The 56,884-nt window shown below is 61.9% G+C and carries 53 protein-coding genes and 4 pseudogenes (1 of these 57 cut by a window edge); 21 read left to right on the forward strand and 36 right to left on the reverse strand.

Going from position 1 to position 56,884, the window contains the following annotated elements; genetic code table 11:
- Positions 1-122: 122 nt before the first annotated feature.
- Genes arsH through APH27_RS16355 form a run of 4 tightly spaced genes read right to left on the reverse strand, consistent with a single transcriptional unit; the run spans position 123 to position 2,988 of the window.
- On the reverse strand, positions 123-824 hold the full coding sequence (arsH, locus tag APH27_RS16340; RefSeq protein ID WP_027919283.1) for an arsenical resistance protein ArsH: 702 nt from the start codon (positions 822-824) through the stop codon (positions 123-125).
- Positions 825-837: 13 nt separating this feature from the next.
- Positions 838-1,308 carry an arsenate reductase ArsC gene (locus tag APH27_RS16345; RefSeq protein WP_060485355.1) on the reverse strand — a complete coding sequence of 157 codons (471 nt, stop codon included), beginning with the start codon at positions 1,306-1,308 and terminating at the stop codon, positions 838-840.
- Between the two features lie 28 nt (positions 1,309-1,336).
- Positions 1,337-2,620: an arsenic transporter gene (locus APH27_RS16350; protein ID WP_027919281.1), complete on the reverse strand. Its 1,284-nt coding sequence runs from the start codon at positions 2,618-2,620 to the stop codon at positions 1,337-1,339.
- A gap of 20 nt (positions 2,621-2,640) precedes the next feature.
- A complete protein-coding gene (locus tag APH27_RS16355) occupies positions 2,641-2,988 on the reverse strand; it encodes a metalloregulator ArsR/SmtB family transcription factor (RefSeq protein ID WP_027919280.1) in 348 nt (115 codons plus the stop codon).
- A 304-nt stretch (positions 2,989-3,292) separates the two neighbouring features.
- Between APH27_RS16355 and APH27_RS26000 the strand changes: the two genes are divergently transcribed.
- Positions 3,293-3,547 carry a hypothetical protein gene (locus APH27_RS26000; protein ID WP_081784298.1) on the forward strand — a complete coding sequence of 85 codons (255 nt, stop codon included), beginning with the start codon at positions 3,293-3,295 and terminating at the stop codon, positions 3,545-3,547.
- 130 nt (positions 3,548-3,677) lie between these two features.
- On the opposite strand, the gene APH27_RS16360 is transcribed toward APH27_RS26000, so the two are convergent.
- The 3 genes from APH27_RS16360 to APH27_RS16370 all read right to left on the reverse strand — a co-directional run bounded on the left by APH27_RS16360 (position 3,678) and on the right by APH27_RS16370 (position 6,220).
- Positions 3,678-4,844, reverse strand: a complete 1,167-nt coding sequence (locus tag APH27_RS16360) for a DUF2314 domain-containing protein (protein WP_060485356.1) — start codon at positions 4,842-4,844, stop codon at positions 3,678-3,680.
- Between the two features lie 61 nt (positions 4,845-4,905).
- A complete protein-coding gene (locus APH27_RS16365) occupies positions 4,906-5,310 on the reverse strand; it encodes a DUF2251 domain-containing protein (protein WP_060485357.1) in 405 nt (134 codons plus the stop codon).
- 139 nt (positions 5,311-5,449) lie between these two features.
- Entirely contained in the window at positions 5,450-6,220 is a 771-nt protein-coding gene (locus APH27_RS16370) for an IclR family transcriptional regulator C-terminal domain-containing protein (RefSeq protein WP_060485358.1), read from the reverse strand.
- Positions 6,221-6,365: 145 nt separating this feature from the next.
- On the opposite strand from APH27_RS16370, the gene APH27_RS16375 reads away from it, so the two are divergent.
- The 5 genes and pseudogenes from APH27_RS16375 (at position 6,366) to APH27_RS16395 (ending at position 12,527) form a co-directional block, all read left to right on the forward strand.
- Entirely contained in the window at positions 6,366-7,190 is an 825-nt protein-coding gene (locus tag APH27_RS16375) for a shikimate dehydrogenase (protein WP_060485359.1), read from the forward strand.
- Positions 7,180-8,908 (forward strand): annotated as a pseudogene (locus APH27_RS16380) (FAD-dependent oxidoreductase). The gene APH27_RS16375 and the pseudogene APH27_RS16380 overlap by 11 nt, the downstream one beginning before the upstream one ends.
- A gap of 50 nt (positions 8,909-8,958) precedes the next feature.
- A pseudogene (locus tag APH27_RS26890) lies at positions 8,959-9,213 on the forward strand (NIPSNAP family protein); the annotation flags it as partial.
- A 97-nt stretch (positions 9,214-9,310) separates the two neighbouring features.
- Positions 9,311-11,041: an FAD-dependent oxidoreductase gene (locus APH27_RS16390; protein WP_256208079.1), complete on the forward strand. Its 1,731-nt coding sequence runs from the start codon at positions 9,311-9,313 to the stop codon at positions 11,039-11,041.
- Between the two features lie 163 nt (positions 11,042-11,204).
- Positions 11,205-12,527, forward strand: a complete 1,323-nt coding sequence (locus APH27_RS16395; RefSeq protein WP_060485361.1) for an MFS transporter — start codon at positions 11,205-11,207, stop codon at positions 12,525-12,527.
- A gap of 99 nt (positions 12,528-12,626) precedes the next feature.
- On the opposite strand, the pseudogene APH27_RS16400 reads toward APH27_RS16395, so the two are convergent.
- From APH27_RS16400 to APH27_RS27205, 6 genes and pseudogenes are all read right to left on the reverse strand, one after another.
- Positions 12,627-13,007 (reverse strand): annotated as a pseudogene (locus APH27_RS16400) (alpha/beta hydrolase); the annotation flags it as partial.
- 523 nt (positions 13,008-13,530) lie between these two features.
- The gene (locus APH27_RS27195; protein ID WP_371262718.1) at positions 13,531-13,710 is read right to left on the reverse strand and encodes a phenolic acid decarboxylase; all 180 of its coding nucleotides are present in this window, start codon (positions 13,708-13,710) and stop codon (positions 13,531-13,533) included.
- The gene (locus APH27_RS27200) at positions 13,646-13,789 is read right to left on the reverse strand and encodes a phenolic acid decarboxylase (protein ID WP_371262719.1); all 144 of its coding nucleotides are present in this window, start codon (positions 13,787-13,789) and stop codon (positions 13,646-13,648) included. The genes APH27_RS27195 and APH27_RS27200 overlap by 65 nt, the downstream gene beginning before the upstream one ends.
- 173 nt (positions 13,790-13,962) lie before the next feature.
- Entirely contained in the window at positions 13,963-14,457 is a 495-nt protein-coding gene (locus APH27_RS16410; protein ID WP_060485363.1) for a MarR family winged helix-turn-helix transcriptional regulator, read from the reverse strand.
- A 103-nt stretch (positions 14,458-14,560) separates the two neighbouring features.
- On the reverse strand, positions 14,561-15,547 hold the full coding sequence (locus tag APH27_RS16415; protein WP_060485364.1) for an aldo/keto reductase: 987 nt from the start codon (positions 15,545-15,547) through the stop codon (positions 14,561-14,563).
- A gap of 180 nt (positions 15,548-15,727) precedes the next feature.
- A complete protein-coding gene (locus APH27_RS27205; RefSeq protein ID WP_371262720.1) occupies positions 15,728-16,009 on the reverse strand; it encodes a PaaI family thioesterase in 282 nt (93 codons plus the stop codon).
- A 383-nt stretch (positions 16,010-16,392) separates the two neighbouring features.
- Here APH27_RS27205 and APH27_RS16425 point away from each other — a divergent pair, with 383 nt between their 5' ends.
- Positions 16,393-17,619, forward strand: a complete 1,227-nt coding sequence (locus tag APH27_RS16425; protein WP_082435161.1) for a multidrug effflux MFS transporter — start codon at positions 16,393-16,395, stop codon at positions 17,617-17,619.
- A gap of 98 nt (positions 17,620-17,717) precedes the next feature.
- On the opposite strand, the gene APH27_RS16430 is transcribed toward APH27_RS16425, so the two are convergent.
- From APH27_RS16430 to APH27_RS16450, 5 genes are all read right to left on the reverse strand, one after another.
- Positions 17,718-18,719 (reverse strand): NADP-dependent oxidoreductase, encoded by a 1,002-nt coding sequence (locus APH27_RS16430; RefSeq protein ID WP_027919266.1) that lies wholly within the window; start codon positions 18,717-18,719, stop codon positions 17,718-17,720.
- A 52-nt stretch (positions 18,720-18,771) separates the two neighbouring features.
- Complete coding sequence (locus tag APH27_RS16435) at positions 18,772-19,515, reverse strand: SDR family NAD(P)-dependent oxidoreductase (protein ID WP_060485365.1); 744 nt, start codon at positions 19,513-19,515, stop codon at positions 18,772-18,774.
- A 26-nt stretch (positions 19,516-19,541) separates the two neighbouring features.
- Positions 19,542-20,528: an MDR family oxidoreductase gene (locus tag APH27_RS16440; RefSeq protein ID WP_060485366.1), complete on the reverse strand. Its 987-nt coding sequence runs from the start codon at positions 20,526-20,528 to the stop codon at positions 19,542-19,544.
- A 64-nt stretch (positions 20,529-20,592) separates the two neighbouring features.
- Positions 20,593-21,447, reverse strand: a complete 855-nt coding sequence (locus APH27_RS16445) for an alpha/beta fold hydrolase (RefSeq protein ID WP_060485367.1) — start codon at positions 21,445-21,447, stop codon at positions 20,593-20,595.
- 55 nt (positions 21,448-21,502) lie between these two features.
- Positions 21,503-22,342: an alpha/beta fold hydrolase gene (locus APH27_RS16450; protein ID WP_060485399.1), complete on the reverse strand. Its 840-nt coding sequence runs from the start codon at positions 22,340-22,342 to the stop codon at positions 21,503-21,505.
- Positions 22,343-22,471: 129 nt separating this feature from the next.
- Between APH27_RS16450 and APH27_RS16455 the strand changes: the two genes are divergently transcribed.
- On the forward strand, positions 22,472-23,020 hold the full coding sequence (locus tag APH27_RS16455) for a TetR/AcrR family transcriptional regulator (protein WP_060485400.1): 549 nt from the start codon (positions 22,472-22,474) through the stop codon (positions 23,018-23,020).
- Positions 23,021-23,103: 83 nt separating this feature from the next.
- On the opposite strand, the gene APH27_RS16460 is transcribed toward APH27_RS16455, so the two are convergent.
- Positions 23,104-23,988, reverse strand: a complete 885-nt coding sequence (locus APH27_RS16460) for a LysR substrate-binding domain-containing protein (RefSeq protein ID WP_027919260.1) — start codon at positions 23,986-23,988, stop codon at positions 23,104-23,106.
- A gap of 150 nt (positions 23,989-24,138) precedes the next feature.
- On the opposite strand from APH27_RS16460, the gene APH27_RS16465 reads away from it, so the two are divergent.
- From APH27_RS16465 to APH27_RS16490, 6 genes are all read left to right on the forward strand, one after another.
- A complete protein-coding gene (locus APH27_RS16465; protein ID WP_060485368.1) occupies positions 24,139-24,996 on the forward strand; it encodes a transketolase in 858 nt (285 codons plus the stop codon).
- Positions 24,993-25,994 carry a transketolase family protein gene (locus APH27_RS16470; RefSeq protein ID WP_060485369.1) on the forward strand — a complete coding sequence of 334 codons (1,002 nt, stop codon included), beginning with the start codon at positions 24,993-24,995 and terminating at the stop codon, positions 25,992-25,994. Before APH27_RS16465 ends, APH27_RS16470 begins: the two co-directional genes overlap by 4 nt.
- Before the next feature lie 127 nt (positions 25,995-26,121).
- Positions 26,122-27,423: an MFS transporter gene (locus APH27_RS16475; protein WP_060485370.1), complete on the forward strand. Its 1,302-nt coding sequence runs from the start codon at positions 26,122-26,124 to the stop codon at positions 27,421-27,423.
- A 31-nt stretch (positions 27,424-27,454) separates the two neighbouring features.
- Entirely contained in the window at positions 27,455-27,853 is a 399-nt protein-coding gene (locus tag APH27_RS16480) for a hypothetical protein (protein WP_060485371.1), read from the forward strand.
- Between the two features lie 11 nt (positions 27,854-27,864).
- Positions 27,865-29,895 (forward strand): pyrroloquinoline quinone-dependent dehydrogenase, encoded by a 2,031-nt coding sequence (locus tag APH27_RS16485; protein ID WP_060485372.1) that lies wholly within the window; start codon positions 27,865-27,867, stop codon positions 29,893-29,895.
- Positions 29,896-29,955: 60 nt separating this feature from the next.
- On the forward strand, positions 29,956-30,708 hold the full coding sequence (locus APH27_RS16490) for an SDR family NAD(P)-dependent oxidoreductase (protein WP_060485373.1): 753 nt from the start codon (positions 29,956-29,958) through the stop codon (positions 30,706-30,708).
- 53 nt (positions 30,709-30,761) lie between these two features.
- Here the strand turns inward: APH27_RS16490 and APH27_RS16495 are convergent, their stop codons facing one another.
- The 7 genes from APH27_RS16495 to APH27_RS16525 all read right to left on the reverse strand — a co-directional run bounded on the left by APH27_RS16495 (position 30,762) and on the right by APH27_RS16525 (position 39,014).
- Positions 30,762-31,040, reverse strand: coding sequence for a hypothetical protein (locus APH27_RS16495; RefSeq protein WP_060485374.1), 279 nt, complete (start codon positions 31,038-31,040; stop codon positions 30,762-30,764).
- A 73-nt stretch (positions 31,041-31,113) separates the two neighbouring features.
- A complete protein-coding gene (locus APH27_RS16500) occupies positions 31,114-32,967 on the reverse strand; it encodes a DUF1302 domain-containing protein (RefSeq protein WP_060485375.1) in 1,854 nt (617 codons plus the stop codon).
- Positions 32,968-33,141: 174 nt separating this feature from the next.
- Positions 33,142-34,326, reverse strand: a complete 1,185-nt coding sequence (locus APH27_RS16505) for an acetyl-CoA C-acyltransferase (RefSeq protein WP_060485376.1) — start codon at positions 34,324-34,326, stop codon at positions 33,142-33,144.
- A 21-nt stretch (positions 34,327-34,347) separates the two neighbouring features.
- Positions 34,348-34,782, reverse strand: a complete 435-nt coding sequence (locus tag APH27_RS16510; RefSeq protein ID WP_060485377.1) for a thioesterase family protein — start codon at positions 34,780-34,782, stop codon at positions 34,348-34,350.
- Between the two features lie 2 nt (positions 34,783-34,784).
- The gene (locus APH27_RS16515) at positions 34,785-35,948 is read right to left on the reverse strand and encodes an iron-containing alcohol dehydrogenase (RefSeq protein ID WP_060485401.1); all 1,164 of its coding nucleotides are present in this window, start codon (positions 35,946-35,948) and stop codon (positions 34,785-34,787) included.
- A 43-nt stretch (positions 35,949-35,991) separates the two neighbouring features.
- Positions 35,992-37,779, reverse strand: a complete 1,788-nt coding sequence (locus APH27_RS16520; RefSeq protein ID WP_060485378.1) for an acyl-CoA dehydrogenase C-terminal domain-containing protein — start codon at positions 37,777-37,779, stop codon at positions 35,992-35,994.
- Complete coding sequence (locus APH27_RS16525; RefSeq protein ID WP_060485379.1) at positions 37,776-39,014, reverse strand: 3-hydroxyacyl-CoA dehydrogenase; 1,239 nt, start codon at positions 39,012-39,014, stop codon at positions 37,776-37,778. Before APH27_RS16525 ends, APH27_RS16520 begins: the two co-directional genes overlap by 4 nt.
- 100 nt (positions 39,015-39,114) lie before the next feature.
- Between APH27_RS16525 and APH27_RS16530 the strand changes: the two genes are divergently transcribed.
- A complete protein-coding gene (locus APH27_RS16530) occupies positions 39,115-40,014 on the forward strand; it encodes a LysR family transcriptional regulator (RefSeq protein ID WP_060485380.1) in 900 nt (299 codons plus the stop codon).
- Between the two features lie 100 nt (positions 40,015-40,114).
- Complete coding sequence (locus tag APH27_RS16535) at positions 40,115-42,073, forward strand: alkyl/aryl-sulfatase (RefSeq protein ID WP_060485381.1); 1,959 nt, start codon at positions 40,115-40,117, stop codon at positions 42,071-42,073.
- An 18-nt stretch (positions 42,074-42,091) separates the two neighbouring features.
- Here the strand turns inward: APH27_RS16535 and APH27_RS27210 are convergent, their stop codons facing one another.
- Positions 42,092-42,280, reverse strand: coding sequence for a hypothetical protein (locus APH27_RS27210; RefSeq protein ID WP_082435163.1), 189 nt, complete (start codon positions 42,278-42,280; stop codon positions 42,092-42,094).
- A gap of 142 nt (positions 42,281-42,422) precedes the next feature.
- Positions 42,423-43,760 (reverse strand): DUF1329 domain-containing protein, encoded by a 1,338-nt coding sequence (locus APH27_RS16545; protein WP_060485383.1) that lies wholly within the window; start codon positions 43,758-43,760, stop codon positions 42,423-42,425.
- A gap of 150 nt (positions 43,761-43,910) precedes the next feature.
- Between APH27_RS16545 and APH27_RS16550 the strand changes: the two genes are divergently transcribed.
- Entirely contained in the window at positions 43,911-44,873 is a 963-nt protein-coding gene (locus tag APH27_RS16550; RefSeq protein WP_060485384.1) for a LysR family transcriptional regulator, read from the forward strand.
- Here APH27_RS16550 and APH27_RS16555 read toward each other — a convergent pair.
- From APH27_RS16555 to APH27_RS16565, 3 genes are all read right to left on the reverse strand, one after another.
- The gene (locus APH27_RS16555) at positions 44,858-46,168 is read right to left on the reverse strand and encodes an MFS transporter (protein WP_060485385.1); all 1,311 of its coding nucleotides are present in this window, start codon (positions 46,166-46,168) and stop codon (positions 44,858-44,860) included. The genes APH27_RS16550 and APH27_RS16555 overlap by 16 nt on opposite strands.
- A gap of 63 nt (positions 46,169-46,231) precedes the next feature.
- On the reverse strand, positions 46,232-47,395 hold the full coding sequence (locus APH27_RS16560; RefSeq protein WP_060485386.1) for an acyl-CoA dehydrogenase family protein: 1,164 nt from the start codon (positions 47,393-47,395) through the stop codon (positions 46,232-46,234).
- A 15-nt stretch (positions 47,396-47,410) separates the two neighbouring features.
- Positions 47,411-48,958 (reverse strand): AMP-binding protein, encoded by a 1,548-nt coding sequence (locus APH27_RS16565; protein WP_060485387.1) that lies wholly within the window; start codon positions 48,956-48,958, stop codon positions 47,411-47,413.
- Between the two features lie 428 nt (positions 48,959-49,386).
- Between APH27_RS16565 and APH27_RS16570 the strand changes: the two genes are divergently transcribed.
- On the forward strand, positions 49,387-50,592 hold the full coding sequence (locus APH27_RS16570; RefSeq protein ID WP_060485388.1) for a GAF domain-containing sensor histidine kinase: 1,206 nt from the start codon (positions 49,387-49,389) through the stop codon (positions 50,590-50,592).
- A gap of 64 nt (positions 50,593-50,656) precedes the next feature.
- Here APH27_RS16570 and APH27_RS16575 read toward each other — a convergent pair whose 3' ends face one another.
- Positions 50,657-52,132, reverse strand: coding sequence for a PAS domain S-box protein (locus APH27_RS16575; RefSeq protein ID WP_060485389.1), 1,476 nt, complete (start codon positions 52,130-52,132; stop codon positions 50,657-50,659).
- 197 nt (positions 52,133-52,329) lie between these two features.
- Here APH27_RS16575 and APH27_RS16580 point away from each other — a divergent pair, with 197 nt between their 5' ends.
- The 3 genes and pseudogenes from APH27_RS16580 to APH27_RS26010 all read left to right on the forward strand — a co-directional run.
- Positions 52,330-53,316 carry a hypothetical protein gene (locus APH27_RS16580; RefSeq protein WP_060485390.1) on the forward strand — a complete coding sequence of 329 codons (987 nt, stop codon included), beginning with the start codon at positions 52,330-52,332 and terminating at the stop codon, positions 53,314-53,316.
- Between the two features lie 72 nt (positions 53,317-53,388).
- Entirely contained in the window at positions 53,389-53,568 is a 180-nt protein-coding gene (locus APH27_RS16585; RefSeq protein ID WP_027919235.1) for a CsbD family protein, read from the forward strand.
- 170 nt (positions 53,569-53,738) lie between these two features.
- Positions 53,739-54,024, forward strand: a pseudogene (locus tag APH27_RS26010) (integrase); the annotation flags it as partial.
- 36 nt (positions 54,025-54,060) lie between these two features.
- On the opposite strand, the gene APH27_RS16590 reads toward APH27_RS26010, so the two are convergent.
- The 4 genes from APH27_RS16590 to APH27_RS16605 all read right to left on the reverse strand — a co-directional run.
- Positions 54,061-54,462 (reverse strand): IS110 family transposase, encoded by a 402-nt coding sequence (locus APH27_RS16590; protein WP_060485391.1) that lies wholly within the window; start codon positions 54,460-54,462, stop codon positions 54,061-54,063.
- 313 nt (positions 54,463-54,775) lie between these two features.
- Positions 54,776-55,591, reverse strand: a complete 816-nt coding sequence (locus APH27_RS16595; protein ID WP_027919360.1) for a sugar phosphate isomerase/epimerase — start codon at positions 55,589-55,591, stop codon at positions 54,776-54,778.
- Positions 55,592-55,614: 23 nt separating this feature from the next.
- The gene (locus APH27_RS16600; RefSeq protein ID WP_082435165.1) at positions 55,615-56,667 is read right to left on the reverse strand and encodes a Gfo/Idh/MocA family protein; all 1,053 of its coding nucleotides are present in this window, start codon (positions 56,665-56,667) and stop codon (positions 55,615-55,617) included.
- Between the two features lie 139 nt (positions 56,668-56,806).
- A protein-coding gene (locus tag APH27_RS16605) for an IclR family transcriptional regulator (protein WP_027919358.1) crosses the window boundary here: on the reverse strand, positions 56,807-56,884 show its end. Its footprint extends 699 nt past the window's final position; 78 of the gene's 777 nt are visible here — the last part of the coding sequence; its start codon lies off the right edge, out of view; it ends in the stop codon at positions 56,807-56,809.

The raw sequence follows: 56,884 nt of genomic DNA on the forward strand, positions 1-56,884 counted from the left end.
CGCTCCCACAGAGTACGCGTCGCGCTTTCGAAACCAGCCACCTTTTAGTGTCCGCTTTTGGTCGATAGCTGGCGTCTGCAAATGGCTGCTACCGACCCAAAGCAAAGTCCCTGGGCATGGCCTCAGATCGAACGCTGGTTGACTCGGGCAGTTAGTTGCTCGGCACTTTCCTTGCGTTCCGAATAGCGATCTACCAGGAATTCCTTGCTGTCACGCAGCAGAACGGTGAACTTCACCAGCTCTTCCATCACATCAACCACGCGATCATAGAACGGCGAAGGCTTCATGCGCCCGGCATCATCGAACTCCAGGTAGGCCTTGGGTACCGAAGACTGGTTCGGGATGGTGAACATGCGCATCCAGCGGCCAAGCACGCGCAGCTGGTTGACCACATTGAACGACTGCGAGCCGCCACACACCTGCATGACCGCCAGGGTTTTACCTTGGGTCGGGCGAACCGCACCGAGCGCCAGGGGTACCCAGTCGATCTGCGCCTTGAACACCGCAGACATCGCGCCGTGACGCTCTGGCGAGCACCAGACCTGGCCTTCCGACCACTGCATCAGATCGCGAAGTTCCTGCACCTTGGGGTGCTCGACCGGTACATCGTCCGGCAGCGGCAGGCCGGACGGGTTGAAGATGCGGGTCTGGGCGCCGAAGTGTTCCAGCAGGCGTGCGGCTTCTTCCACCAGCAAGCGACTGAAAGAGCGTTCGCGGGTTGATCCATACAGCAACAGGATGCGTGGTTTGTGCTCGCTGGAACGGGGCGCCGCAGGCGGCGTGTCGAACAGCGCGAGGTCGAGATTGGGCAGTGGCTCGGACATTTTTTCCTCCAGCTCAGAGCGTGCCGATGCGATCCAGCTCGCGCTTGAGCTGATCACCGTCGAGGCTATCGAAAGGCAGTGTGAAGAAGGCTCGGCAACGCGATTCGATGTGGGCCAACGTGGTATGGAAAGCCGCGTCGACCGATGCTTCGTCACCGACGACATCGGACGGGTCTTCCAGCCCCCAATGCGACTTCAGCGCGGGGCCGAAGTACACCGGGCAGGCTTCGCCGGCCGCCTTGTCGCAAACGGTGATGACGATATCCGGTGGGCTGCCTTCGAACGCATCGTTACCCTTGCTGCTCAGGCCTTCGGTTGATATACCGGCCTGACGGAGCGTACTCAGGCTACGAGGCAATACCTGGCCCTTGGGGAAACTGCCAGAGCTGATGGCCTGGAAGCCTGCCGGGGCCAAGTGGTTGAACAGCGCTTCGGAAAGTATGCTGCGGCAGCTGTTGGCCGTGCACATGAACAGGACTCGCATGTCGGGCTCCTCCGCTTGGTCGCGGACGTCAGAGGCTCAGGCGCAGTGCCAGGGCCGAAAGGGTGATCAGCAAAACCGGTAAGGTCAGCACAATGCCGACCCTGAAGTAGTAACCCCAGGTGATGCGCATACCTTTGCGCTCCAGTACGTGCAGCCACAGCAGTGTGGCGAGGCTGCCAATCGGGGTGATTTTCGGGCCCAGGTCGCAGCCGATGACGTTGGCGTAGATCATCGCTTCACGGACCAGGCCCTCAGCGCCGCTGGCCTGGATCGACAAAGCGCCGACCAGTACGCTGGGCATGTTGTTCATCACCGAGGACAGCAGCGCAGAGACAAGACCAGTGCCAAGGGCGGCGCTCCACAGCCCTTGCTGTGCAAGCCAGTCGAGCAGCTGGGTGAGCATGTCGGTGAGACCGGCGTTTTTCAGGCCGTACACCACCAGATACATCCCGAGGGAGAAAATCACTACCTGCCAAGGTGCTTCGCGCAGCACTCGACGGGTAGCAATGCGGTGGCCGCGCGCGGCGACGGTGAAGAGGACTGCTGCACAAGCGGCGGCCACCGCACTGATCGGGATACCGAGCGGTTCGAGCGCGAACAAGCCTGCCAGCAACACCACCAGTACCCAGCCACCGACCTTGAAGGTGGCGCGGTCGTGAATCGCCTCGCTCGGCCTCTTCAATACATCGAGTGCGTACTGCCTGGGGATGTCACGACGGAAAAACAGCAACAGCACCACCAGGGTGGCCGCCACGCTGGCGAGATTCACCGGCACCATCACCGAGGCGTATTCAGCAAAGCCCAGGCCGAAGTAGTCAGCCGAGACGATGTTGACCAGGTTGGAGACCACCAGCGGCAGGCTGGCCGTATCGGCAATGAAGCCAGCAGCCATGACAAAGGCCAGCGTCGCGGTGGGCGTAAATCGCAACGCCATCAACATCGACATGACGATGGGCGTGAGAATCAGCGCCGCACCGTCGTTGGCGAACAGTGCCGAGACGGCAGCACCGAGCAGCACGCAGAAGGCGAACAGCCGGTAGCCACTGCCGTTTGCCCATCGCGCTACATGCAGGGCGGCCCACTCGAAGAAACCAGCCTCATCCAGCAGCAGGCTGATGATGATCACCGCGATAAAGGTTGCAGTGGCGTTCCAGACAATGGCCCAGACGGTTGGAATGTCGTGCAAGGACACTGCACCGACCGACAGCGCAATAATTGCACCCAGTGCGGCGCTCCAGCCGACCCCAAGCCCTTTGGGCTGCCAGATGACCAGCGTGAGGGTGAAGACAAAGACAGCAACAGCTACCAGCATGAGAATCTCGCTCGGTGATATCAGCAGCAGGCAGCATCACGGACGGGGCGGCCATCCATGTTTTTCAGCCGAAGGGTGTTGTCTGCCAACCACTGTGAATTGGCCTGCAAGGTGACTTGCAGCATCTCGTGTACCCACGCCGGTAGCTCTGGATTGAGGCGGTAATACACCCACTGACCCTGGCGGCGATCCAGCAGCATGCCGTTGCTGCGCAACTGCGCCAGATGGCGACTGACCTTGGGCTGGCTGTCGTCCAGCGCGCACATGAGTTCACAGACGCAGAGCTCTCCCAGGCTGGCGATCAGCAGGGTGGCGCGAACACGGGTCTCGTCAGAGAGGCTCTTGAAAACATCAGGTGGGGAAATCATGGCGGCACCAAAACATATGGAAAGCCGAATATACGGATTTGCATATGTTAAATGCAAGTACATCTGCGATGGCAGACATCACCCACGACGATTACCGTGAAGTCGGCACTGGGCCAGAGTGTGAGCGCGCCAATCACTGTCAAATGAGAGCCGGACAAAACCGGGGCCGCTTGCCGGCCCCCGGCGGCGAAGGCCTGATGCACGCCAGTGACACGCCGCGTCATTGAATCGTCCCGATGAGTCATATTGATGACTCCCGCTCTTCAGGCTAATACTAAGGTATCTGCCTGGGGAGGCACGAATCATGCAAACGAGATTTGTTATCGTTCCAGCTGTGCCAGTCGAAAAACAATCCTTTCATTCCGGATCCCGGTTTTATGCTGCAACCGTGTCAGGTGGCTACGACATCTACGACAACCAGGAGAAATTACGGCTAAAGCCAAGCTACGCAACCAAGTCGCTCGCCGAAGCCGCACGCGTGAAGCTGAACAGCGAATGCCGTAATCCAGACGAACTGTTCCCCTTCTTACGGGTGGAATGCGCCGTAATCGACCGGTGACTGCGAGTTGCGCTGCGAGTTATCGCTGGCAGCACGCGGTCGGTGCGCGAGAAAGGAGTCCTGAGGGCTATGGCAGATTGACGCTAACTCAAGCAGGGAACTAGCCCCAACGTGTCGCGGTTGAGACCGACTAGTGACCGATGACGTAGCGCTGCACCTGATCATGCAATGCACAGGCAACCAGCAGCGCGGCCAGCATGGCGCCAATGTCCAATGCCCGGCTCGCCCCCCACTGCGGTGTGCGCTGGCGCAGCTTGAAGTATCCGGCGCCGTTGCTGCAGAGGGCCCCGAAGCTCAGGATCAGAACGGCAGCCATGAAGTCCAACTTGCCTGCCACTTCCACTGCCTGCCCTGCCCTGGCGCTATTCACGGGAACGACGACCAGGAAGTAGAGCCAGGCAAGCGCGACTGCGACCAGCACTAGCCCGACAGGCCTCAACGAAAAACCTTTGGCCTCACTCGGCTCAGGCTCATCGGCCCCCTCACCTTGCAGCAACCGCGCGATGCGTGGCCAGCCGGCTTCACGCGCCAGTACCTGCGAGGTCTGGCCAATGCTGTTGGCCGCCAGCGGATCGGCCCCGTGGCGCAACAGTGCCTGTACCACTGGGTAGTTTCCCGCCAGCACTTCCCGATGCAGGAGCAGCCAGCCGTCATCATCGAAGTCGGTGATCATGCCGGGGTACTGCTGCAAAGCCTCTTCTAACTTTTCACGCATGTTCAAGGCCATTGGATGGTCGCCTTGTTCCAGATACGCCAGCAGCTGCTGGTCTGCCTCGCTGCTCAATGCCCGCGAAAGCCGCAAGGGCGCCTGCCCCTCTGCAGCGGGAACCAGTTCGACGGAACCTGGCTCGCCAAAGTCCAGGCCCCACGCCGCGTCATGCCCGGCTCGCTCGTCGTCGGCCATGCTGCTGCGCAACGCATCGACGGTGAAACCACCATACACGCGCCCATCAAGCACGAACATCCAGTCGTTGAGTGCTGCAAAAGGCAGCGATACCGGGTCGCCGGCCTTGAACGCTGTAGCCCAGCGAGGTTCGTTCATCAACACGCCGGTGATCGTTTTACCGTCGAAGTCGATATCGCTGACCCACATGTTTTCGACCACGGGGATATCCGGGTCATCCGGATCAAGCATGAAGGACATCTTGACGGCAGCCATGTCGAGGCACTTGACGATGCGACGTGCCTCCCATGACATTTCCCGCCAAAAGAACTTGAAGGTTGCCTGGGCGCTGGCCACGGCTTGCTTCAATGCCTGGCTTTCGCCTTCGACGCTGTAGATCATTTGCTCCGTCATGAGCCGCTCGTCCTTGTGCCTGATCCAGATAGGTTGTTGCCAAGTCCCTCCCTAAAGACGGTCAGGCAAAATGCTGCAGTGCGCTGTCATCCCATTCATGGCCTGCGTGCGACCAGCCATTGTCCATCGGTAGCGGGAAGCCGGTACGGCAATGCCCCTGCCTGGCTTCGAAGTCGAAGACCGCATGCGGGTAGTCGTTGATCAGCAGCAGCGCCTTGCGGTGGTCCTCGGACCAGGCAATCTTGACTATCGAGGGTTTGTCCCGATCCGCAACGCTCTCCACGTCGTAGATGTGCAGCGCATTCTGGATCGGGTTGCCGGCGCCCGAGGTATCCAGGGCATAGAAATAGCCGGTTTCTTCGTCGTCCTCGAACACCACGACATAGGGCCCTTCCCCGGCGGGCGCCTCGACCACCAGGCCGTCCCCTACAAGCAATTCGTTCTGCGCAGCAAGATAGGCAGGCATGCGGGCAATCCTTTTGCTGTATGAGAAGGCTTGATCATGCCCAGCAACGAATGCCCGCTGCAAGCGAATCTGAAGCAGGCACTGCAACACCGCGCTGCACCGGCCTGGGATCAGATAGCCGCTTGCAAGCGAGCCAGCCTTAATCCAGCACCGGCTTGAGCAATGCCTGCGCCTCATACAGCGTCGCCAGGTAGCGCAGGCGCATTTCGTCGATGCTCAAACGCGAAGCATGAGTAGTGATCGTCAAGGTCGCCTTCAGCTGGCCGCTGCGGTCGAGTAGCGGCACGCCCAGCACGCGCATGCCGATTTCGTATTCCTGATCGACGATGCTGTAGCCCTGCGCCCTCACCTGCTGCAACTCCGCCGCCAGCAGCGCCCTGTCGGTCTGGGTGTAAGGCGTCAGCGCATTCAGGGGGTTACGCGCAAAGTACTCCTCGCGCTGCCCCTGCTCCAGCCACGCCAGCCAGACCCTGCCACTGGCCGTGCAGTACATCGGCACCCGTGACCCCGGGCGGATCGACATCGAAGCGATGTGGCTGTACCGGCTGCGCACCAGGTGGATGATCTCGTCGCCATCACGGCTGCCCACCGACACATGCTCCTGGGTCTGGCGCGCAACCTGCTCGACGATCGGCCGCAGCATGCGTGGCAACTGCGCCGAATCAACATAGGCCTGGCCGATGCGCAGGGCCTTGGGCGTCAGCCAGTAATGGCGGTTGTCGGTTTCGGCAAAACCTTCGTGTACCAGGGTCAGCAGAAAGCGCCGTGCAGCGCTGGGGGTCAGGCCGGACAACCTGGCCGCCTGGGGCACGCTCAGGCGGGGTTGCTCGGCACTGAACAGTTGCATCAGCGCCAGGCCTTTCTGCAGGCCGGCGATGAGGTCGCGGGGATGGATCTGGGGCTGGGACATGAATTCGGCTCGTTGAAGAGGGCGCTTAATGCGATTACCGACAGATGACTGCGATTATCGCAGCAAATGCCCGATCAGCGCATTGTCGGCTAACCCGCCCCGCACCAAGCTTGCCTCCACAACAACAGCCATAACGGAGGTCAGCATGATCCGAGGTTCGACAGAACTGGTTGCCATCGTCGGTTCACCCATCGCCCAGGTGAAGTCGCCGGAAAACTTCAACACCTGGTTCGCCAACAACGCACGCGACCTGGCGATGCTTCCCATCGACCTGCAGGAAACGGCGCTGGGCGCCTTTGTCGACAACCTGCGTGGCTGGCGCAACCTGCGCGGCTGCGTGGTCACCGTGCCGTACAAGCAGGCCCTTGCCTCACGGCTGGACGGGCTCAGCGAGCGCGCCCAGGCCCTGGGCTCGGTCAACGTGATCCGCCGCGAAGGTGACGGCCGCCTGGTGGGTGACAACGTCGATGGCGCGGGCTTCCTCGGCGCCACCCGCCAGCATGGCTTCGTGGCCACCGGCAAGCGCGCGCTGGTCGTGGGGTGTGGCGGGGTCGGCAGTGCGATCGCCTATGCGCTGGGTGAAGCAGGCATCGCCAGCATCACCCTGAGCGACCCCAGCAGCGAACGCGTCGGTGTGCTGGGTGAAGTGCTCGGCAATGCCTTCCCCAAGCTGGAAATCGCCAGCCTTTTCGACTCACTGGACGCCTTCGACCTGGTGGTCAACGCCTCCCCCGTAGGTATGGGCCACAGCGGCGAACTGCCTGTGCCGGCGACGCTGCTGGAGACGCTGAAAGCCGCCACGCTGGTGGCCGACGTGGTCACCTCGCCAGAAATCACCCCACTGCTGCAAAAGGCGAGCGAGCGCGGCTGCCCGATCCAGACGGGTGCGCAAATGGCCTTCGCCCAACTGGGCCACCTCGGCGCCTTCATGGGCGTCACACCGCTGGAGATTTGCAGCCATGAGCGCTAGCGAACCAGCGGTATTCGACCTGGTCGTCCTCGGCAGCGGCGCCGGGGGCTTCGCCACTGCCGCCACGGCAGCCCGCCGCGGGCTGAAAGTGCTGGTGGTAGAAAAGGCCGAACGCTTCGGCGGCACCTCGGCGATTTCCGGCGGTGCGGTGTGGATCTACGGCAGCGATCAGGCCCGGGCAGCTGGGGCCAAGGACTCCGCCGAGGCCATGCGCACCTACCTGAAGACGATCATTGGCACAGGTTACAACCCGGCGCTGGTAGAGGCCTTCATCGAGCAGGGTCACCAGGCCCTGCGCTGGCTGGAGCAAAACACCGAACTGCGCTACGGCCTGCGCCCGCATTCACCGGACTACTACCCCGACGAACCCGGTGCCACCGAGTTCGGCCGCGCCCTGGAGATGGTCGAGTACGACGGTCGCCACCTGGGCACACGCTTCAAGGACCTGCAGATGCCACCGCCCGGCATGCTGCTGTTCGGCGGCATGATGGTCAACCGCGTGGACATCCAGCACTTTCTCAACCTGCGCCGCTCACCCGCCTCGCTGTGGCATTGCCTGAAACTGATGGCACGTTATGCGCGGGACCGCCTGCGCCACCCGCGGGGTACCCGCCTGACCACCGGCAACGCGCTGATCGCACGCTTGGCCAGCAGCGCCTTTGCCGACGGCTGTGAACTGTGGCTGCGCAGCGAGGCAAAGGAGTTGATCGTAGAACGCGGTGTGGTAGCTGGCGTAGTCGTACAGCGCGAAGGCCGACTGCTAAGGGTGCAAGCCAGGGGTGGGGTGGTCTGCGCCATGGGTGGTTTTGCCGCCGGCAAACTGGCTGCGGACTATCGGCCGGATGCCACGGCAGCTCACCTGAGCATGTCCCCGCCAACCAACGACGGTGCTGCCCTGCGCCTCGGCGAGGCGGTGGCGGCGGCACAGGGCGAAGGTCTGGCGGCCAATTTTTTCTGGGCGCCAGTGTCCGAATTGCGCCATGCCAACGGCGAGCGCGAGCGCTTCCCACACCTGGTCACCGACCGCGCCAAGCCCGGGGTGATCGCGGTCGGCCCGGCCGGGCGCCGTTTTGTCAACGAAGCCAACTCGTACCACCACTTCGTACAGAGCATGTTCGCCAACGCGATGGGCCATTGCTGGCTGATCTGCGACGCCGAGGCGATGAACCGTTATGGCCTGGGCCTGGCACGGCCCAGGCCGGTGGACAACTCGGCGCTGATCGCAGCCGGCTACCTGCAGCGCGCTGCCAGCGTACCAGCCCTGGCCGAGGCCATCGGTGTCGATCCACAGGCCTTGCAGCAAACGCTGGAGCGCTTCAATGCCGACGCCGGTAACGGCATCGACCGCGAATTCGGCAAGGGCGGCAACAGTTACAACCGCTACATGGGCGACCCGCAGCGCCAGCCCAACCCGTGCCTGGCGCCGCTGACCAAGGCGCCGTTCTACGCCATCCGTATCCACACCGGCGACCTCGGTTCGGCACGCGGGCTGGTCACCGACGCCCATGCCAACGTGCTGAACCGCAGCGGCGCGCCCATTGCCGGGCTGTATGCCGTGGGCAACGACATGAACTCGATGATGAACGGCACCTACCCCGGCCCCGGTATCACCCTCGGCCCCGCCCTCACCTTCGGCTGGATCGCTGCCAGCCATATCGCCAAGCGCCTGCAGGCGCCAGCCCCCCCCCCTGGAGAAACCCGCATGTACTACGAACTGAGAACCTACACCCTCGACCCGCTGAAGATGGCCGACTGGCTGGCCCTGTACCAGAGCCATGCGCTGCAGGTGCAAAGTGAGCACCTGGGCAACCTGGTGGGCTTCTTCACCAGCGAGTTTGGCGAGGTCAACCAAGTGGTGCATCTGTGGGCCTACGCCAGCCTCGACGAGCGCATGGCGCGCCGTGCCGCGATGGCCGCCGACCCACGCTGGGCGGAGTTCTCGCGGCGCAACCGGGAGCTGGGCGCGGTGGTGCAGCTGCAATCGCGGCTGCTGCGGCCCACGGGTTTTTCGCCGCTGCAATAACCTGTGCCGCAGGTTTAACGGGGAGCATGTGTAGCAACTGCCCTGCTCCATTTCCAAGACCGGCGCGATCCCTGTGGGAACGCGCCACCTTTCAGAAATTGAGCAAGGCAGTTGCTTACACAAGGCTCTCGCTAGACGCCAAAAGGATCTATGCATGCAACCCCTCGAATGTGACGTACTTGTCATCGGCTCCGGTGCCTCTGGCCTGGCGGCCGCGGTTACCGCCGCGCATCACGGCCTGAAGGTGATCGTCGCGGAGAAGGCCTGCCAGCTTGGCGGCACCAGCGCCTGGTCGGGGGGCTGGCTGTGGATTCCGCGCAACCCGCTGGCCGTCGCCGAAGGCATTGTCGAACGCGACGACGCCCCGGAGCGCTACTTGCGCGCCCAGACCCACACCACCGAACTGGACCCACGCCAGCGCGCCTTCCTGCACCATGGCCCGCAGATGGTGGCGTTCTTCCAGCAACACACCACCGTGCAGTTCCAGTCCGGCAGCAAGATGCCCGACATGCGTGAAGGCGATGGCAGCGCGCATGGCGGGCGTTCGCTGTGCGCGCTGCCGTTCGACGGCCGGTTGCTGGGCCCGTGGCTGCACAAGCTGCGCCCGCCACTGGACATCGTCAGCCTGGCCGGCATGGGCATCGCCGGGGGTGCGGACATGGCCGCCTTCTTCAACGCGCGCCATTCGCCCAAAGCCGCGCTGCACGTGGGTAAGCGCCTGCTGCGCCATGGCCGCGACCTGCTGTTGCAGCGCCGTGGGCTGCAACTGGTCAACGGCAACGCCCTGGTCGCGCGCCTGCTGCGCAGTGCCTTGGACCTCGGCGTGACGCTGGTCACCGACAAAGCGGCTGCCCGCTTGCTCGGCGATGGACATATCGACGGTGCGCAGTTCGCCGATGGCCAGGTGATCCGTGCACGCCGGGGCGTGGTCCTGGCCTGTGGCGGCTTCGCCCATGATCGCCTGCGCATCGCCCAGTTGATGCCCCATGCGCCCGATGGCGAGCAGCACTACTCGGCCGCGCCACTGCAGAACAGCGGTGATGGCTTGCGCCTGGGTGAACAGGTCGGCGCCCAGCTTGGCCCCGCGCTCGCACAGGCCGGCGCCTGGGCGCCGGTATCACAGGTACCGCGCCCTGACGGCAGCTTCGGCCACTTCCCGCACCTGATCGACCGCGCCAAACCCGGCTTCATCGCCGTGCGCCGCGACGGCCGACGTTTCGTCAACGAAGCCGATTGCTACCACGATTTCATGAATGCGCTGTTCGCCGCCACGCCCCAGGGCGAAGCGCACGAAGCCTGGCTGATCTGCGACCATGCCGCACAACGGCGCTATGGCATCGGCTGGGCCAAACCTTTCCCCTTCCCAACCGGTTTCTATCAGCGCCGCGGCTACCTGTTCAGCGGTCAGTCCCTGGCAGAACTGGCGCAGCGCTGCGGGATCGATGCCGAACAACTGCAGCGCACCGTGGCCGACTTCAACCGCCATGCCGCACACGGCGAAGACCCGGCCTTCCAGCGCGGCGCCTCGGCCTACAACAAGGCCCAGGGCGAACCGCTGCATGGGCCCAACCCATCGTTGCGGCCTTTGCTGCACGGGCCTTTTCATGCAGTGAAGCTGCTGCCAGGCAGCCTCGGCACCTTCGCCGGCCTACACACCGATGCCTCGGCACGCGTGCTCGATCACGCACAGCAGCCGATACCCGGCCTGTTCGCGGTCGGCAACGACATGCACAGCGTGATGGCGGGGCATTATCCTAGCGGTGGCATCACCCTTGGGCCGGGCATGACCTTCGGTTATCTGGCTGGCAAGGTGCTGAGCCGCCTGTGAGCGCGCCGCTATTGTTCGGTTATCGAACAATAGCCCCCTCCAACGAATTGACGCTCGCCGATTCACTGCCCACCATGCACCGGCCTTGCGTGTAGCCCCTGCCTGGGGCCAGGTCACGTTCGAGAAACCGCAGTTCATTACAATTTCAAGAAACGACCAGGATATGAACCACTCCAAGCTCACTACCGCCAGCCCTCGGCTGCCGTCCGCCGGCATCGGCGACAAGATCCGTGGCGCCTTCGCCGTCGGCAAGACCCGCTGGGGCATGCTCGCCCTGGTGTTCTTCGCCACCACCCTGAACTACATCGACCGCGCCGCGCTCGGCATCATGCAGCCAGAACTGGCCAAAGCCATGAGCTGGACGGCGATGGACTACGCGAACATCAACTTCTGGTTCCAGGTCGGCTATGCAGTCGGCTTCCTGTTGCAGGGCCGGCTGATCGACAAGGTCGGCGTCAAGCGCGCGTTCTTCGCCGCCGTACTGCTGTGGAGCCTGGCCACCGGCGCCCACGGCCTGGCCACTTCGGCGGCCGGCTTCATGGTCTGCCGCTTCATCCTCGGCCTGACCGAAGCGGCCAACTACCCGGCCTGCGTGAAGACTGTGCGCCTGTGGTTCCCTGCCGGTGAGCGCGCCATCGCCACCGGCCTGTTCAACGCCGGCACCAACGTCGGCGCCATGGTCACCCCGGCCCTGCTGCCGTTGATTCTCACCGTCTGGGGCTGGCAGGCCGCGTTCATCGCCATGGGCTGCCTGGGCCTGGTCTGGCTGGTGTTCTGGGGCCTGAAGTACTTCAACCCCGAAGAGCACCCACGGGTACGCCAGAGCGAGCTCGACTACATCCAGCAGGACGTCGAGCCAGAGGCAGCGCGCCTGCCCTTCAGCCGCATCCTCGGCATGCGCGGCACCTGGGCCTTCGCCGTGGCCTACTCGATCACCGCGCCGGTGTTCTGGTTCTACCTGTACTGGCTGCCACCGTTCCTCAACCAGCAGTACAACCTGGGCATCAGCGTGACCCAGATGGGCATCCCGCTGATGCTGATCTGGCTGACTGCCGACTTCGGCAGCATCGGCGGCGGCATTCTCTCCTCGTGGTTGATCGGCCGCGGCGTACGCGCCACCACCGCGCGCCTGGTGTCGATGCTGATCTTCGCCTGCACCATGGTCAGCGTGACCTTCGCCGCCCATGCCAGCGGGCTGTGGATCGCGGTGCTGGCCATCGCCCTGGCGGTCGGCGCGCACCAGGCCTGGACAGCGAATATCTGGAGCCTGGTGATGGACTACACGCCCAAGCACCTGATCAGCACGGTATTCGGCTTCGCCAGCATGTGTGCAGCGGTTGGCGGGATGTTCATGACGCAGATCGTCGGCAGCGTGCTGATGGCGACAAACAACAACTATGCCGTGCTGTTCACCATGATTCCGGCCATGTACTTCCTGGCGCTGATCTGGATGTACTTCATGGCGCCGCGCAAGATCGAAGCCTGAACAACGCGGTTTCCAGTTACCTCGATGGGGCCCTGACGGGCCCTTTTTTTCATGCGTGCACGAGGGGCCTGCGCTGGCCTAATCGCCGGCGGCCGGCCCCGCACTGAAGTCTTCGGCGTAGATGTCCGGTGATACCAGCTTACGTGGACGCCCGTCACTTTCGCCCCAGAAGGACAAGACGATGGCAAGGGTAACGAAGCCCTGTTCAGCCAGTTTCTGTGCGTAGAGATTCGAGCTTTGCTCCTTCACCGCCCCCATTGGGTGCCCGACGATGATGGCAGGATGCTTGGCAGTGACGCTCTGTTTTCTCGGAAGGTACACGTTGCCGACAGTAGTCATCTGGAACTGGTTTTTGAAGGATACCTGTTCGAGTGAGACCTGCTCACTCTTGTAGAAATTGTTGGCTCCATAGGACAATTCGGCGGCCCCCGAAGTGAATGGCGTGACCATCAAGGCAAACGCAACGCATAAAGACCTCATGCACATCTTCCTGTCTGCTCAGAATGGAAGTGAATCGAGTGGCCTTCATTGCTAAGAACATTGACCCTCTCGCCTGTCCCTTATCTTCTGCGCGTAAGCCGGCGGATCAGTAGAGCAAACGGTCAGTTTTCTTGCCTAAATGTCCAGACCGTACGCTTCGGGCATGGACAGCTGGAGTGACGCGGAAGTAGTGTTTTGCCACACGATGATCGGCATCCTCACCATGGCCCCCACCGCACCGCTCTGCGCAAGCACGAACCCACTGGCCACCCTGTGCAGGGAAGCGCGACATCGCAGAACTACGCTCAAGTGCAGAGAGAGCTGCCGCCGTCACTTCTGGCATTTCTTAAGGCTCAGCTTTCGAGAGGCCAGCCAATATGGGAGGGCAGGAGAAATCATGCCAGGGAATACGCTCGAATGGTCATTTGCCCTCCCCAACGTATGCTATGAGCACTCCAACTAGCACTCAATTTTGTCTATCGAGAAAACCATCTGGAAGTTGCCCGGGCGCAGCATTTATAACTTAATCATTATCGGCTCCGCGCTGCTCCATGAATGTTATCTTGGCGAATTCACTGATAATGACATAAGGGTACGCGGGGCCCTCGTCTCGAAATCGATTCATGTCCTCAATAAAGTCATTGATGAATTCGGTAGTCACAAGTGTGCGCATTACGAGCGTACCATTCATATTTCCAGCCATTGGCATACGTATAGATGAAGTGGGTACCGATGAAAGATGACAAATCCTGAGCCGGCTCTATATCAGTGATATTTTGCATGGAAGCTCCTCTTTCCCTAGAACAGAAGGGTGATCGCGACTTGATCGCCTGGGCTGATTCCTATGATCGGATATAATATTGAACCCTAAATGACGTAAACATATGATTGAACACAGCTTCTTGAACACGATGATTCAGGCTAGCAGGGCGATGCTGCCTTCGCCAGTCGTCCTTCACGTATGAAAGCTGGGCGGCAAGGCTGATCGGGGTAGACTCGATTCGCTCGCCCCATCAACTTCGTCATCCAGGCATTTAATACCGGCATCCAAAATGGCGTGCAACGTCGCGACGGTCTCTAAGCCCAGTTTTTCATTCAGGGCACCTTGAGCTTTCTTCCAAGCCCTCTGGCCCTCCGCCTGTTTAGCTCGCCCAGCCTCAGTGGCTACCACAACCCGGCTCCGGGCGTCACTTCCCGCTTGGATTTCAATCCACCCATGGGCCACTAATGGCTGGGTGTTGCGGGTCAACGTCGACGCATCCATTTGCATGCGCTTAGCAAGATCACCTGGACGGATTGGCCCAAGCCTTACGACATAGGAGAGCAATGCGTACTGGGTATTTTTCAAACCGGTTGCAGCGACGTAGCCATCGTAATGCCGAGTTACCATCCGCGTCAGCTGTCTGAGCTTCAGGTTGGTACAGCCTTGAGGCTTGCGAATGTTTTCCATGAGACAGACTTGCACCTACAACTGTTGTATATGCAACCCTATCCCAAAGTCCCTTAGCCAACAAGAACATCAGGCTGACAAGCACATCGGGACAGCTGAAAGCTTATTTTCCACCCCACACGACTGGCGTTCGTGCCGAGGCTGCTGGATTCAAACTGCTCACGATATCCAAGCGATCGATCTGCTCCGGTGTCATTTGCAGCTTCAGGGCAGCAAGGTTATCCAGAAGGTGAGACAGCGACCGTGGCCCGATGATTGGGACTGAACCGTGAGTACCTGCCCAGGCGAGTGCAACCTGGCCTGGGGTGGTGCCCAGCTCTTCGGAGACCTTGATAACAGTGTCCAGCACCTCAGTTCTCTGGGCCGAGTTTTCTGGCTGGAAAGCTTTTCCGCCAAGTGCTTCAGCACGTCCCGCTTCGCCTTTGCGATATTTACCGGTCAGCAACCCGCCGCCCAGAGGTGACCAGGTCACCATGCCCAGATTGAAGGCTTGGGATGCAGGAAATATGTCTGCCTCGGGCTCGCGGCGCACCAAGCTGTGCTCGAACTGAACCGCAGCAATTGGCAGGGAGCGGGTCAGCTCAGCAATCGTCACAGCCCTGGAGAGCTGCCATGCAGAGAAATTCGACAAGCCGGCGTACAGAATCTTGCCGGCCCGTGCGAGATCATCGAGGCCACGCAGGATTTCATCCAGGGACGTCACACCGTCCGGGTGATGCACCCAATACATGTCGATTCGATCAGTCCCTAGGCGCTTGAGACTTGCCTCAACCGACGCAACCATTGCCTTACGGCTATTACCCGTCACCAGGCGGTTGGCATTGGGGTTAGCACCGCTTGTATATTTTGTGGCCAAGACGAAATCGTCGCGGCGACTTTTCAGCAACTCACCTAAAAGCTGTTCAGACTCGCCAAATTGGTAGATGTCGGCCGTATCAATGAAATTGCCGCCCGCTTCTGCATAAGCATTAAAGAGGCTCTTGCTGACTTCTGGATCGGCACCATGGCCCCAGCCCGTGCCAAAATTGCCTGTTCCAAGGGCTACCTGGGATACCCGCAACCCAGTGTTTCCAAATGCAACGTATTTCATATTAAAACTCCGAATCTAGAATGAGCTATATTCCACGCCTCTGAGCAGTTAACCGTGAGACCTTGAAAGTGTGCATAAAGCCTCACCGCCTAGAGAGGTAGTTCCGAACAGCAGGTGTTGTTCCTTCAACTATGAACGTGATTCAAGCACCGAAACCGGTCAACTTATCCCGCCAGCCGGTCAGACGCGATTATCGAAGATCAAACACGTTGTAGTGGCGTGCGCATAAAGCTTGCCATCGGGGCCAATAATACGGCCCTCTGCTATCGCGACCTGCCGCCCTACCTGTATGACCTTCCCTTCTGCACGCACCACTGCAACATCCGCAGTCAAGGCCCTCACCCTATTCACCTTGAGCGCCAGGGTCGTATAAGCCTTCCCGGCAGGTAGCGTGGTGTGGATCGCGCACCCAACCGCTGAATCGAGAATCGTTGCATACCAACCTCCATGAACCGTTCCCATGGGGTTGTAGTGACGTACCTGCGGGCGGCCCTGAAAAATAGCCTAACCCGGGCCCATTTGAATGGGTATGAAGCTGAGGGTGTCTCCCATCGATGGTTGTGGAAGTTCCGCCATCGAAAATCGCGTTGAATATCTCCATACCGGAACGACTCGCGACCTCTTCGGCAGATGCAACGCCGGGAGATATGAGGCGAGCTCGAACCCTCTCCTCTTCAGCAAGCCAGCGAACACTTTCGTCGGATCCACCCATTGGCTCCCCCTCACCAAACAGTTGCATATACAAATGTTGCAGATACAATAATCATGGATCGGCGTCGCAGCAAGCCCCTTCTCGACTCAGGCTACGCGAGGCACGGAATTCATTAGCGAGAGGCAAACAGCGCATGAGCGACGACCCAATGCCGCAGGTTACTGCTAGCCGAGCCGGTAGCTCGATTCCTGCTTCGAACCTCACGACGCTGCACACAGGTGCTGTGCTGCTCCTCGCAGCGCTGGCAGCCATGGGGGCGCTGGCAACGAACATCATCCTGCCCGCATTCCCTTCAATGGCGCGCGACCTGGGGGCCTCGATCAGCCAGGTGAGCGGAACACTGAGTAGCTTTTTCCTGGTTTTCGGATTGGGGCAGTTGGTAGTGGGCCCACTATCGGATCGCTTTGGCCGGCAACGCCTGGTGCTGTCCGGCTTGGCCGTTTTCATGGTCGGAAGCGTCGTATGCGCACTGGCAGATTCGCTGCCGGCGCTCATTGCAGGACGGAGCATTCAGGCGCTGGGCGTGTGCGCTACAGCAGTGTTGTCACGGGCCATCGCTCGTGACCTGTATGACGGTGAAGAACTGGCACGAGCCCTCTCCTTAACCATGGTCGCAATGGCAGCTGCTCCGGGTTTTTCCCCATTGATCGGCGGCATTTTGAGTGATGCCATGGGGTGGCGAGCCTTATTTATCATCATTGCGATGGTGGCGTTGGTACTCGCGCTGATTTACAGCAGGCGCCTGGGAGAGACACATTTACCCGACAATCGCTCGCCGCTGTCGATAGGGGCAGTCTTTCGCGGCTATGCCGCGCTGATCAGCGACCGCAGGCTGATGTCACCAGGCCTGGCTGTAAGCTTGGTCATCGGCGCGCTCTACGCATTCTTTTCCATGGCGCCGGCGATCCTGCTCACAGGGTTCAAGTTATCGTCACTGCAGTTTGGGGTTTTCTTCGCCATGACAGTGGTGATCGTTTTCACCGCAGGCTTGATCGCACCTCGCTTGGCCAACCGCTGGGGACAAATGACAGTGGCACGCATCGGCTTGGTGGTCGCCCTGGCCGGCAGCCTGGTTCTACTGTGCGGCCCAACCGACTTCAAGTTCTTCTGCATTGCACTGAGCATTTTCCTTCTTGGTATGGGTCTGTTTAACCCTCTTGGCACCGCTATCGCGCTTCATCCATTTGGCAAACAGGCGGGCGCAGCCTCAGCGCTACTAGGCTTCATGCAGATGGGGTGCGCTGCCCTCGCCATCACCTGCGCCACCCTGCTCACCTTGTCCGCGTATGCGGCGCTTGGAGTGGTACTCGTGAGTGCCATTATCACAGCATTCGTGTGCTTCTTGACCGCCGAGCAATGACCAAAGCGGGAAACGTCCCATATGGCTGAGGAGCCATGCGAGGACGAAACCTCAGCCATAAAAAAGGGGAGCTTTCGCTCCCCTTTGTGCTCAGGTGATCACCTCACCTTCACCACCACCTTACCTTTGGCTCTGCCTTGCGCGACGTATGCCAGAGCATCACGCGTCGAATCCAATGGGAAGGTGCGATCCACTACAGGCTTGATAATCCCAGCCTCAACCAGCTTGGCCAGATCAGCCAGTTGCGCACCACTCTCCCTCATGAACAGAAACGTGTAGCTGACGCCCTTCTGCTCAGATTTTTTCCTGATCCCACGGCTGATCAAATGAACGATCTGCTTGAACAGCCAAGAAAGGCGAAGCTGCTCAGCAAACTCAGGCGTGGGTGGGCCAGAGATGGAAATCAACTGACCACCTGGCTTCAGTACCTGGAGGGATTTTTCGAGAACGTCCCCCCCCAGCCCACTGAGCACGACATCGTAATCACTCAGCTGCGATTCGAACTGCTGGGTCTTGTAATCGATCACCACATCGGCACCCAGCGCCTTAACCCACGGCACATTGACGGTACTCGTGGTGGTGGCGACGAATGCTCCCAGGTGCTTGGCGACTTGGATGGCGATGCTACCGACGCCACCGGAACCGGCATGGATCAGAACCTTGTGCCCTGGTTGAACGTTGGCCATTTCCGCCAAAGCCTGCCAGGCTGTGAGCGCCACCAATGGCAGCGAAGCCGCCTCCTCCATGCTCAGATTGGTAGGCTTGGACGAGACTGCCGCTTCGTTGACGGCCACGAATTCCGCAAAGCCGCCCATACGCGCCTGATCTACACGTGCGTAGACCTCGTCGCCCACTCGGAAGCGGCTGACTTTCCCACCGATCCGTTTTACGGTGCCAGCGACATCGTTGCCCAAGATCAGGGGCATCTTGAAAGGCAGAATCAACTTGAACTCGCCCTTCCGAATTTTGATATCAAGAACGTTCACGCTTGCAGCGTGGGTCTCAATCAGAACATCGAAATCACCCACCTTTGGCTCTGGCACTTCAGTGATATCACCAACGACGTCTTTGCCGTAGCGATCAATCAGAAACGCTTTCATATCTTCAACATTCCAAAATGTAGAGGTGCCCGACGTGCAGGTGATCAGGCAATCACCAACTTTCTTTGAACGGCCTAAGGTCGAGTTCTTGAGTCCAGGCGGATCGTGGCTGGCGATGCAACGTCCAGTAGTTCTCAGCAATCGCCTCGTATCCCAACAGCCCTTCTTCCCCGCTGCTCTCCACCCTGGCCGGGGCGGCATTTCGCAGTCGGTCACCCAGGATGCCACCATCGATCACGACGTGAGCAACATGAATGCCCTTAGGCCCATACTCGCGCGCCATGCTCTGGGAGATCATTCGCAATCCCGCCTTGGCGGCGGCAAAGTGGGCAAAGCCAGGCTTGCCCCTCAAGCTTCCAGAAGCACCGGTAAAAATCACGGTGCCTCGGCCAAGAGGAACCAGCCGCCTGGCTGCTTCTCTGCCAACAAGGAAGCCGGCGTAGCAGCCTACTCGCCAAAAGTCCTCGAACTGGCTGGCCGTGAGCTGAGTGAAATCGATCAGGGCGTTATTGCCCGCGTTGAAGACCACGACGTCAGCAGGGGCTCGGCCCGCGCCTGGAGACATCGCAAGGTCAAACGCTGCGATGACTTGCCCTTCGACGGTGACATCAGTCTGCAACGCTTCGGCGCTCCCGATGCCGGAACGCCGAATATCTGCAACGACTTCCTCGATCTTTTCCAAGGTTCGGCCTGTGACAATGACGTGATACCCCTCTTGGGCAAAACGCTTACAGACCGCTCCCCCAACACCTCGGGTAGTGCCAACACCGAACACGATTGCAGTAGGCTGACTCATTTATCCGACTCCTCGAAGTGATGGCCTCACTCGTTCACGTTGACCACAGTACGTCCACGCACCTTCCCTTCAAAAAGCTCGCGAACAACACGCGGTACATCTGCCAAACCAATGGTTTGGACGGTCTGACCCAGCTTGTCCAAATCGAGGTCGCGTGCCAGGCGAGACCACGCTTGAAGGCGCACTTCACGCGGTGCATTCACCGAGTCGATGCCGGCGAGTGTGACGTTGCGCAGAATGAAGGGCAGCACCGACCCAGGAAGATCAGCGCCTTGAGCCAAGCCGAAGGCGGCTACAACGCCGCGATATTTCGTTTGGGCCAGTACATTGGCCAAGGTGTGGCTGCCCACGGAATCGATCGCACCGGCCCAACGCTCAGCCCCGATTGGGCGACCCGCTTCAGACAGCGTATGACGGTCGATGACCTCAGCGGCACCGAGAGACTTGAGGTAGTCCGACTCGCTAAGACGACCTGTTGAGGCGACCACTCGATAGCCGAGCTTCGACAGCAGCGCGATAGCGATAGAGCCAGCACCTCCGTTGGCCCCGGTCACCAAGATATCGCCACGCTCGGGAGTCAGTCCGCCGTGCTCGAGTGCCAGCACGCTCAGCATCGCTGTGTAACCAGCGGTTCCGATGGCCATGGCGTCTTTGGTGGTGAATTCATCCGGGATTTTGACCAGCCACTCGCCCTTCACCCGGGCCTTTTGAGCAAAACCACCATGGTGGCTCTGGCTAAGCTCCCAGCCATTTGCGAGCACCCGATCTCCTGCCTTGAATTCCGGGTTGCTCGACTCGATGACGGTACCGGCGAAGTCGATCCCAGGGATCAAGGGGTAACTGCGCACCACACCACCGCGACCGGTGAGCGCCATCGCATCTTTGTAGTTCACCGTGGAAAACTCCACAGCGACGGTAACGTCCCCTGGCATGAGATCCCCTTCGGAGAAATCAACCACGTTCGACGAGACCGATTCGCCCTCTTTGGTCAGAAGCAGCGCTTTGAATGTCATGAGTAACTCCTTCAGCAAGAAAAGCGGGAAGCCCCCCGCGTTTCTTCAGATGCAAGTGAATGGATCAGTCAGCAAGGAAGGCGAGCGCTTTCGCAGAGAAGTCAGCGTGGTTCTGGAAAATCCCGCCGTGGCCTGCGTCCTCGTAAATAACCAGGGTAGAGCCGGGAATGCGCTCTGCCATATCGCTGCTCAGTTCGGACGGAACCATGATGTCCTGGTCGCCGTTGGCGATAAGCACTGGAATATTCAAGCTAGCCAAGTCCTGCGGCGCTTGCTGGCCCCAAGCCTGAATGGCTTGAAGTTGACGACCGAATACTTCCTGGGTGACAGGAACATCGCGGTCGATCTGGCGCTCAAGCATGGCCTTCAAAAAAGCGTTGGCAGCCTGCTGGCTCGTCTCACTCGAAGTGAAGAAGAGATAGGTCTTCGGATCGATCCCTTCGGACGTCGCCCTCTCAATCAGCGGCATGGACACTACGGCGACCTGGTCAATGTCCTTACCCCCTGCAGGGCCAGTGCCGGTCAGAATCAGTTTGCGCACTAGGCCGGGTTGGGTGATCGTGATCTGCTGAGCAACAAAGCCACCCAACGAGAAGCCGAAGAGGTCGACCTTGTCGAAGCCCAGCGCCTTGATAAACGCCACGCAATCGCGGGCCATTTCTGCGACGGTGAGTGGTGCAACGCCACCAGACAAACCAACGCCGCGATAGTCCGTGGTGATCACATGGTGATGCTTGGCCAACTCATCGACGATGCGTGGATCGAAGTTGTCGAGAACGGCCCCCCAGTGGTTCAGGAGGATGAGGGGGACACCACCTTTGCGTCCCAGCTCACGGTAAGCGAAGGCAACACCATCGACCTTGAGAGTCTTGTTGGGTGCAGCGATGTACTTGATTCCAGTGTCAAAAGACTGAGTCATGTGGGTAATCTCAAATAGGGGACGGTCCGCTTGCAGCAGCCCGGCAGGCGTGGTCTTACTCTTCCAGGAATTGGAGCGCGTGCTTCAGGAAGCGCTCGGGGTATTGGAAATGAGCGGCGTGACCGGAGTCGGGGTAGATCAGCAACTGGGCATCGGGGATGTTCTGCACCAGGTTCCACGAATTGATCGAAGGGATCATGACGTCGTCGACGCCATTGACTACCAAGGTGGGCTGCTTGAGATCGTGGAGGTAGGAGAAGCGGTTCTCTCCCTGCGCCGACTGGACATAGGCTGCAAAAGCAGCGCCCTGGGCCAGGGCGACGTCAATGGAGCTTGGGGTGTCCTGATCGGAACGCTGATTGCGCCGTTCCCAGAAAGCCAGGCCTGCTGTTTTGGCAGTTTCCGAACGACCGAAGAAAAGAAACAGGAAGTCTTCGATGGTCGGAACGGGATTGGAAGCGGCCTCTCTCACACCCTCCGCCATAGTTGGATCACCGCCGCGCAGTCCGGTGCCGATCAGCAGAAGCTTGCGTACCAACTGAGGGTGACGAAGTGCCACCTCCTGAACCTGCAGACCACCGATTGAGAACCCCAGCAGGTCGACTTGGGTCAGCCCCAGAGCCTTGACGGCTGCTGCGATGTCATCCGCCATTTGCTCAATGGTCGTGGCCGGTGTACCCGACGACGACGCTACACCCCTTCCGTTCAGCAGGATCACTTCACGTCCAGCAGCCAGACCATCAGTGATGATCGGATCCCAGTGATCGAGCCCGCCACGGAAGTGGGCGATGAAGACCAGGGGCACACCAGAAGGGTTACCCCAGCGACGGTAAGTGAAGCTGTCACCGCCTACTTCAACTGTACGGGTCGGAACGGTGAGATGGGTATAGCTCATGAGGTTTTGCTCTCGCAGTGGAAGACACGACCTAATGATGATGATCATAATCTTACCAGTCAACGCCTTTGATGATGAATATCATCAATGTATGATATGGGTTGGCTTGATAGCGGAGGCAGCAGAGAAATGAAGGTTACGAAGGCCCAGGCACAAGCTAATCGGGCCCACATCGTGGAGACGTCTTCCACGCTATTCCGTGAACGCGGCTACGATGGCGTGGGTATTGCCGACCTCATGGGTGCTGCCGGCTTTACCCACGGCGGGTTTTACAAGCACTTCAAGTCCAAGGCGGATTTGATGGGCGAATCCGCGACTTGCGGAATCCACAAGACGGTCGAGCAGTTACACGGCATCCAATTGGCCGACTTCGTCAATTTCTACCTTTCGCGCAAACACCGCGATGAGAAAGGGAAAGGTTGCACGCTAGCGGCACTCGGAGGAGACGCTGCTCGCCAGCCCGATGACATCAAAGCAGCTTACGAGGCTGGAATTGAGGGGCTGCTGGAGGTGTTACAGGGAAACGAGCCCACAGTAAGCCGTGCGGTAATACTCGATACATTTGCGCACGTCCTCGGCGCCTTGATTCTGTCTCGAGCCTGCCCGGACGATTCTCCGCTTGCTGATGAAGTGCTAAGCGTGTGTCGTGAGCAGATCTTGGACAAATTAGCGCCATAAGGGCGAAAAAAAGCCGGTGCAGGGCGGCCAGCCTACTTGAAGCTTGTCCCGAAATGCAGGCGTTCCAAGCCCCCATCTAGCATTCAAGGGACAGCTAACTCGTTGAACAGCCACTGCTTGAACTGAGTCACTGCGTGCGGTTGCCTATGCCGCCGAGGATGCACGAGGTAGTGGCCAACGTAGCGAACACTGTTACTGACATGCCGAAGCGGGCTGACCAGCCGACCGCTTGCCAGCTCCTGCTCAGCCAACAGGTCAGACTCAAGCACTACTCCCAGGCCGCCCGCCGCTGCTGCAATACCCATGGAGCTTCGATCGAACGCCAAGCCATAACTGTTCGGAGGATGCATTCCATTGGCCGCAAACCACCCTTTCCATTGCACGGATTGCCCATCGCTCTGGATAAGTAACTGGGCGTACAGATCCTGCGGCGAGCGAAGATGCTGGGCAACTTCAGGACTGCATAGGGGCGTTAGCTCTTCGATACGCAGCGGCGTCTTCTCGTGCGAAGAAACCCTGGGTTCGCCGTAGACGATGTCCAGGTCGAAATCATCGTTGTCGAACAGCGCATAGTCAGTACTGGCGGATATCCGCAGGTCGATGCCGGGATGATCACGCAGAAAGCCGGCCAGGCGCGGCACCAACCACTGGCTGGCGAACGTCGGTGCCACGTGAAGGCGCAACGGCACTGCGGGCTCATTGGTCGCAATCGCCAACCCCCTGCTCATCTCCTCGAAACCACGCTGCACATGATCCAGCAGCATGGCACCCTCGGTTGTCAGCGCCGTATGGCGCGTACTGCGAGTGAAAAGAGAGACTTCAGCGGCGACTTCCAATTTGCGTATGGCATGGCTTACCGCGCTTGACGACAGATCCAGCTCCTTTGCTGCTTCTACAAAAGAGCAAGTTCGACCCGCCGCTTCGAACACCCTCAGGGCTGAGAGCGGTACCTTTTTCAAGATCTTCATTAGTGAATCCAATTCATTGACTGGCGAATTTAAACCTTTTGTCGAGCCTGTATTTTTACATGATCATCAACGGGTTACTCAATTCGGCTGGATACTGATGAATCCGTTGCGTCAGTAACTCCGGATCGCTGGTCACCAATGGAGAACAATATGACCGAGAGTCGCAATGACCATTTTGCCCGGATGTCGACGCATGCCTGGCGAATCCGACGGTTCGCCTTGCGTATGGGCGAAGTCCAGGGCCAAGGCTATGTCGGCCAGGCGCTGGGCTGGGCCGACGTACTGGCTGTTGCCTACTGCCACGCCATGAACATCCGCGCAGATCAACCCGAGTGGGAAGGCCGTGACCGCTTCCTGCTTTCCCATGGGCACTACGCAATCGCCCTGTATGCCGCGCTGCTGGAAGCCGGCGTATTGCCAGAAGATGAACTGGAAACCTATGGCTCCGACGACAGTCGCTTGCCGATGTCCGGCATGGCCACGTACACACCCGGCATGGAAATTTCGGGCGGCTCTCTAGGCCAGGGGCTGGCTATTGCGGTGGGCCAGGCGCTGGGGTTGCGCATGAAAGGTAACGATGCGTTCGTCTACAACTCGATGTCCGATGGGGAGCTGGACGAGGGCGCGGTGTGGGAGGCTGCCATGTCGGCTTCGCATCACAAGCTCGGCAACCTCATCAATCTGGTGGACATCAACCGCCAGCAAGCGGATGGCCCTTCCCACGACATCCTCCAGTTCGAGCCTCTTGTCGACAAATGGGCCGCGTTCGGTTGGCACGTGCAACGCGTCGACGGCAATGATCTGCAGGCTGTGATTCAGGCCTTCGACATCGCGCGGGCGGTACAAGGCGAAAAACCGAGAGTCATTCTTTTCGACACTTTGATGGGTAAAGGCGTGCCCTTCCTGGAGCAGCGTGACAAGAACCACTTCATCCGGGTCGAGCCCCAGGAGTGGCAGCAAGCCCTCGCAGTCCTCGATGAGATCCACGCGCCAAGGAGCCCACAATGACCGCCGCCTCCCCAGCAAAGCCGAAGCTCACCACGTCGTCCATGATCGCTTCCATCGCCAGCGAGGGGCAGCGCACCACGTCTGCACCGTTTGGCCACGCCCTGGTCAAGGCAGGCCAGAAGAACCCTCGCATCGTCGGCATGACTGCTGATCTGGCCAAGTACACCGACTTACATATCTTCGCCCAACGCTATCCGGAGCGATTCCTGCAGATGGGTATGGCCGAGCAACTGCTCATGGCTGCGGCTGGAGGTATGGCAAAAGAAGGTTTCGTACCGTTCGCCACCACCTATGCGGTATTCGCCACTCGCCGAGCGTATGACTTCATTCATCAGGTAATCGCTGAAGAAAACCTGAACGTGAAGATCTGTGCAGCGCTGCCGGGCCTGACTACCGGCTACGGCCCAAGTCATCAGGCCACCGAAGACTTGGCGATGATGCGAGCCATCCCCCAGATGATGGTCATCGACCCTTGCGATGCACTGGAGACGGAGCAATGTGTAGCCGCGATAGCGGAGCATAACGGCCCGGTCTACATGCGCCTCCCCCGTGGACGCGTGCCCCTCATCCTCGATGAGTACGACTACACATTCGAACTGGGCAAAGCCAAGCTGCTACGCGACGGCAAAGATGTGCTGATCATTTCCTCGGGCCTCATGACTATGCGCGCCCTCGAAGTAGCAGACGAACTGGCCAAGAACACAATCGACACTGCGGTCTTGCACGTACCGACGATCAAGCCGCTCGATGTCGAGACCATCCTGGAACAGTGTCGCCGCGAAGGCCGCCTGGTTGTCGTCGCGGAAAACCACACCCAGATCGGTGGCCTCGGTGAGGCCATAGCCATGGTGCTGCTACTAGCCCGCGTGCAACCGGAAGTACGTCACGTGGCGCTGCCTGACCAGTTCCTGGATGCAGGTGCGCTGCCGACCCTCCATGACCGCTACGGTATTTCGAAAGAAGTCATGGTCGCAAACATCCAGCGTTGGCTGGGCTGATCGACTCTGATAGGCGATGGCCGCTCACACCGCGTTGCCCACTGCCCGGGCAAGGTGAGCGAGCCATTGTGCCGACGCCCCTAGTTTCTCGTCCCTGGATCGTCCCTATAACTACAAGGTGATGGCGATGCAAAAAGACACCAGTCTGTTGAAGAAAAAGCGTGTGTGGATCTACACGTTTCTCTTCACCCTGACACTGATCAACTACGTTGACCGAGTTTCGCTTTCGGTTGCCTCCAAAGTGCTCAAGGAGGAATTCGATATCTCGCCGGTTGCGATGGGCTACCTCTTCTCGTCCTTCGTATGGCTCTACTTTCTGGCCCTCATCCCCATGGGCTACCTTGTAGGCCGCTTTGGCCCTAAAAAGGTCAACGGCTACGGCATCGGGGTATGGTCGGTAGCCACTGCCTGCACCGCAGTGTCGACCGGGTTCATCTCACTGCTCACCTGTCGGCTCATCATGGGCATGGGCGAAGCCACCACCTACCCCGCCGGCGCGCGGGTCATCCGTGAATGGATGCCACTCAAGGAGCGCGGCATGGCCACTGCCGTCTTCCACAGCGGCAGCCTGGTGGGCCCAGCGATTGGCGCCATTGGTTTTGGTTGGCTGATCAGCGCGTTTGGCTGGCGTATCGCCTTTGTCGTTGCCGGCGCACTCGGCTTCATCTGGCTGGCCGCTTGGCTGAAGTGGTACAGCCATCCTGCAAAAGCCCCATGGCTTGACGATGCCGAACGCGCGGAAATTGCTGAGAGTAGTGTCTCATCCGGCGCCGAGCCGGCTCAGGCTGTATCCCTTGGCCTCAAAGGACTCGCGCGTTCCAGCAGCATGTGGGCGATTGCCCTGTCGCACGGGTGTGCTGTTTACGCGACCTACTTTTTCCTGACCTGGCTGCCGACCTACCTGCAGGCTGAGAAAGGCCTGACGGTGATGTCCAGCGGCATCTACACCGCCATCCCGTACCTTGGTGCGGCCATTCTCGCCATCGTCATAGGCCGCCTGAGTGACAAGGCGATGCGCCCAGGTGCCGCAGAACGTGGCCAACGGCGCCTGGTCGTGGCCTGCGTGCTGCTCGCATCTTCGGTGATTTTCCTGGTGCCGGCGATCGACAGTACGTGGGCGATTCTGTTCGTGATCACCCTGTCGCTGGCCACCTGCGCTTCAGCGATTTCCCTGAACCTCTCGCTGGTTAACGACCTGGTGCGCTCGGAAGACGATGTCGGCACAGCAGCTGGCTTTATCACTGCAGTCGGCAATCTCTTTGGCCTGCTGGCTCCGATCGTGACCGGCTATGTGGTCGCCGGCTCCGGCAGCTTCGCCCTGGCCTTCGTGGTAGTGGGCGTCTTGTTGGTGATCGGCGCAATCCTCTCGATGTTCTTTACGCGTCGCCCCATCGGGTTCGTCACCCCCAGCAATCAGGCTGTAGCTTGATTTATTAGCAAATGAAGGAAGCAGTAGTGTCATGAATCAACGTAGTAGTGTGTCCCGCAGCAACGATCTGGCCCAGCCTGGATGTGGCGGAAAATGGCGGCTGCCAACTGTCATATTGGCCTTGGCCCTGGGTGCTTTCGGCATGGCTCTGTTCGGCGGTGGGGTCTGGCTGATGGCTTTGGGCGGAAGCTGGTACTACGGCCTGACGGGCGCGGGGTGTGTGGCAACCGCTGCCTTGCTGTGGAGGCAGAGACGCGGTGCCTTGCATTTGTTCGGCGTGATCTGGGGGCTGACAGTGATCTGGGCCCTGTGGGAGGTCGGCCTCAACTGGTGGGGTCTGGTACCACGCCTTGTAGCCATGACCGTAATCCTGCTGCTGATCCTTATCCTGTCGCCGGCACTGCGCCGCGCCCCCCGCACTGCTGCGTAACGAGGTCTGTCATGTTCACATCCGTCAAATGCGGTGGCGCGCTAGCCATTGCGGTTTCTTGCGCTTTGCAGATGCAGTTCGCTCAGGCTCAGGACGTGCCGCAAGTCGGCAGCGACTGGCCGTTCTACGGTGGCGATCACAATGCCCAGCGCTTCAGCCCACTCAAGCAGATCACACCTGAGAACGTTGATCGCCTTGAGCGCGCCTTCGTCTACCACACTCGGGATCTACCGAACCCAGGCAGCCGCTATTCGCCGGAAACAACGCCAGTAAAGGTGGGCAACGATCTGTTGATGTGTTCTGCCAAGAACATCCTAATCTCGATCAACGCCGCAACTGGACAAGAGAACTGGCGCCATGACCCGGGCGTACCGGATCAGGCCATTCCTCACGCAGCAGCCTGTCGAGGCGTCGCGGTATATACCGCCCCGCAGCTCCCCGAAACCGCCCAATGCCGCAGCCGCGTTGTCGAGGCCACCCTCGACGCGAGGTTGGTCGCGGTCGACCTGCATACCGGTGAGCCTTGCAAAGACTTTGGACAAAATGGCGCGGTTGATCTGTGGGAAGGTCTGGGTAAGAAAGTCCCCGGCTGGTACGCAGTAACGGCACCGCCCGCCATCGTCAACGGTGTGATTGTCACTGGTGCGCAGATTCGGGACGGCCAGGATGAAGATGCACCCTCAGGTGTGATTCGCGGCTATGACGCAGTAACGGGAAAAATGGCTTGGGCCTGGGATCTGGCTAACCCGGCCAACGTTCATGGCCCAGCTGAAGGCAGCACCTACACCCGTGGCACGCCGAACATGTGGACGGCAGCAGTTGGCGATGAGGCGCTTGGCTATGTCTATCTGCCGATCAGCAACTCGTCGATCGATTATTACGGTTCCAACCGCAGCGAAGCCGAGAACAAATATTCCACCTCATTGGTGGCAGTAGACGTAAAAACGGGTAAGGACGTCTGGCACTTCCAGACCATCCGCCACGATGTCTGGGACTACGACCTGGGCAGTCAACCGACCATGCTGGATTACCCGGGCAAGGATGGGAAGCCGGTACCCGCAGTGCTGCTGCCGACCAAGCAAGGTGATATCTACATCCTGGATCGCGCCACAGGCGAACCGCTGATCCCTATCGGAGAGGTGAAGGCCCCGAAAGGCGGGTCTGTGGAGCCAGACTTCCTGGCCGATACTCAGCCCACCTCCGAGTGGCACACCTTGCGCAAGGCCCCCAAGACCGAAGCAGACATGTGGGGCTTTTCCCCGCTTGACCAGCTGATGTGCCGTATTCAGTTCCGCCAGGCGAACTACGAGGGCTATCTAACGCCGCCTTCCGTCGATCGCCCATGGATTCAATACCCTGGCTACAACGGCGGTTCGGATTGGGGCTCGGTGTCCATCGATCCCGTGCGACGGCTGTTGATTGCCAACTACAACGACATCCCCAACCTCAACCAGCTGATCCCGCGAGAGCAGGCTGACAAGATGGGGCTTAAACCTATCTACGCGCCGAAGCCTGACGAGACGGCCTTGAACAAGGCCGGCAGCAAGTCAGGTAAAGGTGAAGGCGGCGCCTCGACTTATCCGCAGGTCAACGCACCGTATGCGATCAGCGTAAATGCCGGCTGGCGTAACTGGGGCACCGGCGTGCCGTGCTCGGCGCCACCCTACGGTGGAATCCGTGCAGTCAGCCTGGACACCGGTAAGACCGTATGGGACGAACCTCTGGGCACCGCGCGTCGCAACGGCCCGTTCGGCATCCCGTCGCACCTGCCACTCAATATCGGCTTGCCCAACAACGGTGGCACCGTGACCACGGCGGGCGGGCTGACATTCGTTGGGGCTGCAACTGACAACCTGTTCCGCGCCATCGACACGGCCACCGGTGAAGTGCTGTGGGAGGACGTGTTGACAGTGGGTGCGCAAGCCAATCCGATTTCCTATGAGGTCAACGGCGAGCAGTACGTACTGGTTTCTGCTTCTGGTCATGCCTTTATGGAAACCGGAACCAGCGACGAGATCATTGCCTACAAGCTACGCAAGTAAGGCCAGCGTCGGGGCTCGCCAGGGCCCCGTCTTGGAGCTATTCGACAGAGGAGAACAACCATGGATCTAGGTCTGAAGGGTAAACGCGTTCTGGTCAGTGGCGCATCGCGGGGCATTGGCCGAGCAATCGTCCAGCTCTTCCTCGCCGAAGGCGCGCACGTTGCGTTCTGCGCTCGCGGTGAAAAGGGCGTGCGCAACGCCCAGATCGAGTTTGGTGAGCACGCCTCGGGCACTGCCGTAGACGTCACCCAACCAGAACAGGTTCGTGCCTGGGTAGAAAATGCGGCGACGCGCTTGGGCGGGCTCGACATTGTCATTCCAAACGTTAGTGCCCTGGCCGGGGGAGATGATCTGCAGACCTGGCGCCGAGCTTTCGATACCGACCTGCTGGGCAGTGCCACGATGATCAAAGCGGCGCTGCCTGCTCTGCGCGAGTCGCAAGCAGCTTCGGTAGTCTTGATCTCGAGCGTATCGGGCCGCGAGGTTGATATGTTCGCAGAACCCTACGGCATCTTGAAGGCCGCCTTGCTTCACTATGGCAAAACCCTGTCGGTTCGCCATGCAAGCGAGGGTATTCGAGTCAACTCGGTATCCCCTGGCAACGTGTACTTCCCAGATGGTGTATGGGGTGACATCGAGCGGGAGCAGCCCGAAACCTTTGCCAAATGCCTGGCTGAAAATCCCATGGGGCGTATGGCTACGCCGCAGGAGGTAGCCAGGGCCGTGGTTTTCCTGGCCAGCCCTGCTGCCAGCTTTACAACGGGCACAAACCTGCTGGTGGACGGTGGACTCACTCGTTCAGTGCAGTTCTGAGCACATCACGCCGGGCAGGTTAATGGAGGGGTCAACATGATGAACCGCTACATCTACGAACACTGCCCTTTCTGCTGGTCACCGGCGCTGAAGGCCAGTGGGTCTAGCGCCGCCGCGCGGCCTTCGGTCAAGCTCAGCGGTGTGGCTGCCCGGCCGATGCCACGGGTGGGCGATACCTCACGGGCGTGGCGCATCGACCCGCGCAAGTACGGTGGCTGAAAGGCATTGGCCTGGTTGATCCGCAACGCCGGCGCCGCAGGAAACCCCTGCATCACACCCTGCCCGGTCGGTGCACAGACCGCCAGGGTTGGGGCCAGGGCACCGGCCAGCACCAGGGCGATACCCGTCAGGTTGGCGGATGAAGGGGCATGCTGCGCTTGGACATGACCTTGCTCCTTGGTTGCCCTAGAAGTTGACGCCCACGCTGAACGCCACATAATCGCGGTCGCCGCGGGTGCCGTAATCGCCGTCGAGGTAATCGGTATAGGCCAGGCTGGCCCAGTACTGGCTGGCCAGGCTGACGTCCACGCCCAGGCTGATCGAGCGAGAGCCTTCGTTGAAGGCCGAGCTGTCCGCCGGTGAGTAACCCTTGACGTCATGGGCCCAGGCCAGGCCTGGGCGAATGTCCAGGCCTTGGATCAGGTTGGGGTAGCTCCAGGTCGCGCGCAGGCGGTATCCCCAGGAAAAGGGTGTGACAAAGCCTTCGTCGTTGCAGTCGCCCGGGCTTTTCGAGATCGCCAGGCACAGGCTGTTGTCGGCCAGTTCGCCGTTGCCATAGGCACCGGAGCGGCCATAGCGCGGCCCGAAACGCCCCTCCAGCCCGCCTACATAGGTGGCGCCCACCTCGCCCATCAGCAGTAGCTGGTTGGCGCCCATGACTTGGCTGAACGCCTGCACGGCCGATACCTGGGCCTGGGTCACCTCCTTGCGCCGGTAACCGTCGAAGGGGGTGTTGTCTGTGGCAGGGCGCAGGCCGTTGGCGTTGAGCGGGCTACGGCCGGGGGCATTGAGCAATGACTGCAGCACGTCATTGCCGTTGAGTTGCACCGGCACGTTCGGCCGGTAGCTCAGTTCACCTTGCACGGCGGCGCCGTTGCGCAAGGTGGTAGCGAAGGTCAGGCCGTACAGGCGGATGTCCTCGGGGTATTGCGCCCGGTATTGCGAGGTGCCCATGCGCAGCGCGCCGGCCAGGGTCTGCCCGTTGCTGGACGCAAGAAAAGCCCCGCAATTGGCCTGTGCCACACCAACATTGGCGCACAGTTCACGGGCAAAGCCCGTATTGGCGTAATAGCGGCTGCTGACCGTACCCAGGTAAGGCGAACGGCTGTGGTAATTGGCTGCGAACAGGCCGAGCTCGGTATCCAGTGGCTCAACATACCAGTGCAGCGAAAAACCCCATTGGCCACTGTTGCGTGCATCCTGGTCGGCGCCCCGGGGCACGCGCACGCCCTCTTCCGTCAGCGTCACACCAAACGGGGTCAGGGCCGGCGACACGGCCGGGTTGGTCACCATCTGCCCGCCGACATCCAGCCCCTGGCAGCCTTCGGGCATGAAGTCGTTGCCGGAAAAGAACGTTGCGCAGTTCTCCAGCCGGGTCTGCTCCCAGTCCAGCTGGTAGAAGGCATCGAAAGACAGCGCCTGGTTGAGGTTCTGCGTGACATACAGCAGGTTGACGGGCGCCAGGGCGTCTTTCACTTCCGACCCTGGCCGGCGCAGCGCAGCCTGGTTGAAGGGGTTGATCACGTTCAGCCCGCCTTGGATGAACAGGCTTTCTCCCCAGTTGACCACCTGTTTGCCCACCCGCAGCGAACCGGGCTCACCGCCAATGTCGTAAAGGCCATAGGCAAACGCATCGAGCAGCTCCGCCCCCGCGGTTTTCGCCGAAACCTGGCGGTTGCGGTCGTCGATGTCGACGGCCCGCTGGCTGTGGTCGCGCTGCGCGGTGTCGTACCAGTAGGTGCCACGCAGGAATACACCCATGCTGTCGCGGCGCAGCTCCAGGTCATGAGTGCCTTTGAAGATCGCCGAAAATATGTCGCCCGAGCGGTAGTTGCGCCGCCCATCGTTGCCATTGGCCGACTGCAACTGCTGTTTGTCGGGGTTGGCAGTGCTCACGGCGGTACTCAATGACAGCGCCGAGTCGAAACGCCCTTGCAGCGTGCCAATGTCGAATTGAACGCCCGCAACCGGGGTGGCGAGCAGGCAGCACAGGGCCGCCAGCGGCGCCTGGCGCCGGCAGAATAGAAGGGTTGCGCTCACTCTTAACCTCTTATTGTTTTATTCGAGAGGGAAATGATGGGTTCAGCGCGGACGCGCCGGCCGCCCAGGCCGGCGGTGTCGGTGACGAGCAGTATCAGGTAGGTTTGATTACGCTCACAAATAGCGTCTTCGGATCAATGCCATGCCGGTTCGTTATGGCTTGATGGCGGTGCTTCAGAGCACTTCGAACAAGCCAGCCGCGCCCATGCCTCCGCCCACGCACATGCTCACCACCACGTAGCGAACCTTGCGACGGCGGCCTTCGAGCAAGGCATGCCCGACCATCCGCGCACCGCTCATGCCGTAGGGGTGGCCGATGGCAATGGCGCCACCGTTGACGTTGAGCCGCGCCGGGTCGATGCCCAAGTGTTCGGCGCAGTAGAGCACCTGGCAGGCGAATGCCTCGTTGATCTCCCACAAGCCGATGTCTTCGATCCGCAACGCGTGGCGCGCCAACAAACGCGGTATCGCCAGCACCGGGCCAATGCCCATTTCTTCCGGGGCCAGGCCGACCACCGCCATGCCCCGGTACAGCCCCAGCGGCTGGCAGCCTGCGCTTGCCGCCCGGGCGCCGCTCATCAACACACAGGCGCTGGCACCATCGGACAACTGGCTGGCATTGCCAGCCGTCACGCAGCCGCCCTCGATCACCGGTTTCAGTGCCTCAAGGTCCGCCAGCCGGGTGTGCGGGCGGTTACCTTCGTCCTGGCTCAGGTGCACGCGCTCGTGGGACTGGATACCAGTGGCCTTGTCGACGACCTTGCGCTGCGCCGTGACTGCCACGATTTCATCAGCGAACAGCCCGGCCGCCTGCGCTGCCGCTGTTCGCTGCTGCGACAGCAAGGCGTAACGGTCCTGGGCGTGACGGTCGATACCATAGCGTTTGGCGACGTGCTCGGCCGTGTGCAGCATGGGCATATAGGCGTGCTCGCAGAGGCGCCGCACCGTGGCGTCCTGGGCAGCATTGGCGGCCTGCATGTGCGCCTGCTGCACCAGGCTGATCTGCTCCTGCCCGGCCCCGACCACCACGTGCATGCCCTCGCCGCGGATCTGCTGAGCGCCGATGGCAATGGCCATCAGCCCTGAGGCGCATTGGCGGTCGATGGTCTGCCCGGCCACCGACTGCGGCAAGCCGGCCGCCAGGGCCGACAAGCGCGCCGGGTTGATGGCGGCGGTTCCGCTTTGCATGGCGGTGCCCATTACCAGGTCCTCGACTTCGCCCGGCTCAACGCCGGCGCGCTCAACGGCGGCGCGGATGGCAACGGCGCTCATGCTGGGGGTGGTGAGGTCGTTGAACGCGCCGCGCCAAGCCTTGGCGATGGGCGTGCGCGCGGTGGATACGATGACGGCGTCTTGCATGAAACGGCTCTCCTTGGGCAATTACACCGGCAGCAATCTTTCGTAGGCGCTGCGCAATTTGGCGGGAACAGTGACCGGGCGGTTGTTGCGGCGATCGACGAACACATGGATGAAACGGCCAGCGGCGCAGGCCTCGGGCTCGTCCTCGACAAACACGGCCAGGGCGTAGTGCACCGAGCTGTTGCCCAACCGTTCGACAGCGATGCCCACCTCGATGCGTTGTGGGAAGGCGACGGCGGCGAAATAGTCGCAGGCGGACCCGGCCACGTAGGCCACCACCGGGTCGTGGTGGATATCGAGGCCGGCGTGCTCGATCAACCAGGTATTCACGGCACTGTCGAAAAACCCGTAATAAACGACGTTGTTCACATGCCCGTACAGGTCGTTGTCGTGCCAGCGCGTGGTGATCGGTTGAAAATGACGGTAGGCGCCGCGCAGCGGGCGTTCCCTGGCCATGTTCAAAACGCCGCCTGATAGAGGGCCAATGCGTCGTCGAGGGTGACCTTGCGCGGGTTGTTGACCAGCAACCGTTGCTGTTGCAGGGCATCCTCGGCCAGCAATGGCAGGCTGTGCCGCGGCACCCCGACATCTCGCAGCCGGCTGGGCAGGCCGCAGCGTGGCGCCAGCTGCCCCAGCTCATCGATGAACTGGTTACACAGCTCATGCGGGTCGCCAGGCACCAGCCGATCGCCCAGCAGTGCCGGAGCCAGGGCGGCATAGTCGGCGAACGCTTCGCGGCGGTTGAAGCGCATCACGTGGGGCAGCACCAGCGCATTGGCCAGCCCGTGCGGCACGTGGTAACGCGCACCCAACGGGTAGGCCAACGCATGCACCGCCGCCACCGGAGCGTTGGCAAATGCCTGACCGGCCAGGCAGGCGCCCAGCAGCATGGCCTGGCGCGCCGCCAGGTTGCCACCGTTGTGCACGGCCTGATCAAGGTTGCTGGCCAGCAGCGCCAACGCTTCGCGGGCCAGCAGGCTGGACAGGGGGTTGCGCTTGTACTGGCTGGTGGTGGCCTCAATGGCATGGACCATGGCATCGATCCCCGTGGCGGCGGTGATCGTCGGGGGCAGGCCCAGGGTGCGCTCTGCGTCGAGCAACGCCAGGTCGGGCAGCAACAGGGGCGAAATCACCGCCATCTTGGCCGCCTCGCCGGTGGTAATCACGGCGACGGGAGTGACCTCCGACCCCGTCCCGGCGGTGGTCGGCACCTGGATCAGCGGCAGGCGTTGGCCTTTGGCCTGGTCGATGCCGTAGACCGCCTCCAGGGTCTGGTCACAGGCCGGGTGCGCCAGCAGCGCCACCAGCTTGGCGACATCCATGGAGCTGCCGCCACCAAAACCGACAATCAGCTCGGCGCCGATATGCCGCGCCCGGCCGACGGCAGACAGCACGCAGGCATGGCTGGGGTCGGCGCTGACCTCGCTGAAGATCGCCACGCTCAGGTGCGCCTGGGTGAACCCAGGCAGCACGTCATCAAGCATGCCCAGGTTGACGATGCCTGGGTCGGTCACGATCAGCACGCGGCGCACGCGGCGTTGCTGGCACAGCTGCGCCAGGCGTCCGGCGGCGCCGGGTTCGCAGAGCAGATGGGGGGTGGTGGCAAAACTGAAAGGCTGCATGTTCATGTTCCTCTTGTTCTTGTGGGTGAACAGCGGGGCCAGGTCAAAAGGCAAAGTGCGCTTCATCCAGGCTCATCAGGCACTGTGCGCCGCCGCGCAAGGCCTCGCAGTGGGCACTGGCGCGCGGCAGCACCCGCCGCCAATAGAAGGCTGCAGCCTGCAACTTGGCCTGGTAGAAGGCGCTGTCCTGGCTGCCTGCGGCCAAGGCCGCGCTGGCGGTTTCGGCCGCCCGAAGCCACAGCGCGGCCAGCAGCACGTAGCCCGAATAGGCGAGAAAATCCACCGACACCGCGCCGATTTCCTGCGGGTCACAGCGGCAGGCGTCGAGCACTTCGGCGCTCAGGTTGCGCCATTCCTGCAGGCGCTGAGCAACCGCCTGGGCCATCCCGGCCAGCGCGTCAGCGCGGCAGTTGCGTGCCGCTTCAAGCAACTCATCAATCAGCAGGCGCAGCTGTTCGCCACCGTCGCCAAGCAGCTTGCGGCGAATCAGGTCCAACGCCTGAATGCCATTGGTGCCCTCGTACAGCTGGGTGATGCGGCTATCGCGCATCAGTTGCTCCATGCCCCATTCGCGGATGTAGCCATGCCCGCCGTACAGCTGCACGCCCAGGCTGGCAGTCTCCTGGCCGACGTCGGTAAGGAAGGCCTTGACGATGGGGATCAACAACGCCGCCCGGCGCCCGGCGGCCGCCTGCACCTCAGGCTGCAAGGCGCCGTGCTCCAGGTCCAGCGCTTGGGCGGCAAAGGCCGCCAGCATGCGGCAGCCTTCGCTGAGGGTTTTCTGGGTCAGCAGCATGCGCCGCACGTCAGGGTGGCAGATGATCGGGTCGGCACTGCGCTCGGGCGCCACCGCCCCTGCCAGGCTGCGCGACTGCAAGCGCTCGCGGGCATAGGCCAAGCCACCCTGGAAGGCCGCCTCGGCTATGCCCAGCCCCTGCAGGCCGACCTGGAAACGCGCATCGTTCATCATGGTGAACATGCACGCCAGGCCCTGGTTGGCCTCTCCCACCAGCCAGCCACGGGCGCCATCGAAATTCATCACACAGGTCGCCGCGCCCTTGATGCCCATCTTGTGCTCGAGCGCGCCGCATTCGACCGCATTGCGCGGGCCCAGCCCTCCGCCTTCGGTACATTCGAACTTGGGCACCAGGAACAGGCTGATGCCACGCACACCGGCCGGCGCATCCGGCAGGCGCGCCAGCACCAAGTGGACAATGTTGTCGGTGAGGTCCTGGTCGCCGCCGCTGATGAAGATCTTGCTGCCGCTGATGCGGCAGCTGCCATCGCCCTGCGGCTCGGCACGGGTACGCAGCAGCGCCAGGTCGGTACCGGCCTGCGGCTCGGTCAGGCACATGGTGCCGGCCCATTCGCCGCTGACCAGCTTGCCCAGGTAATCGCGCTTGAGCGCCGCGCTGCCATGCCGGTGCAAGGCCAGCACGGCGCCCTCGGTCAGGCCGGAATAGATCCGAAACGACAGCGACGCCCCCATCAGCATTTCGTGAAAGCACGCCGAAACCATTTGCGGCAGGCCCTGGCCGTCATGTTCCAGCGGGCCGGTCATGCCACCCCAGCCCTGCTCCACATACTGCCGGTAAGCCTGGCGAAAGCCATCCGGTGTGCGCACGTTGCCTTGCTCCAGGCGGCAGCCCTGCTCATCGCCCTGGCGGTTGAGCGGCGCAACCACTTCGCCGGCAAAGCGTGCACCCTGCTCAAGAATGCCATCGATGGTTTCGCGGTCCAGCTCATTGCCCAGGCGGGCACAGTGCGCCGTCACATCGAACAGTTCATGCAGCACGAAGTGCATGTCACGCTGGGGGGCTCGGTAGTTCATGCGCGGCCCTCGCGGACGTCGGCCAACTGTTTACCCTCAGCCACCAGGCTCATCAGCAACCCGGCCGGGCGCCAGTGCTCGCCGAACAGGCCCTGCAAGCGTTCCAGGCGTGCCAGCAGCAAGCCCAGCCCCTGCTGGTCGGCCCAGCGCATCGGCCCGCCGACCTCGTGCGGGAAGCCGTAGCCATTCAGGTAGACCCGGTCGATGTCAGCGCTGCAGCTGGCCACCGACTCCTCAAGTATCTTTGCCCCTTCGTTGACCAGCGCCAGCACGCAGCGCTCACGGATTTCCTCGTCGTCGATCTGGCGCCGACGCACGCCCAGGTCATGGGCAACCTTGAGCACCAGTGCATCGACGTCGGGGTCGTGCACCGCCTCACGGCTGCCAGGGGCATAACGGTAGTAACCCTGGCCGGCCTTCTGCCCGAAGCGCCCCAGCGCACACAGGCTATTATCGACCTGGGCCAACGGCGCCTCCATGCCTTTGCCAGCCAGCTGACGCGCCCGCCACTCCAGGTCGATGCCGATCACGTCGTACATGCGAAACGGGCCCATGGCCATGCCGAACCCTTGCAACGCCTCATCCACCTGCCGCGGCGTGGCGCCTTCGAGCAGCAGCTTGCGCGCCTCACCCACATAACTGGCGAGCATGCGGTTGCCGATGAAGCCTGGACAGTTGCCAGCCACCACCACTTCCTTGCCCATGCGCTGCCCAAGGGCCTGGGCCGCCTCGAGTACCGCAGGCGAAGTGCGCCCCCCGCGCACCACTTCCAACAGCTTCATCACATGGGCCGGGCTGAAGAAGTGCAACCCGAGCACCTGTTCGGGCCGCCGGGTGACGGCGGCGATGGCGTCGATGTCCAGTGCCGAGGTGTTGCTGGCAAGGATGGCGTCGGCCTTGAGCGTGCTGTCCAAGGTACGGAAGATGGCCTGCTTGAGCGCCAGGTTCTCGTACACCGCTTCGATCACCAGGTCGGCGTCGGCGAGGTCATCATAAGCCGTTACCTGGCGCACCCGCGCCAGGCAAGCGTCGGCCTCGGCCTGATCGATACGGCCCTTGGCCACCTGCTGTGCCCAGGTTTGCGCGATCATCGCCAGGCCGGCTTCGGTGGCGCTGGGGTCGTTGTCCAGCCACAGCACCGCAAGGCCTGCATGGGCCAGGCTGATGACGATGCCGCGGCCCATGGTGCCGGCGCCGATCACCGCCGCCTGCTGAACGTTGTAGGGAGTACTCACGGGTGACGCTCCTGATTCGAGGTGTGAAGGCATTGCCCTCACCCTAGTCAGGCGCCTACTATTTTTGAAATTCTCATTTTCCATCCCATGTATTTTTCGCATGAATATAGCCAACTTCGACCTTAATCTGCTGCGCGTTCTGGACATGCTGCTGCGTGAACAGAACGTGTCACGCGCCGCCGAACGCCTGGCGCTGACCCAGCCGACGGTGAGCAATGCGCTGGCGCGCCTGCGCGACCTGCTAGGCGACCCGCTGCTGGTGCGCGTGGGTCGGCGCATGCGCCCCACCCCGCGCGCCTTGGCCTTGGAAGGCCCGATTCGCGCGGCATTACTGCAGATCGAACAGACCCTTGGTGCCGGCGACAGCTTCGACCCGCAGCTCAGCCACCGCCAGCTGCGTATCGCGCTCACCGACTTCGCCGAACAGCTGTGCATGCCAAAGTTGCTGACCACCTTGCAAATCCAGGCCCCGCACTTGCGCGTGGATGTGCTGCACCTGACGCCCAATCTGCCCGCCGAAGCCCTCGATCGCGGCGAACTCGACCTGGTGCTGGGGCGCTTCGATGAGGTGCCCGCGCGCTACGAGCGGCGCCACTGGCGCAGCGAAACCCTGCGCGTGGCGGTGCGCCAGGGCCACCCCGAAGTGGATGGCACCCTCGACCTTCAAGCGTTCCTCGCCCTGCGCCACTTGTGGGTGCACGGCGGCCAGACCCGTGGCATGGTCGACCAATGGCTGGGGGAACAGGGCCTGGCCCGGCGCATCGTGTACACCACGCCCAATTACCTGCAGGCCGCGCACCTGGCCGCAAGCTCCGACTTGTGCGTGGTGCTGCCCACCGCCCTGGCCCGCCATTTCGCCCGGCTGCTGCCGCTGCAGGTATTCGACCTGCCGTTCGCCCTGGAGCCCTTCCAGCTGGAGCTGTTGTACCTTGCCCATCGCCAGCACGACCCGGCACTCGCCTGGCTGGTGGCGCGCATCATGGACATTGGTGCCGGCTGAGCCATTGCATTTGGGCATGGGTGGCCATGCAAGAGTGGTATTGGTTCGCCTGCGAGCTGTGTCCTTAGAGTGTTCGTCTCAGAACAACAAGGACCACCCCATGCGCCTACGTACACTGCCCTGCCTGCTGGCATTGGCCCTGCCTCACACGGTGCTGGCCGACGGGCCGGCCAAGGACGCCAGCGACCTCACCCGCCAGAGCAATCAGCAATGGTTGCAGCGCCTGCCCTTCGACGACCGCAGCGACTTCGACAATGCCCGCCGCGGGCTGCTCGAAGCCCTCGACCAGCCCGTGGTCAATGCCGACGGCAAAACCGTCTGGAACCTGCAGCGCTATGCCTTCCTGAAAGGCGAGGCACCGGCCACGGTCAACCCGAGCCTGTGGCGCATCGCCCAGCTCAACACCCTTGCCGGGTTGTTCAAGGTCAGCGAAGGCATCTACCAGGTGCGCGGCCTCGACCTGGCCAACATGACACTGATCGAAGGCGAGCGCGGCCTGATCGTGATGGACCCGTTGCTGTCGGTGGAAACCGCCAGGGCCGGGTTGGCCATGTACTTTCGCCATCGCCCGCAGCGGCCGGTGGTGGCGGTGATCTATACCCACCCGCACGTCGACCATTTCGGAGGGGTGCGTGGGGTGATCGACGAGGCGGACGTCAAGGCCGGCAACGTGCAGGTCATCGCCCCGCAGGGCTTCTTCGAACATGCCATCAGCGAAAACGTGCTGGCCGGGCCAGCAATGAAGCGCCGGGCGCAGTACATGTACGGCGCGCCACTGCCACGCGGGCCACGCGGCCAGGTGGATGCCGGCCTGGGCAAGGGTGTGCCGGCCAATGCCACGATTAGCCTGATTGCCCCGACCCGGCTGATCGAACAGCCCTTCGAGACCCTGCGCATCGACGGTGTCGACATCGAGTTCCAGCTCACCCCTGGCACCGAGGCGCCTGCGGAAATGAACCTGTGGTTCCCACAGTTCAAGGCCCTGTGCATGGCCGAGAACGCCTCCCACGTGCAGCACAATGTGCTGACCCTGCGCGGTGCCCAGGTGCGCGATGCCAAGGTGTGGGCGCACTATCTCGACCAGTCGCTGTTGCGCTATGGCGAGCAGGCAGAAGTGGTTTTTGCCCAGCATCACTGGCCGACCTGGGGCGGCGCGGCGATCCGCGACTACCTGGCTGATCAGCGCGACATGTACGCCTTCATCGACAGCCAGACCCTGCGCCTGATCAACCGCGGCCTTGGCCCCACCGAGATCGCCGCCGCGCTGACCACCTTGCCGCCACGGCTGGCCAGTAAATGGTACAGCCGCGACTACTACGGCTCGCTCAGCCATAACGTTCGGGCGGTGTATCAGCGCTACATGGGCTTTTACGACGGCAACCCGGCAACGCTCAACCCGTTACCACCGAGCGAGGCCGGCGCGCACTACGTCAAGGCCCTGGGCGGCGCCGAGCGGGTGCTGACCCTGGCCCGTGAGGCCTACGGCAGCGGTGATTACCGCTGGGTTGCCGAGCTCACCCGGCACCTGGTATTCGCCCAGCCCGACAACAGCGCAGCGCGCGAGCTGCAGGCCGACGCCCTGGAGCAACTGGGCTACCAGAGCGAGAACGCCACCTGGCGCAACGCCTACCTGACCGGTGCGCAAGAGCTGCGCAACGGTGTGGCGCCGGCCGCCAGCAAAGGCGGCAGCGCGGACGACCTGGTACGCGCCCTGACCCCGACGCTGTTCTTCGATTACCTGGGCGTACGCGTGGATGCTGCCAAGGCCGCCGAGCAGGACCTGACCATCAACTGGCACTTCACCGACTTGAACGAAGACTACGCCCTGACCCTGCGCAACGGCGTGCTCACCCACCGCGACCACACCCGCCACGGGCAGGCGGATGTCGAAGTGAAAATGAGCAAGGCTACTCTGGACCGCATCGCCCTGAAGCAGACCGGCTTTCTCAAGGAAGCGACAGTGGGTGATATCGACATCAGTGGCGAGCGTGTGAAGTTCATGCGCTTCATGGCAGGGCTGGACGAGCCGGACGGCCGCTTCAATATCGTCACCCCCTGAATCACCCACAGCGCCGCCCTAAAGCGAGCGGCGCAACCACACGCTCAGCACCAGGCCCGCCACCACCAGGGCACAGAGCAGCACGCCCCAGGCGGCTGCGTGGCCCTGCTCGCGATGCAGCATGCCCAGCCCTCGGCGGTACACCCCGCGCTCACGGGCCCGGCCCGGCAGCGCCAGCAGCGCCGCCATGCCGGCCAACATCCACATTGCGCTACGCCAGGCGAGGCACGCTGCCAAGGAAGGTACGCTCATTGGCCAGGGTAAAACGCGGGTCGGGCGCCTTGCCCTGCCCCAGCAACCAGCGCTGCCAAGGGGTATGACGGTGATCGGCATTTATCAGAGCCCTGTGTCAACGCAGCCCTTGGCTGCGCAATGCGCCGGGGGAGAAGTAGGAAGCACTGGTGCGCACGTCGAAGGCGTACGGCCTTGGCTGCTCGTTGGTCAGGCCAGACAGCTGGTAGCGGCCACTGCGCAGGTCGTAGATCGCCTCCATGGCGTTGACCAGCGCCTGCCCGGTCACGTGGTAGTAGCTGTGGGCCTGGGCGGTGCGCCACACTTGGCCTTTATGGTCAAAGAAGTCCGCCTCGAGGATGGCCCAACTGTCCTCGTCCAGGTAATAGCGGCGGCTGGCGTACAGATGCTTCGCCCCAGGCTTGAGGGTGCCCACCACCTCCCACACCCGATGCAGCTCGTAGCGGGTGGGTTGCGGGTTGACGTGCCCCGGCCCGATCAGCGCAGCATAACCGAGCAGGGGCGAAGCCAGGCGATAGCTGTTGTACGGCACGTGCAGGACCTTCTTGCCCACCAGGGTCCACTGGTAGAGGTCCGGGGCGCCGTTGAACATGTCGCGGCTGTCGGCGGTGCGCAGGCCGGCCGTGCCCGGGGTGATGCTGTCGTAGGCCAGCGCCGGCGCGCGCCGCACCCGCCGCTGGCTGCTGCTGTACAGCCACGAGAGGCGCGGCTGGGCCACCTGATCGAGGGTTTCGTGCAGCACCACGGCATCGCCCGCCAGGCGCGACGGCGCGGTCATGCGGTAACTCAGGTAATACAGCACGTTGCCCGCTTGGCCGCCTTCCAGTACGTCGGGGCGGACGAAGTTTTGTTGCAGGCTCATCGTCGCGAAGCGCCCATCGCCACGCGGGGTGATGCTGTCCGAGGCCAGGCTGTAACTGCCGTTGCGCGGCCGGGTGAGGTGGTTCCACAGCACCTGCAGGCCATTCTCGGGCCTGGGGAATGCCACTACGCCGGCAAAGCCTTCCACACCGTTGCCGTCATTGACCAACCGGGCACTGGCCGCATTGTACCGGGCCCACTCGGCCACGGGTGGCGGCACCGCGACACTGCGGTGCGAGGGATACACCGGCAGCCGGAACGACTGCGGGTAACGCTGCATCAAGGCCACCTGTCCCGCCGTCAGCTGCTCCCGGTACTGGGTGTAGTTGCGGGCGGTGATCACATACAGCGGCTGCTCATCGGCGTACGGGTCCAGCGGCGTACCGTTGACCGCCAACGACACTTGCCCCGCCTGCAGGCCGCCGTTCCAGGCCGGTATGCGGCCATCGCTGCTGGGGCCGCGTTCAGCACCCACCGGCGTCAGGTCTGCAGGCAGCGGCGTGGCCCCCACGTACAGGCTCAGCAGGCTGGCGTTGACAAACAGTAAGCTGCGCATCAGGGCGAATGGTTTCATCGGGCTTGGCCTCTTGTTGTTTTGGTGTCCAGGCCGGGCTTGCCTTGGCACGCCCTTTCGGGGTGATACTAGGAGCCGCGCTTCGAACCCCACAAATAACGTGTACGGATACGTGCCATATCAGTTCGGCATACCCTTGGAACCGCTCCGATGACCCTGAAACAGCTCCGCTATCTGATCGCCATCGTCGAAGCCGGCAGCTTCTCTTCGGCTTCACGTCGCGCCTACATTGCCCAGCCGGCGTTGAGCCGGCAGATCAGCCTGCTGGAAAGTGAGCTGGAGATGCAGCTGCTCGACCGCCAGCACGATGGCATTGCCCTGACCGATGCCGGGCGCCAGCTCTACGAAGTGGCCCGTCAGGTGGTGCAGAAACTCGACTCGGTGAAGGATGAGCTGAAATCCAGCCGCGGCGACCCCAAGGGCCACGTGGCCATTTCCATCCCGGCCACGGCCGCCGACCTGCTGCTGCCAGAAATCGTCAGGCGCGCCGAACAGCGCTTCCCCGGCGTGAGTCTGACCGTATGGGACGGCCTCAGCCGTGAAGGCGGCCAGGCTATCGAGCTGGGCAAGGTGGACTTCGGTGTGGTGCCCAATGCCGAAGAACTCGACCATGTGGAGGCCGAACCCATCTTCACCGAGGCGCTGTACTGGGTCGGCGCATCAGCCCCTGGCACCCCCGACACCATAACCCTCGCCGAAGCCGCCGCCACACGGCTGGTGCTGCCGCCCAGGGCGCTGCACCTGCGCCGACGCATCGAGCAAGCCGCCATGGAAGCCGCCGTACCCCTGGTCGCTACCTACGAGCAGCAATCGGCACCCGGTATCGCCAGCCTGGTGCGCGCCGGCCTGGCGGCGACCATCAGCAACTGGCCGCCGCTGAGCGTACTGCTCGAACCCACGGCGGCACGGCGCATCGTCGCCCCCCCCATCAGCCGCACCATCGCCTTGGCGCACTCCCAGCACAAACCCCTGTCGTTCGCTGCCGGTTGCCTACGCGACCTGGTGCGCAGCGTGCTGATCGACCTGGTCAACAGCGGCCGCTGGCGGGGCGAACTGATCGGCAAGGAGGCCGATCCGCTGGAGTCGGTGCTCGGCGTTCAGCTGGCGGTCTGAGCGCGCGCCTGCCTGCCAGCGGCAGCAGACTCGCGCAGGCGCTGCTGGGTGCGCTGCGGGTTCATGGTGGCCAGGCCCACCAACCCGGCCACCACCAGTACCGCGCCGCATACCAGGAAGCCCTGGGCATACCCTGCCGGGTGCTCGCTACCCGCACCGTGGACCAGCAAGCCGGTCACCACCGGCGCTGCCAGCCCGGCCAACGAGGCGATGCCGTTGCCCATGGCAAGGATGCCGCCGCGCTGAGCCGCCGGGGTGAACTCGGCGAGCATTGCCGGGCCCACGGAGTACATGACCAACGCCAGGCCACCACTGAGGGTCAGCGCCGCGACCCTTGCAGCCGTGCTCAAGCCAGGTAGCATCAGCGACGCCGACAACAACCCGCCCAGTATCAGGCACACCGAAACGAACACGCCGCGTGCCACCCGTGACGGCACGCGGCGCCCCATCAGGCGCTGGGAGAACCAGGCCAGCAGCAAGCTCAGCGGCGTGGTCACGACCACGAACATGATGAAGATGCGCCCGGTCTGCAGCGGGTCGATACCCAGGCCCACCTGCAGGTAACTGGGCACCCAGGTCAGGGTGAGGGCCAGCGACCAGTTGGCGGCGAAGTGGCATACATAGTTGCCCATCACGCTGGGGTCGCCCAGCAGCCTGCGATAGGGAATCGCCGGTTCATCGGCCTTGAGCTGGCTGGCACGCAGGCGCTCCAGGGTGCCCTCCTGGCCCAGCCGCCACCACAACAGGCACCAGACCAGGCCGATCAGCGCAAGGATGATGAAATTGGTGCGCCAGCCGTAATGCAGGCTGACCCAGGGAATCATTGCGCCCGCCACCAGCAGGCCCATGGCACTGCCCGCATGCAGCAGGGCCACCGGCAGATTGCGCCGGTCGTTGGGGAACCATTTGTACAGTGCATGGGTGGCGACCGGTGATGCCGGCCCCTCACCGATGCCCAGCAGCACCCGGCAGGCGACGATGGTCCACAGTGAGGTGGCAAACAGCATCGGCAGCTGGATCAGCGCCCAGAACAGGCCCATGCCCAACAGCAAGGTGCGGGTGGGTCGCCGGTTGGCCATAAAGCCACCAACCACGGCGGAGATCGCGAAGAACCAGTGCAAGGCGCCGCCGATCAGGCCGAACTCGGTGGCCGTCAGGCCCAGTTCGGCGCTCATCGGCACCGCCACCAGGCCGATCACCACCTTGTCGAGAAAGTTGACCAGCATCAGCAGGGCCAGCAACGCGGCCACCAGCCAGGCGGTACGGGGGTTGGGCAGGGAAGAATCCGCAGTCATGGCGAGTACTCTTGTTATTGTTGTGGGGTGTTGCAAAAGGCCGCCGCAAGGGCGGCCCGTCGTTCAGGCAGGCATCAGCACGCCTTTGGCGATGGTGTTGCGCTGGATCTCGCTGGTGCCGGTAAGGATACGCATCATCCGCGTGGCGCGGAAAATCCACTCCACCGGGTGGCCCTGCAGCAACCCCGCGCCGCCGTGCACCTGCACCGCTTTGTCGGCGATGCGGAAGGCAGCCTCGGAGACGAACAGCTTGCACATCGGCGCCTGGGTGCGGATATCGCCCCCTGCGTCGTTCACCTGGGCCGTGGCGTAGACCATGCTGCGCGCAGCGTGCAGCTCGGTGGCCATGTCGGCGATCATGTGGTTGACCGCCTGGAACATGGCGATCGGCTGGCCGAACTGCTTGCGGCTGCGTGCATGCTCGATCGACAGGTTCAGCGCCAGGCCGGCCATGCCCAGCAGGGTCGGGCAATGCAGCAGGCGGTTGAGGGTGATGCGCCCCATGGCCAGTTTGAACCCCTGCCCCTCTTCACCGATCAGGTTGGCCGCGGGCACGCGCACCTGGTCAAGCACGATGTCGCCGTGGGCACCGCCACCGGACATCACCGAGTAATCGCTGTCGATTCGCACACCCGGGCCGTTGAGGTCGACGAAGAACGCCGAAATGCCCTGGGCGCCCTTCCCCGGCCCGGTCACCGCCAGCAGCACTGCCAGGTCGGCGTAGGTGGCGCCAGAGATGTAACGCTTGCTGCCGCTGAGCACATAGTGGTCGCCGTCGCGGCGGGCCTGGGTGGTAATGGCGGTGGCATCGGAGCCGGCCTCGGCTTCGGTCAAGGCAAAGCACACAGCCTTTTCAGCGCGGCACACTGGCTTGAGAAAGGTCTCGACCTGGTAGGGGCTGGCCACCTTGAACAGGTGGCCGACCCGCGGTGGCCCCGACAGCTCGCCCAATACGTGTGAGGCAAGCATGGAGCCTGTCAGCACCGTGGCCTCCTTCACCGCGCACAGGTCGGCCACGTTCAGGCCGGCCCCGCCCATGCTTTCGGGCAGCATGACGGTGTACAGGCCCTGCTCGCTGGAAAGCTTCCACACCTGCCGCAGCACCGGCTGGGGGTGCGGGCGCGCCCAGTCCAGCTGTGCCTGCTGTTCCAGCGGGCGTACCTGATCGCGGACGAAACCCTCGATCGCTTCGATAATCTGCGCAGCCTTTTCACTGGGTTGATACATGGTGATGCTCCCTGGTCAGATACGACGTTCGCTGTGTTGCCAGTAGTTGTCCCGGACCAGGCGGCGCACCACCTTGCCATTGGGGTTTTTCGGCAGTTCGCTGACAAAGTCGACGCCGCGCGGCTTCTTGAAACCGGCCAGCGCCCGGCCGCAACGCTCGATCAGTTCGGCGGCCTCCAGTTGCGCCCCGGGCTTGAGCACGACCACCGCGCGCACCGCTTCACCCCACTGCGCGTCGGGCACGCCGACCACCGCCACCTCGAACACCTCGGGAAAGCCGTAGATCACCTGCTCCACTTCGCTGGGGTACACGTTGAAACCGCCGGAGATGATCATTTCCTTCTTGCGATCGACGATGAACACGTACCCCTGGGCGTCGACCGTCGCCAGGTCGCCGGTAAGGTAATAGCCGTCGCGCATCACTTCGGCGGTGAGCGCCGGGGCCCGCCAGTAGCCCTGCATCACGTCGGGGCCCTTGACCACGATCTCGCCGACTTCACCCGGGGCCACATCCTCGAACGCCTCGTTGACCACTCGCAGGTCGGTCTCGAAGTAGCACCGCCCGCAGGAGGCCAGGCGCCGATAATCGCCGTCTTCCACCAGGTGGTCCTGCTCGGTCAGTACAGTGACCAGCGAACAGGTTTCACCGGCGCCGTAACCTTGCGCGAGAATCGGACCGAACAGTTCGATGGCCTTTTTCACCAGGGCAGGTGCCATGGGCGCGGCGCCGTACATGACCAGCTTCAGGCTCGACAGGTCGAAGCGTTCGACGCCGGGGTAATTGACCAGGCGGTTGATCATCGCCGGCACCAGGAACAGCCGCGTCACCCGTTCGCGCTGGATGGTCTCCAGCAACAGGCGGTCGTCATAACGGTCGAGCAGCAGGTTGCAGGCGCCTACCGCCAGCAGCGGCATGATCTGCATACCGCTGGCATGGGTGATGGGCCCCACATGGGCCATGACGTCGCCTGGCGCGGAGCGCCGTGTGGGGCTGGCAATGCTCTTGCGCACCAGCGCCTTGCGGTTGCCGAACGACAGCATCGCAGCCTTGAGCACACCGGAGCTGCCGGAGGTGTAATGCAGCACGGCCAGCGCATCGTCGGCCGGGTCCAGGCCTAGCGGTGCCTCACTGCCGCGCTCGAGCAACGCGGCATAGCCCAGATCACCGCCCTCGCCTTCCAGTACGATCAGCTGGCGTAGCAGCGGCAACTCCGTACGCCGCGCTGCCAGCGCCTGGGCAAAACGGGCATCGGTGATCAGTGCAACGCTGCAGGAGTCTTCCAGCACCCGCACCACTTCATCCACTGACAGCCGCGCATTGATCGGCACCTTGACCATCGCCGCCTTGTACAGCGCCACTTCCGCTTCGACCAGCTCCACGCGGTTGGCGGCGAGAATCGCCACATGCTCGCCGATACCCACGCCCAGCGTACCCAGCGCTGAGGCCAAGCGGTTGCTGCGGCATTCCAGCTGGGCGTATGTGACGCGCCTCTGGCTGTCCGCCACGGCGATGTGGTCCGGCCAATAGCGGGCACTTCGGGTAATGATCGTTCCAAGGTTCACGTTGTTGTTCTCGTCGACAGGAAGACATCGACGATGCTAATCAGCTGTGCGCGTGCAGATGAAATACAAGATTCAGATGTGGGCCATAACGTTATTGGCTGGCGTAAGGCCCAGACATGCTGGGGCTGGCGAGTGGTTGGGATCTGGCAGTCATTGTGTGTGGCAGCATCGTTTCATGAGCGAAGCGATTTCGACCCTGGCGGATACCACCGTCCCAACGCTCTGTGGTCAGTGGCGGCCTTCAGATGTCCGCTATGGGTCCAAAGCAGCCTGTCACCACTGACCGCTACCGACCCGAAGCTGTGGTGGGTCGATGGCGAACGAAAGGGTCAACGCTGGCGTTCACCTGCCTAGCGTCCAGATTCATTGTTAAAACCGGGCGCTTACGCTTTAATTCCAATTTGCCAGTCATCCAATCGGCGACATTGATGCCTTATCCGTCTGACTTTTCACTCGACATCAGTACGATCGCCAAGATCGAGGCTGTGCCGCTTATTCTCAATATGGTGAAGCATATTACCGGCATGCGCTTCGCGGCGATTGCGCGTGTGACCGAGACGAAATGGGTGGCTTGCGCCGTCGACGACTCCATTGATTTTGGGCTTCTACCTGGCGGCGAGTTAGTGCTGGAAACGACGATTTGCCATGAAATTCGTCAGCATCGCCAACCCGTTCTATTCAAATATGCCAGTGAGCATCCGGTGTACTCCACCCACCACACCCCTCAGACCTACGGCCTGGAAAGCTACGTCTCCATTCCGATCACCCGGACAAACGGAGATTTCTTCGGGACGCTCTGTGCTATCGATGAGGTTCCGGCCCATTTTGATGAAGATGCGGTGTGCAAAACCCTAACGCTTTTTGCGCAGTTAATAGCCGTTCAACTAGACGTTGTGGCGGAGCTAGAGACCAAAGCCATCGAACTGGCCGATGCAGCTGAGACGGGCATCTTTCGCGAGCAATTCATTGCCGTACTGGGACATGACCTCCGCTCGCCACTGAGCGCTATCAGAATGAGCGCCGATCTGTTGGAGGCTAAGCTTCCCGCCGGTCGCGAGCAGAAGCTGGCCACTGCTATACGACAAAGCTCGCAGCGGATGAATAACTTGATTGAAGATGTCCTGGATTTCTCCCGAGGAAAGTTGGGGGGAGGTATTCCGGTCAAGCGGACGTTGGTGGACAACCTGGGTGACGTCTTTATTGCCGTCATCAATGAAATCATGACGAGTCATCCCACCGTCAACATCCATCATCAGGTGATGATTTCACCTGGGGTTTTTTGTGATGCCGGGAGAATGGGGCAGTTGCTCTCAAATCTGTTGGGCAATGCAGTGGCTCACGGTGCGCGTGATCAGCCGATAGAGGTCATCGCAAGCATGCAAGAAAAGCATATAGTCCTGTCAGTGATGAACCATGGCCCAGAAATTCCCGACATTTTGTTACCGCTACTGTTCCAGCCGTTCAAGAGGTCGGCTGGTGGTGGTCGCGGAGAGGGCCTGGGGCTTGGTTTGTATATCGCCTCTCAAATTGTGACCGGTCACAACGGGACGCTATCAGTCACCTCTACGTCTGCGTCCGGCACGCGCTTCGTAGCGAGGTTTCCTGCCACCTTGGAGTGGATGAACGCGGACTAGAGGTTGAGTTCCTCCACGAGGTTAAGCCAAGCTCCTGCGGCTGTTGGGCGCCAGACCACGATGGTTACCCTGCAAACAACCTTCGTTCCCGAGCCCAGACTATCGCCTCACTACGACTATGGACGTCGAGTTTGGAATAAACGGTGGACACATGGTTGCGTACGGTGTTGAGCGCCAGGTTCAACCGCGCAGCGATTTCTTTGTCGGCAAGGCCTTCGCAAATGAGCGCCAACACGTCACGCTCTCGGCGCGTAAGGTCGGTAAACGATGCATCCGGCAAACGACCGGTATTCCTTCGTTTCGCGTTGGCCAATTTCTCTATCAGGGTTTGGCTGAACCACGACGCATCCTGCATGACCGTCTCGATCGCCTCGACCAACTCCAGTTCTGAACGCTTGCGCTCGGTGATATCCATCAGTACGAGCAGGTAGCAGGGCGAGTCTTGCAGGCTAACGCTGTCGGCCTGCAGGACACAGTCGAGTCGTTCATCGTTTTTTTTGCGCAGTTTCAGGTCTAGCGCTTCGATACGGCCTGTCTTTTCCAGCACGTCGAATACCTGCGACATGACGCGCCGATCGTCCATGAACTCTATTTCAGCCACCGTTTTGCCGATCAGCTCCTGAGCGGTGTAACCCAGCGTGTCGAGAAAGGCTTCGTTGGCATCAATAAGCTGCTGCCTGTCGGCGCTGCACAACAGGGTAGGCACCGGGCTCAGGCGAAACGCCTTGGCAAAGCGTTCCTCGCTCTGACGCAGGGCATTTTCCGCCTTGCGCCTGGGCTCAAGGTCGGTGAAAGAGAACAACATGCAATCTTCCTCATGCATGTCCAGAGGTTGCCCGGCCACGATGACCAGCTTCGTGCCGCCATCCGGCAAGCGCAATTCGGCCTGCATCTGCGGGATGGTCGCACCCTCTATGAGCCGCTCGATCGCCAGCTCCTTGCGCTCGGCGTTTTCCAGCACATCCACCTCATAGACAGTCCTGCCGATGACGTTCTCCCGGACATGGCCGGTCATCTCCAGAAAACCTTGATTGACTTTGATAAAGCGTAGATCGCTAAGCCGGCAGATGACTGCAGGGGCCGGGTTGGCGTTGAAGGTTTTTTCGAAGCGCTGTTCGGCGCTGGCCCATTCAGTGGCATCGGCGATGATCAGCACCAGCGATTCAGCATCGCCCTTGCTGTCCGCCAGCACCATGCTGCGCACCCGGTGTACCCGGCTGCGCGCCTCCTCATCGCCAACGGGCGTAACCTCAACCACCACGTCGCTGAACACTTCCCCAGCAGCCACACGAGCAATAGGGTACTGCTCGGCTTCAAGCGGGTGGTTGTTGCGGTAGCGCAGGGCGAAGCGCTCGCGATAAGCCTCAGCGTTGCTACCCAGCAGCTCAAGGCTGTCGACGTCATGCATGCGCAGGGCCGCTTCGTTCGCCCAGATGATCGATTGGTCGACTTCCAGCAGGATCACACCATCGGACAATCCGGCGATGATCTGCTGAAGTTGGCGGCGGTTGGTCTCTCGGGCGAGCACGGCGTCGCTCATGGCGGTTCTCCATTGCGCAGGTAAGTCATACCTGGAGCTTAATGGCTGCAGGCAGGCCAAGGGTGGTGCGGATGCACTAATCGATCAGGTGCAGATGCGCCAATACAGCCTTGCATGGGACCTGCAAACTGGCCCTGACGTTGCACCAGCGGTATCAGTTGCTGGTGCTGCCAGTCTCAACTCACGAGGATGCATAGATGACTGAATCGTATGTGACCGCCCCAGCCAATGCTGTCAGCACGCTGCGGGTATCCTGGAGCGCCGTGTTCGCAGGCGGCGCCATCGCCTTGGCCAGCTACCTGATACTCAGTGTGCTGGGAACGGCCATCGGCGCCGGCGCCGTGGACCCGATGGCTGAAGGCAACCCCTTGCGCGGCTTTGGTACGGGCGCGGGGGTGTGGTTGTTCATCAGCACGCTGCTCTCGGTGGCTGCCGGTGCCTGGGTGGCTGGCCGTACCGCACCTACCCGGGGAGGCCTGCATGGTCTGTTGAGTTGGACAGTGACCACGCTGATGGCTACCTGGCTGCTGGCCTCGTTAGCCGGCAGCGTGGTTGGCACCGCTGGCAACGTTGCCGGCAAAGGCCTCTCGCTCGCCGCCGACGGCGTCGCTGCAGCCGCGCCAGGTGTAGGCCAAGGCATCAAGGAGCAACTGAACAAGCAGGGTATCTCGCTCGACTGGGACAGCCTGGAAGCGCAGTTGAGCAAAACGCTGGAGCAGTCCGGCAAGGCTGAGCTGAATCCCTCGACCTTGGAGCACAAGGCCGATCAGGTTCAGGCTCAAGGTGAGTCTGCAGGCCAGGTCGCGGCCGAAAACCCGACCCTGGCCATCGACCAGCTCAAGCAGTGGTTCGAGCGGGTACGCAAGGCGGGTGAGCCTGCCCTGAGCGCTGCAGACAAGGAAGCCTTGGTCAACATCGTTGCTGCGCGTACCGGCAAGAGCCAGCAGGAGGCCGAGCAAGTGGTCGATAACTACGCCCGTGCTTATCAACAAGCCGCCGAGCAGGTGAAGGCTCTGAAGGAACAGGCAGAACAGCAGGCACGCGAAGCGGCTCAGGTCGCCGCCAGCAATGTTTCGAAAGCGGCCTGGGGCACCTTGGTAACGCTGCTGATCGGAGCCGCCTTGAGCTTTGCAGTAGGCCGCTTCGCGTTGTCTTCACGCAAGATCCCTGTCACCGCTGCGTGACACGCAATTCAATCGATGCAGGCATGTCTCATCCAACCCACGTTTCACTGAAGATTGTTTAAGGAGAAAACCATGAGCAGCACTTCGGACAAAGTAAAAGGCATGGCTAACGAAGCTGTCGGCAAGGTCAAGCAAGCCGTAGGCAAGGCCACCGGGAACACGGAACTGGAGTTGAAAGGTAAACTGCAGGAGAAAAAGGGCGAAGCGCAGCAGGTAGTCGGTGAAGTAAAGGATGCAGTTACCAAGGATTAACCTGGTCACCTGCTGATGAACAAAAGGTCGCCCTCGGGCGACCTTTTGTTCAGCGCGCCTGGCTAGGCCGCTCAAATGAGAATGGACTGGATCTACACCGGATCAAGTGTCCGCTATGGGGCGGTTAGTGCCTCTGGGGTCGAGCTGACCATCCTTGTCCTCCCTTACAGGGGGAGCACGTGCCATCGCGAGCGACAGTGATGCAGCAGAAAACCCAGCGGCCCCGTGCAGTTTGAGATTACAGAGCAAACGCGGCTGGCCCTACAGGCCTGGATACATCAAGCCCAACTGCACAGCGAGGATTGTCTTTTTCCAAGCCGGCTACACGCCTCAGCGCCTCTTTCCAAGCGCCAATACGCCCGAATCGTCAACGTGTGGATAGAAGCTATTGGCCTTGATCCAGCGATGTACGGCACGCACACGATGAGACGTACGAAGGCATCACTGTCGAGCCGAGGCGTTTCTCGGCAAGTCAGCTATCTGTAGTCGGGCTCACTTTCCGCCAAGGTTCGCCCGGGCCCATTGCTCAGCTGTGGTTACTGGAATCGACTGCTGTTCGTTGAAGGTTCCCGCTTTAGGCCATGCCACACCTCTGCCCTGTGCAAATACAGCATCGGTCTTGGCGCGTTTACCCATCGACTTGGCAAAGTCCCGGGCACGACTGGGATTGATCCGGCAAACCGGAAAGTCGGCATCCTGCAGCGCTTTGAGGACATTGCACTCGTAACCACCGGTAGCTTCGAGCAAAACCATTGAAACTGCATACCCGCCAAGCTTTTCGACGAGCAGTTGAAATCCTTTCAAGTCATTGGAAACACTGAAGTTCACACCCTCAGGGCGGATGTGAACGGCAAGTGTGGCACTGGAAACATCGATGCCGACAGAGGAAGACATGGCCAAACCCTCTTAAACTCAAGGAGTGAGAGCGCTTTGGCTTGGCCCACGCTTGTGATTCGAGATTACGGCCCTCATCCAACTGTTCGGGCTCTCGCCAAAGTGGAACGGTGAATGGCAGCTTTTGCTCCCACACGTGCTCAAGGCACCTCGGGCTATCAGCTTGCCATTCACCGCTCTCACTTCAGATTCTATCCCCTCGCCAAGACACAAGCGGGCTTGCCCGCTCCCACAGGTACAGCGCATGCCTGGAAGCTGGTGATGAGCCTGTGAGAGCCGGCTCGCCGTCGATCACGTACATCGTGCCATGAGCTCAGACTCTGGCGAGTACGGCCTTGGCCTTCTCCAGTGCCATGCGCGCACGCTGCTCACCACTGATGCCCTGCTCCATCAACTGCCGGGTGGGGATCTCCAGGCTTAGCGGCACGGTCGGCGGCAAACCACGTAACAGCCCCACCAGGTCGGCATCGCCCTCCCCTGGGAAGCGCCGTTCGTTGCGCGCCTGGCGCAGGATCTCGTCCATGTCGGCAGGCACCGGGCCGGCGACGTCGCACAGTTGGGCATAGCGCATGCACTGCGCTGGCAATTGGACCAGGTCGTCCAACGCAGAGCGTGAGCGGTTGAAGTGGAAGGCGTCGACCAGCACGCAACCATTGGCGCGGTCGGCGTTGGCCACCACGCGCATGGCCTGGCGCAGGTCGCGCACGTCGGTCCAGGGCATGAACTCCAGGTGCGGGTGGATGCCATAGCCGGCTGCCAGGTCGCACAGCTCGGCAAAACGTGCAGTAAGGCGCGCTTCATCCGGGTCGTTGCCAGCCACCAGCAATTCGGTACCACCCAGCTCGGCCCCCACTGCCAATATCGCCTCGAAATCGGCTACGCAGGTGTCGGGCTTGAGCCGGAGGATTTCCAGGTCCAGCACCTTGATGCCCGTGTCGCGCAGGCGCGCCTGGGTCTGCCGGCGCAGGTCGGCGTCAGCCACCAACGGGAAGTGCTGCTCCTGCTCGGTGGCTGGCACCAGGCGCAGGCCTACATGGCTGTAACCGGCACGGGCGGCGGCTTCCACCATTTCTGGCGGGGAAAGTTCGAGCACCGTCAAGGCAGCAAGGGAAAAGATACGGTCGGTCATGTCATTTACCTAAGGACGAAAGATCAGGCGATCAGCTCTGGCGCACAGGCCCGGCCGGTTTCGGCTGCCTGGCGGATTGCTTCGACGAGGGCCAGGGTGCGGCCAGCGTCGGCGGCATCGATCAACGGCGCTTCTGTGCCTTGGACTACGCGGATGAAGTGTTGCAACTGCAAGGTCAGCGCCTCGCCTGCGGGGATGGCTTCCTCGCTCTGCAACAACGGCGTGTGCCAGCCTGAGCCGGCCTCGGCGTAATGCCAGCGCTTGAGCTGCGGAATGCTCAGTGCCCCGTGGGTGCCGGCCAGCAGGTAGCAGGGCTGGCCGTCCTGCCGGGGGTAGATCGGGCTTTCACCGGAGTCCAGTTCCCAGCTCCATGGCGCGGCCACTGCGTCTGAACCGGTCAGGCTGCCCAGCGCGCCGTTGGCGAACTGCAGCAGCACTGCCGCGCTGTCTTCGTTGGCGAAGCCGCGCACGTCGTTGCGGGTGAAGGCCTGCACCTGCACCACCTCGCCACACAGGTGGCGCAGCAGGTCGAGGTCGTGGATCAGGTTGGTGAGCAGAAAGCCGGCCCCCGGCTCGCGGCGCCAGGGTGTTTCGAAGTAGCTGTCGGGCTTTTGCAGCTGCCACAGGGCGGTGACATTGATCAGCCGGCCCAGCTTGCCTTCGCCAATTATCTGGTGGGCCTTGGCGATCAGCGGGTTGTGCCGCCGGTGATGGCCGACCAGCACCGGCACGCCCCGGCGGCGCGAAGCCTCGACCAGCGCACGAACCTCATCGAGGTGCACGCCCACCGGCTTTTCCACCAGCACCGGCACACCAGCCTCGACGCAATCCAGGGCGCAGGCCACGTGCAGGTTGTTGGGGTTGGCGATGATCACCGCATCGGGCCGCGCCTGTTCGAGCATCTGCCGGTGATCGGCGAAGCAGGCAACCCCGCACTCGGCAGCGAAAGCCTCGGCCTGTGGGCCCGGGTCTGCCACGGCGCACAGCTGGGCTTGCGCGAGCCTGCGCAGATGTTGGTAATGCTGGCGGCCCATGATACCGGCACCGATCAGGGCGATTCGTAGGGGTGAGTTCAACGCACTGTCCTCTTGTCCTTATTGTGGTGCAGATTGTGAAACCAAGTTCCATAATCGGCACTGCACAATGTAGAACCAAGTTCAGCTTTTCAGAACGCCCCTCTCAACAGACCGTGCGATTACCGACCAGAAATGCACATCAGGCGAACAATTCGCTCGCCCGACTGGCTGCCGACAGCTCTTCGGCCGCCGCCAGCAGCAGCGGCGCCAGCTCGGC

It is taken from the genome of Pseudomonas sp. NBRC 111123, from assembly GCF_001320205.1.
GTDB classification, from domain to species: Bacteria; Pseudomonadota; Gammaproteobacteria; order Pseudomonadales; family Pseudomonadaceae; genus Aquipseudomonas; species Aquipseudomonas putida_J.

Coding starts and splice junctions, on each gene's coding strand:
- arsH (WP_027919283.1), bottom strand. CDS start 824: ATGTCCGAGCCACTGCCCAATCTCGACCTCGCGCTGTTCGACACGCCG.
- APH27_RS16345 (WP_060485355.1), bottom strand. CDS start 1,308: ATGCGAGTCCTGTTCATGTGCACGGCCAACAGCTGCCGCAGCATACTT.
- APH27_RS16350 (WP_027919281.1), bottom strand. CDS start 2,620: ATGCTGGTAGCTGTTGCTGTCTTTGTCTTCACCCTCACGCTGGTCATC.
- APH27_RS16355 (WP_027919280.1), bottom strand. CDS start 2,988: ATGATTTCCCCACCTGATGTTTTCAAGAGCCTCTCTGACGAGACCCGT.
- APH27_RS26000 (WP_081784298.1), top strand. CDS start 3,293: ATGCAAACGAGATTTGTTATCGTTCCAGCTGTGCCAGTCGAAAAACAA.
- APH27_RS16360 (WP_060485356.1), bottom strand. CDS start 4,844: ATGACGGAGCAAATGATCTACAGCGTCGAAGGCGAAAGCCAGGCATTG.
- APH27_RS16365 (WP_060485357.1), bottom strand. CDS start 5,310: ATGCCTGCCTATCTTGCTGCGCAGAACGAATTGCTTGTAGGGGACGGC.
- APH27_RS16370 (WP_060485358.1), bottom strand. CDS start 6,220: ATGTCCCAGCCCCAGATCCATCCCCGCGACCTCATCGCCGGCCTGCAG.
- APH27_RS16375 (WP_060485359.1), top strand. CDS start 6,366: ATGATCCGAGGTTCGACAGAACTGGTTGCCATCGTCGGTTCACCCATC.
- APH27_RS16395 (WP_060485361.1), top strand. CDS start 11,205: ATGAACCACTCCAAGCTCACTACCGCCAGCCCTCGGCTGCCGTCCGCC.
- APH27_RS27195 (WP_371262718.1), bottom strand. CDS start 13,710: ATGGCTGGAAATATGAATGGTACGCTCGTAATGCGCACACTTGTGACT.
- APH27_RS27200 (WP_371262719.1), bottom strand. CDS start 13,789: ATGCAAAATATCACTGATATAGAGCCGGCTCAGGATTTGTCATCTTTC.
- APH27_RS16410 (WP_060485363.1), bottom strand. CDS start 14,457: ATGGAAAACATTCGCAAGCCTCAAGGCTGTACCAACCTGAAGCTCAGA.
- APH27_RS16415 (WP_060485364.1), bottom strand. CDS start 15,547: ATGAAATACGTTGCATTTGGAAACACTGGGTTGCGGGTATCCCAGGTA.
- APH27_RS27205 (WP_371262720.1), bottom strand. CDS start 16,009: ATGGGAACGGTTCATGGAGGTTGGTATGCAACGATTCTCGATTCAGCG.
- APH27_RS16425 (WP_082435161.1), top strand. CDS start 16,393: ATGAGCGACGACCCAATGCCGCAGGTTACTGCTAGCCGAGCCGGTAGC.
- APH27_RS16430 (WP_027919266.1), bottom strand. CDS start 18,719: ATGAAAGCGTTTCTGATTGATCGCTACGGCAAAGACGTCGTTGGTGAT.
- APH27_RS16435 (WP_060485365.1), bottom strand. CDS start 19,515: ATGAGTCAGCCTACTGCAATCGTGTTCGGTGTTGGCACTACCCGAGGT.
- APH27_RS16440 (WP_060485366.1), bottom strand. CDS start 20,528: ATGACATTCAAAGCGCTGCTTCTGACCAAAGAGGGCGAATCGGTCTCG.
- APH27_RS16445 (WP_060485367.1), bottom strand. CDS start 21,447: ATGACTCAGTCTTTTGACACTGGAATCAAGTACATCGCTGCACCCAAC.
- APH27_RS16450 (WP_060485399.1), bottom strand. CDS start 22,342: ATGAGCTATACCCATCTCACCGTTCCGACCCGTACAGTTGAAGTAGGC.
- APH27_RS16455 (WP_060485400.1), top strand. CDS start 22,472: ATGAAGGTTACGAAGGCCCAGGCACAAGCTAATCGGGCCCACATCGTG.
- APH27_RS16460 (WP_027919260.1), bottom strand. CDS start 23,988: ATGAAGATCTTGAAAAAGGTACCGCTCTCAGCCCTGAGGGTGTTCGAA.
- APH27_RS16465 (WP_060485368.1), top strand. CDS start 24,139: ATGACCGAGAGTCGCAATGACCATTTTGCCCGGATGTCGACGCATGCC.
- APH27_RS16470 (WP_060485369.1), top strand. CDS start 24,993: ATGACCGCCGCCTCCCCAGCAAAGCCGAAGCTCACCACGTCGTCCATG.
- APH27_RS16475 (WP_060485370.1), top strand. CDS start 26,122: ATGCAAAAAGACACCAGTCTGTTGAAGAAAAAGCGTGTGTGGATCTAC.
- APH27_RS16480 (WP_060485371.1), top strand. CDS start 27,455: ATGAATCAACGTAGTAGTGTGTCCCGCAGCAACGATCTGGCCCAGCCT.
- APH27_RS16485 (WP_060485372.1), top strand. CDS start 27,865: ATGTTCACATCCGTCAAATGCGGTGGCGCGCTAGCCATTGCGGTTTCT.
- APH27_RS16490 (WP_060485373.1), top strand. CDS start 29,956: ATGGATCTAGGTCTGAAGGGTAAACGCGTTCTGGTCAGTGGCGCATCG.
- APH27_RS16505 (WP_060485376.1), bottom strand. CDS start 34,326: ATGCAAGACGCCGTCATCGTATCCACCGCGCGCACGCCCATCGCCAAG.
- APH27_RS16510 (WP_060485377.1), bottom strand. CDS start 34,782: ATGGCCAGGGAACGCCCGCTGCGCGGCGCCTACCGTCATTTTCAACCG.
- APH27_RS16515 (WP_060485401.1), bottom strand. CDS start 35,948: ATGCAGCCTTTCAGTTTTGCCACCACCCCCCATCTGCTCTGCGAACCC.
- APH27_RS16520 (WP_060485378.1), bottom strand. CDS start 37,779: ATGAACTACCGAGCCCCCCAGCGTGACATGCACTTCGTGCTGCATGAA.
- APH27_RS16530 (WP_060485380.1), top strand. CDS start 39,115: ATGAATATAGCCAACTTCGACCTTAATCTGCTGCGCGTTCTGGACATG.
- APH27_RS16535 (WP_060485381.1), top strand. CDS start 40,115: ATGCGCCTACGTACACTGCCCTGCCTGCTGGCATTGGCCCTGCCTCAC.
- APH27_RS27210 (WP_082435163.1), bottom strand. CDS start 42,280: ATGTGGATGTTGGCCGGCATGGCGGCGCTGCTGGCGCTGCCGGGCCGG.
- APH27_RS16545 (WP_060485383.1), bottom strand. CDS start 43,760: ATGAAACCATTCGCCCTGATGCGCAGCTTACTGTTTGTCAACGCCAGC.
- APH27_RS16550 (WP_060485384.1), top strand. CDS start 43,911: ATGACCCTGAAACAGCTCCGCTATCTGATCGCCATCGTCGAAGCCGGC.
- APH27_RS16555 (WP_060485385.1), bottom strand. CDS start 46,168: ATGACTGCGGATTCTTCCCTGCCCAACCCCCGTACCGCCTGGCTGGTG.
- APH27_RS16560 (WP_060485386.1), bottom strand. CDS start 47,395: ATGTATCAACCCAGTGAAAAGGCTGCGCAGATTATCGAAGCGATCGAG.
- APH27_RS16570 (WP_060485388.1), top strand. CDS start 49,387: ATGCCTTATCCGTCTGACTTTTCACTCGACATCAGTACGATCGCCAAG.
- APH27_RS16575 (WP_060485389.1), bottom strand. CDS start 52,132: ATGAGCGACGCCGTGCTCGCCCGAGAGACCAACCGCCGCCAACTTCAG.
- APH27_RS16580 (WP_060485390.1), top strand. CDS start 52,330: ATGACTGAATCGTATGTGACCGCCCCAGCCAATGCTGTCAGCACGCTG.
- APH27_RS16585 (WP_027919235.1), top strand. CDS start 53,389: ATGAGCAGCACTTCGGACAAAGTAAAAGGCATGGCTAACGAAGCTGTC.
- APH27_RS16590 (WP_060485391.1), bottom strand. CDS start 54,462: ATGTCTTCCTCTGTCGGCATCGATGTTTCCAGTGCCACACTTGCCGTT.
- APH27_RS16595 (WP_027919360.1), bottom strand. CDS start 55,591: ATGACCGACCGTATCTTTTCCCTTGCTGCCTTGACGGTGCTCGAACTT.